Below are 57,671 nucleotides of genomic sequence, written 5' to 3'. Positions count from 1 at the left end.
AAGAACTGGACCAAAATAAGGAATAATATTAAAAAAACCATTAACTACTGATATCAAAAATGCATATCTTACTTTTAAGATTATCAGCACGATCATTGTAAAAATAGTAATAATAATTGATAATATAATCTGGCCTTTGATAAAATTCCCAACTATTTTCTCATAGCTTCTAAAAAGCTCAATAACCTTTTCCCTTCCTTTATAGGGAATCAATGATTTAAGACTTCTTTTAAAATATTCTGTATCAACAAGAAAATAATAAACGAAAACAGGTATTAATATATAAGTAGGAAGTGAGGATATAAATTTTAAAATATTATCAAATAAATTTCTCATTTCATTAAAAACTCTGTCCTGAATCTTTAAAATAGTGTCATCTAAAATCGATCTTAAATATATTGGGACTTTAATTTTATCTATTATGCCGAAAAGTCTTTTAATCTCATTTGAAATGTCATCTGCATTGTTAATTAACTCTATAAGTTCCTTTGTTATAATCGGAAAAAGATAATAAATTATGATAATGATTAGAAATATAAATAAAGTCAATGTTATAAAGACGGATACTTTATAATTTTTAATCCTTTTATCGATGTTTTTAACGACTGGATGTAGTATATAAGCAATAAAAATCGAAACAAGCAATGCTCTTAAATAATTTATAATTATATATAAAAATATAAAAATAAAGAGCAAATATAAACTAATCAAAAAGCATTTAATCACTCTATTCATAATACCCCTCATACAATTGAAATTTCGTTAATTATTTCAAGAGAAGTATTCTTTACAATTGTTTCCTCACTATCTAAAATATCTTCATTATCCAGCAACACTACTCTTCTTCCATTAACTAGGTCATCAAATATTCCAAGGGAAATAACAAGGGCCCTAATCCTTCCTGTTTTTTCATCAAAGATAACATCAGCAAGGGAACCATACTCCTTTGAATTATCAGTTCTTACGTTAGCCCCTAAAATTCTAGTTAACAAATATTTTTGAAGGCATTTATTTTTAATATTGTTTACCTTATAACACTTATTGTTTAAAACTATGTTATCCTCTTCAAAGATAACATCATTAATTCTAACATAATAAAAACCTTTTTCATTAGTAGGATTAATAACGTATAAAGCAATTTTTTTATTTTTGCAATCAACAATTATATCCTCTAAAAAACCAATTTTTCTATTACTGAAAAAAACTTCCCTTCCCTTAACATCCAGAAATCTCAACATACAACCACCCCAAACTACTACTACTTATTATTTACCATTTTCAAAAAAATAAGCCTTAAAGATGTAATCTTTAAGGCTTCTATAAAACTTCTTTAATTACTCCTCCACCAACTACTATATCACCATCATAAAATACAACCGACTGTCCCTTTGTAATTGCCCTTTGGGGCTCATCAAATTCTACCATAACTCCTTCCTTGTAAGGTGTTATAATAGCCTTTGCCTCCTTTGCAGTGTATCTTATCTTAGCACTAACCCTCATAGGGCCATCTAGCTTATCGAAGGGAATAAAGTTTAAATCCTCTGCATAAAGTTTATTCTTAAATACTTCCCCCTCATCGCCTATTACAACTAAATTCTTCTCAGGAATAATATCCACTACAAACACAGGTCTACCAAGAGCAAGTCCAAGTCCCTTCCTTTGTCCGATTGTATAATGAACTATACCTTTGTGTTCACCCAAAATATTCCCATTAACATCAACAAAATATCCCTTTTCAACCTTATCAGGGACTCTTCTTTCAATAAATCCTGCGTAGTCGTTATCAGGAACAAAGCAAATTTCTTCGCTATCAGGCTTATTAAATACCAAAAGCCCTATATCCTCCGCTATTTTCCTTACCTGTTCTTTAGTATATCCCCCTAAGGGCATTAGGGTATGGGCAAGCTGATGCTGAGTTAAATTATACAGCATATAGGTTTGATCCTTCTTTACATCCCTTGACCTTATTAAAAGATATCTTTTTCTTTCGTCATCATATTTAATTGAGGCATAATGCCCTGTTGCAACATATTTAGCCCCAAGAGCATTTGCCTTTCTTAAAAATTCGTCAAATTTTATATACTTGTTGCAGGCAATACACGGATTAGGTGTTCTTCCTGCAAGATACTCATCGATAAAATAATTTATTACCTTCTTTTCAAATACTTCCCTAAAATTCATGACATAATAGTATATTCCAAGCTGATCAGCTACCCTTCTTGCATCATTAACAGCAGAAATCGAGCAGCATCCTCCAACCTTTTCCTCATAAAATACATCCTTTGGAACTAAAGTCATAGTTATACCTATAACATTGTAACCCTGTTCCTTAAGTAGGTATGCAGCAACAGAACTATCTACTCCTCCGCTCATTCCTACTACAACCGTTTCCTTCATTAAATCACCCCACTAAAATACCCCGGAAAATCCGGGGCTTTTATTATTCATGGTGTTCGTGATGATCATGGTCTCCTTTGGAGAATTTATCCTCCCACGGTTCTAGACCGTTTTTAATCCTATAATCATTTATCGCCTTATGAATAGCTTCTTCGGCGAGAATTGAACAGTGCATCTTCACCGCTGGAAGCCCATCCAAAGCTTCAGCAACTGCTTTGTTAGTTAAATTCCAAGCCTCCTCTACTGTTTTCCCTTTTATTAGCTCTGTTGCCATGCTGCTTGAAGCAATTGCTGCACCACAACCAAAGGTTTTAAACTTAACATCTTTAATAATATTATCTTCTATCTTTAAATAAATTTTCATCATATCCCCGCATTTAGGATTTCCAACTTCTCCTATTCCATTTGCATCAGGTATTTCACCAACATTTCTTGGATTCATAAAATGTTCCATTACTTTATCGCTGTATTCCATAGTTATTTTTCCCCCTTTATAAATTTTTCATACAAAGGCGACATCTCCCTAAGCCTTTGAACTATATTAGGTAATACTGAAAGAACATAATCAACATCTTCTTCTGTATTCATATCCCCAAGGGATAATCTCAAGGAACCATGGGCTATTTCATGTGGAAGGCCAATAGCAAGCAGAACATGGGATGGATCTAGTGATCCTGAAGAACAGGCACTTCCAGTTGATGCACATATTCCAAATTGATCAAGAAGTAAAAGTAAAGATTCTCCCTCTATAAACCTAAAGCTTACATTTATATTTCCAGGAAGTCTCCTTTCAGGATGTCCGTTTAGTTTTGTATAAGGAATCTTTTCCATAATACCATTCAAAAGTCTATCCCTTAACTTTCTAATCTTTTCATTATGTCCATCTATGTCCTCTGTAGCAAGCTCAATAGCTTTTCCAAGCCCTACAATACCTGGAAGGTTTTCGGTTCCGGCCCTCCTTCTTCTTTCCTGCCCTCCACCATGGATTAGGTTATCGATCTTTACACCTTTTCTTATATATAAAGCTCCGACTCCCTTTGGCCCATAGAACTTGTGGGCAGCTAAAGATAGAAGATCTATATTCATTTCCTTAACATCTATTTTTACATTTCCAATTGCTTGAACTGCATCTGTGTGAAATATAATTCCCTTTTCCCTTGCTATTTTTCCTATTTCAGCAATAGGCTGTATTGTTCCAATCTCGTTATTTGCAAACATTATTGTGATTAGGATTGTTTTATCAGTAATAGCTCTTTTAAGTTCATCAAGATCTACCATTCCATATTCATCTACATCTAAATAAGTAACTTCAAAACCATGCTTTTCAAGATATTCGCAGGCATGCAAAACCGCATGATGTTCTATCTTAGTTGTTATTATATGGTTTCCTTTATCTTTATTAGCAAAGGCAACTCCTTTAATTGCCCAGTTGTCCGCCTCAGAACCACCGCCTGTAAAAAAGATCTCATCTGGAAGAGCATTTAAAGCCTTTGCTACCTTTTCCCTTGCATCTTCAATAGCCCTTTTTGATTTCCTTGCAAAGGTGTAAACCGACGATGGATTGCCAAAGTTTTCTGTAAAGTAGGGAAGCATTTCCTCTAAAACTTCTTTTTTAACATATGTTGTTGCGGCATGGTCCATGTAAACAAATCTTTTCCCTTCCATACCTATTCTTCCTTTCCTTTAGTTTTTTCTTGCAGGTTATTATAATCGTTAACCACATCTTGTAAAGTAGTTGAATTTAAAATATCATTGATGCTATTGCTAATCTTTAACCATAAAAGTCTTGTTGCACAATAATTTATCCTTGAACAATTCATTTCTTGCGTTATGCAATCAGAAACTTCAATTGGACCTTCTAAAACATTAAAAATATCTGCTATAGTTATTTCCTCGGGTGGACGTGATAAAACGTAACCTCCTTGTGCTCCCCTAATGCTCTTAACAAGCCCAGCCTTTCTAAGGTTTGAAAAAAGCTGTTCTAAATAATATTCAGATATATTTTGCCGTTCTGCAATTTCTTTTATTGAAACGGGGGCGCCACCATGGTGAAGGGCAAGTTCAAACATTGCCTTAACCCCATATCTCCCCCTAGTTGAAAGCTTCATCCTATCACCTCTAATTCTGACTAAAAAAGTAGGATTTCATTTTAAGATTAACATATCCGAGTAAAATTGTCAATTTTATAGTTAAAAAAATTTCAATTATTTTTTCCATAAGCGGTTAATTCTTTCTTTAATTTTTGCTTCATAACCATTTCCAGAAGGCCTGTAATACTTTCTATCCTTTATTTTTTCTGGTAAATATTCTTGATATACAAAATTTCCTTCAAAATCATGGGGATATTTATAGCCTATCCCTCTACTGAGACTTTTTGCACCTTTATAGTGGGCATCCCTTAGAAAACCTGGAATTTCTATATTAGGATTCTTCCTTGCGTCTTCTATTGCCTCATCGATTGCTAAATAGGAAGCATTGCTCTTTGGTGCACAAGCTACATACAGAGCAGCCTGGGATAAAATAATCCTTGCCTCTGGCATGCCTATAAATTCAACAGCCTTTGCAGCAGATACTGCAACATTTAGAGCCATAGGATCAGCATTTCCAACATCCTCGCTTGCACATATAACTATCCTTCTTGCTATAAACATCGGATCCTCCCCAGATTCTAACATTCTTGCAAGATAGTAAACAGCAGCATCAGGATCCGACCCCCTCATGCTTTTTATAAAGGCTGATATCACATCGTAATGGTTATCTCCATCTTTGTCATAATTTAAGGGCGGTTTTTGCATACATTCTGAGGCATCCTCTAAAGTTATAACTACCCTGCCATCTTCCTTTTTAGATGTCAAAACCGCCATTTCAAGAGCATTTAAGGCTCTTCTTACATCCCCTCCACTACATTTTGCAAAAAACCAAAGAACCTCATCAGAAACTTCGATATCCCTTCCTTTGTATCCCCTTTCACTAGTAAGTGCCCTTTTTAGCACCTTAAAAATATCCTTTTCTTCTATGGGTTTTAATTCAAATATTAAAGATCTTGAAAGGAGAGCTTTGTTAACTTCAAAATAGGGATTTTCAGTTGTCGCTCCAATCAAAACAACAGTTCCCTTTTCAACATATGGGAGGAGGGCATCCTGCTGAAGCTTATTAAATCTATGTATCTCGTCAATAAAAAGAAGGGTTCTTTTGCCATATAACTTTTGGACCTTGCTTGCTTCATCAGTAACCTGCTTTATCTCACTTAAATTGGATGTTACTGCATTTATCTGCCTAAACTCTGATTTTGTAGTATTGGCTATTATCCTTGCAAGGGTAGTTTTTCCTGTTCCAGGTGGGCCATAAAGTATTACAGATGTTAAATTATCTGTAGCGATAGCCCTATAAAGCATCTTTCCCCTTCCTACAAGATGCTCCTGCCCGACAAACTCTTCTAAGCTCTCAGGTCTCATCCTTTCTGCCAAGGGCTCTAATTTTTCTTTATTTTGTTTATTTATATAATCAAACAAATCCATATACATCACCAAAATTTATTATACCACAAAAATTAAAGGGGCGCTTAAATTGCCCCTTATATTATACAGCATTATCGATAGGATATTTTTTTACTATTAATCTTTTTTCCCTAATCCTTTTAATGAACATATAAATCGTAGTTCCTACAAATCCACCAATAAGTCCTCCTATTGCTGCTAATAATAATGCTATTATTACTTTTTTAGGACTATTAAAACCAAAGGGAGCTAAAAGGCCTGGAATTGGCGATGCTGTCCCCGGTGCATTGTTGATTATTTTAAAATAAGCTGCAACAATCCCTGCAATTCCACCAACTATAAAATCAGAAAAATAAATTACAACAGCATTTTTGGTTACCAAATCTGCCTGTGTCAATGGTTCAAGCATAACTGCAATCACATTACCTTTGTCTCCTATTTTTAACCTTTTAAAAACAACTCCATTCGTAAAGGCTCCTCCAAAGCTTGCAATCCCCGCAATCCCCATTGCTAAACCCTTTAAATTTAACATCGCAGTTAAAGCCATAGAACTTAGTGGTGATGTGCAAATTATCTTAATAATTCCGCCAAGCAAAAATCCCATAACAAAGGGTGATTGTTCAGCTGCTACTCTTATAACATCTCCGATATTTAAAAGGGTGCTATTAACTAATGGTGTAGATGCTTGAGCTATTAGTCTTGATAGCGGTGCAATAATTAGCGCACCTCCAATTATATCAATGCCCTTGGGTAATTTTTTCTCTAAAATTGGTCCAGCAAGACCAATTAAATATCCAACAAAAAAGCCAGGCAATATTCCCATTCCCTTTAAGGCTGCAGCTGCAACAACAGCATATATAGGGTTTGCACCCATGTTTATCGAAACAAGAGCAGCTGCAATAACTCCACCCATGCTTCCTGAAGATGACCCAACTTCACCTAAAAATTTAATTCCTAAAAAATCCCCAAAAATATACTTAAAAATTGCCTCAATTAAAAATGTAGCAACAGCAGCACCAGCAAGACCTGACATAGCCTTTTCTCCTTTTGGTGCCTTAAAACTAAAGGCTGAAAAAAAGCCAAGAACAATTAAAAGTAAAAAAATTCCCTTTAATACTTCTAGCATAAAAACCCCTCCTTTATGATATAAAAATAAAAGGACAAGGAAAAAGAAGCATAAAAAGATTATGCTTCCCTTTCCCTGTCCTTTTATCTGAAAGCTTCTCTGCACACAAATGCAGATTACTTCTTCGATGCCCAAACGGGTCTCTCCAGGGTTGTGTCCGGCCATTGTATCTAACCTGAAAGTTTCGGAATGGATCGGAAACTTCCATTCCTTGCTTCTCCGGTCATCGAAAATTCGATGTCTTCAATGGCCTTCATCCACCAATATTTAGTTTGTAATGTAATTATATTCCAAAACTATCCTGAAGTCAATTAAATATTTGTAATATCTATAAATATTATTAATATTATCAATAAATATATTTATTTTGTCATAATATTGAATTTTATCAATACAATGATATAATTTATAAAAGGTTAAAGCTAAATTTAGGAGGTTAAAAATGAAAATAGATAAAAAACTGAAATGGAATATGACGTATTATCTTCTATTCGAACTTTTTTTAGGCATATTCGTAGGTGCATATGGATTTTTGCTTGGGCCATACGTTATGCATAGAGGATATAAAGAAGATATAGTAGGAACGTTATCCTTGATTCAAACGATATCCTTTGCACTTTTTGCTTATGTTACAGGTATTTTAAGCACTAAATTCAGCGATAAAGCATTGTTTGCTGCAACATCCTTTTTATGCTTTATCAGCTCAGTTTTACTGGCAACTTCTAAAAACTTTATTTATATAATTCTAGCAGTAATTGTATATGCATTAGGTCTTTCCATCGTCGTGGTTATAAAAACTCCCTTTATAGTTAGAAATACTAAAGGTTTCAATGCCGTTAAGGTTATAAGTATTATATTAACCTACTGCGTTACTACGAACTTAGTAGGAAACTATCTTGCTGGAAATTTAACAAATAAATTTGATTATGAAAAAACATGGATAATCTTCGCTTTTTTTGCCCTAGTAAGTTTCTTACCTGCTATTTTTATTAATACCGACAAAAAAGAAGTTACTTTTTCAAAGGCAAATATAAAAATTAATTTTACTCCGAGGATGTTTTTTTTAATAATGTATACATCTTTAGGTTCCTTTGCCTTTGGACTTATTGGTCCTTTTTATACAACCTTTCTCATAAGCAAATTAAACTTAAATACATTAAGTGCTTCCTTTATCAACAACTTTAATATTATTGGAATGATTCTAGCTATGCTGCTTTCTCCATATTCATCTAAAATATTTGGAAAGACAAAAACCCTCTGGTATGCTAAGCTCTTGTCTTTTCCAATAATATTTATCCTTTCTTTTGTAAAATTTAATTCAATATTTTTAATCGGCATTTTATCTATTTTATATCTTTTAAGGGCTTTATTTTTAAATGTTCCTATCCCCATCGAAAGTGACCTTATTATGAAATCAGTTGCTGAAGAGGAACAAGCAAAGTTTAACAGCGTTGTAGTTTTAGCAAACAACCTAACCGTTGCTCTTTCTTCCCTCATGGCTGGATTTATAATCGCAGAGATGCCTAATGGATATGAAATTACATTTATAATGAGCTCTATATTTTTCTTAATGCAAGGATTTTTGTTTTATAAATTTTCATCAAATTTTATAAAGAAAAAAAGAAATGATGGCTTATCCTTTTAGCCATCATTTCTCTTTCCAAAACCTTTTTAGTGCATTTATCACATCTTCATTTCCTTTTACTATTTTCAATGGTTTCCAAAGGTCAGGAATTAAATTATTATATGGTCTTTTTAAAAACCTATCATCAAACAATAGGGCAACTCCCCTATCATTTTCTGTCCTTATAAGCCTTCCAACTGCCTGCATCACTCTATTAAAGCCAGGATAAATATAAGCATATTCAAATCCCTTTCCAATCCTTCCGTCAAAATATTCCTTTAGCACATTTCTTTCAAAATTAATCTGCGGAAGGCCTACACCAACTATACAAACACCTATAAGTTTTTCTCCTGGAAGGTCTATACCCTCACCGAATAGTCCCCCTAAAACTGCAAAGGCTATTAAGGTTTTTTCGCTATCTTCGCTAAACCTTTTTAAAAAATCTTCCTTTTCTTCCTCCGTCATATCGTTCCTTTGAACGATTAATTCTACATTATCCTGAGGAAACCTTTTTAAAACCTCGTTTAAGTATAAATAAGAAGGAAAAAACACTAAATAATTTCCCTTTTTATATGTTAGGCTTTTTATTCCATCAACAACCCTTTCATAAGTATTTTCCCTATCATTAAGTCGCGTTGAAATATATGGGTTAAGCATAACACAAATATTTTCCTTTGAAAAAGGAGAGGAAAGTTTAAGTTTATAAGAACTGTCCCCACCTAAAAGGTCCATATAATAACTTAAAGGAGTAAAGGTAGCTGAAAATAAAATAGCTGCTTGTGCTTTATCCATAATGTCCTTTAATATTTTAGAAGGATTAATACATAATAATTTAACTAAAATATCTTCCTCCTTTAAAAAAAGCGTTCTATAATTTTCATCATAAAGTTCCACTATTTTTTTAAATCTTTTTATGTCAAAATACAAGTTTAATAATTCTTCATCTTTCATTAAATTTTTTAGGACAAATTCCTCTATAACCTCTTCACATTTGTTTATTCCTTTTAAAAACTCATCTTCTATAGTCATAGCGACTTTATCCATTTCAATGCTTTCTCTTAGCCCATTAAAATAATTTATGACCCTTCCTAAAGCTAAATTCAGTTTTCTAAAGGATTTAAATTTTTGCTTAACTTTAAAAAACTCGTTATATGATAAAGTTATAGAAAACATATCCCTTGCTCTATCTACAAGGTTATGGGCTTCGTCTATAAGATAAACATAATCGTTCTTACTTTCAAAGGAATATCGCTTTAAACTTGAGGTTATGTCAAATATATAATTATAATCACAAATTATAACATCGCAAAACATTGATAAATCTAATGAAAATTCAAAGGGACAAACATTGTATCTTCTCGAGAGCTCTTCTATCCTTCCCTTATCAAAAAAATCCATAGAAAGAGAATTTAAAAGAGCATCGTTTATTCTATCATAATGTCCTTTAGCAAACTGGCATTCTATTGGATTACATTTTAACTCATTAGGACATATTTTTTCCTTTGAAGTTAATGTTATTGATTTAATAATCAATCCCTTTTCCTGCAAAAGCTTAATAGCATCCTCTGCAGAAGCTTTTCCAACTGTTTTTGCAGTTAAATAAAATATTTTTGAAGTAGGGCCTAATAACGTCTTAAGAGCAGGAAATAGAGTCCCCATCGTCTTTCCTGTTCCGGTAGGGGCTTCTAAAAAAAGTTTTTTACCCTCCATTATCGTTTTATATACCGCAACTGAGAGTTTTCTTTGACTTTCCCTAAAGGCTGGATAGGGAAATTTTATTTCCTTTATCGTTTCATTTCTTTTATTAATATGTTCTAACGACTTTTCTAGAAACTTTATGTAACCCTCAACCAGTTCGTCAAAAAACTCTTTTAAATCATTGATTGTATAATCGTATTCAAAGGCTCTACTTTCTAAGGAATCTGTATTAACATAGATTAATCTGACTTTTATTCTTTCTAAATTATTTTCCTTAAGGAACATATAAGCATAGCACCTTGCCTGAGCAAGGTGCATAAAATTTACATCTATATCCTCTATTTTCTTTGTTGTTGTTTTTATTTCTTCTAAAGTATAAATCTCTCCAAATCGCAATCCATCTATTCTTCCTGAAATTTCAATACTATATTTTTCGTTTTTGATTAAATGTTTAACATAAACCTCAGCCTGATCATTTTTTCCGTAATTTTTTTGAATCATCCTATGAATCCGTGCACCCTCCTGTGCCCTATCAACAGTAGCTAATAATCCTGTTTCTATATCGCCCCTTCTTAATATAAATTCCACAAGTTCCCTTACTGAAATTTTTATTAATTTTTCCATTACGTCCCCTCTCTTATTTTTTATTGCTAAAAAGATGAATAACATTACCCTCTTTATGGAGTTTTCTTTTCGGTTTTTCTTCAACCACCATCTCCTCAGTTTTTTCATCCAAAAGCTTAATTAGCTCTTCTAGCTCTTTAGGGTCTATATTCTGCCAAAAATCCTGCATTTCAGGATTGCTATATATTTCATTCTTAGTCATTAAGATTTCATCGATATTTACAGGGGTGTCAAAAACATCCTGCAATCTACTCCTGTCGCTTCTTTTCATTAGTTTATTACCAAAATGGCTAAGATCGTAAATTAGGAATGGATCATTTAAAAGGTCATATGAAGAATATCCTTCTTTTAGTATTATTTCGGCATCGTTAAAAATAAAATCAAAATTAACTTTTGATATATAACATGGCTGAATAATAGGAATAAAATAACTTAAAGGAATAACAAAATATTTTACTAAATAGGCTGAAACTATAAAATAATTTTCATAATAGGTCTTTGATTCATCATTATCTATTCCTAAGGCATAATTCACAAATTCGTCCTTATTTATATTTAGTGCTGCTAATGTTTTGTCTAAAAGTTTTTGGAGCATAGTTTTATTTTTAATATATCTTTTTAGACAGCTAACGGTATAAGGATTCATGTCCCCAAAGAAATTTTCAAATAGCTGAGCCGCTATTGGTAACCAAAAATCTATTATTTTTAAATATGATTTGCTATCGTTGAAAAAATTCACATCAAAATCGTTTCCTGTTAAAAATACCTTTTTGCCTATATCCTCATAAGAAAAGGCACTAAAATATGACGCAATGTTAAATAATTGAAACAGGTAGTATTCATCTTTTACAAATATATTATCCTGTACATTTTCAAAAATCGTTTTAAAATCCATTTTTTTTAACTCAAATTTTTTACCTAAAAAGAATCGTTGTAGAGATCTTATGTCATCAAATATAGAGTTATTATCAAGAGTAAAAACTCTATACTCTATCTTAAAGTCCCTTATTTCATTTTCAATAAATATCGGAACAACGTTAGGGACAACAGCGATTTCGTCTCCAAAGTTTTCATAAATTATCCTATTAAAAATATTTGCTGGTGAAAAATATGTGTTATCAATCAAGGTTGAATAAAACCACTTTAAAAAAATAATTTGGCTATTCTTCTTTATGGCTAATTTCTTTTTCTTCTCGCTTCTTTTTATCCTTTTAAAGGATTCTATAAATTCATTTTTGTATACGCTAAATAATTTATTTATTTCTTCATTTGATTTCAAAAAATCTAATACCTGCATATTCAACCCTCTCCCTATAAATTTATAAATTAATTATAAAACAAAAAAGAAAAAATAAAAAGGAGAGGATACCTCTCCTATGATAAAATTTCTTGTAAATCATGTTCTGCATTAGATATCGGCATAATATTGTAGTTGTCTATAAGAACCTGTAAAATATTTGGAGTTATAAAGGCAGGTAATGTTGGTCCTAGTCTTATATTTTTAATACCTAAATGCAAAAGCGTTAATAATATAGCCACTGCTTTTTGTTCATACCATGACAACACAAGGCTTAGCGGTAAGTCATTAACTCCACACTTAAAGGCATCAGCTAGAGCTAGGGCAATTCTAATAGCAGAATAAGAATCGTTGCACTGCCCAACGTCTAATAGCCTTGGAATTCCATCTATATCTCCAAAGTCAAGTTTATTAAATCTATACTTACCGCAAGCAAGAGTTAAAATTATTGTGTCCATCGGGGCTTTTTGTGCCATCTCTGTATAATAATTTCTACCAGGCTTAGCTCCATCACATCCACCAATTAGCATGAATCTCTTAATTTTGCCTTGCTTTATCAAATCAATAACCTTATCAGCTATACCAATGACCGCATCATGGCCAAAACCTACCATTATTTTTTTATCTGGTTTATCTTCTTTAAAGCCTCCAAGTTCCAAAGCTTTGTTTATTAATGGGGTAAAATCTTTTTTCCCATTTTTAACTTCTATATGTTGAATTCCTGAATATCCTACCATGCTTGTTGTAAATAACCTATCTTTATAACTATCTTTAGGTGGCATCAAGCAATTTGTTGTAAATAAAATTCCTCCTGGTAAATTATCAAACTCACTTTGTTGATTTTGCCAAGCCGATCCAAAGTTGCCTACTAAATGCTTGTATTTTTTAAGCCCAGGATAACCATGGGCAGGAAGCATTTCACCATGGGTGTATATATTAATCCCTTTTCCTTCTGTTTGTTTTAAAAGTTCCTCCAAATCATGCAGATCATGACCCGAAACTACAATAAAAGGCCCCTTATTCAAACTTAAATCAACTTCCGTCGGTTGAGGTGTTCCAAAGTGTTCCTTATGTCCTTCATTTAATATTTCCATACATCTGTAATTAGCCCTTCCGCATTCTAGGCATAATTTTACTAAGTCATTTACAGTTAAAGAATCATCTAATGTTGCTGCAAGTCCCGTGTGGAAAAAGGCATTAACCTCTTCATCCTTTTTACCGAGAATATAGGCATGATGAGCATAGGCTGCCATTCCCTTAAGACCATAGATCAACATTTCTCTTAGTGCTCTAATATCCATATCCAATGTTTCGTCTGCCATTATACCCTTTCCTTTTGATTGTTCCAAAAGTTCCTTTTCTCCTCCATTTGGTCTGTAAAGGGCAGCCTCAGGTTCTTTAACATCCCATTTCCCATTCTTTTTTTCATATTCTCTCTTAACTATTTCTTTTAACTTTTCCTTGTATTCATCCGCCTTAAATATAAGCCCAACAAATCTTTCATTGTCAAAATTAACATTGGTTAAAGTAGAAAACATCGAGTATGCAATGAAATGGTCTATTTCTTCATCTTTAATTCCAAGCTTTCTTCCTATGTTGCCATAGAAGGCAATTCCTTTTAAAAGATAAATAAGCAGATCCTGTAAATTTGCTGTATCAGGTTGCTTCCCACAAACGCCAACCTTAACACAACCTTTACCTCCAGCTGTCTGTTCGCATTGATAGCAAAACATTTCCATTTAAATCACTCCCTTTATTTAATTTTCAATAACTATTATTTCCTTTTATTTATTTATTTATCAAAAAAGGCGCCAAACAAAAGTTTGACGCCACTAAATTAATAATTCTCTACAAATACCTCAAAATATCCTTGTGGATGTTGGCATGTTGGGCAAATTGCTGGTGCCTCTTTGCCTTCATGAATATAACCGCAATTATTGCATTTCCAAAGAACCTTTTCATCCTTTTTAAACACCTTATCACTTAAAAGATTTTCATAAAGCTTTCTATATCTAGCCTCATGCCTCTGTTCAACTTCTGCTATCTTTCTAAAAGCTAAAGCAATCTTTGGGAAACCCTCTTCTTCTGCAACTTTAGCAAACTCTGGATAGAGTTTTGTCCATTCTTCATTTTCTCCGTTTGCTGCATATTTTAAATTTTCTAAAGTTGTAGAAAGCCCAACAGGATAATCCGCTGTGATTTCAACAGTTTCACCCTGCAAATCTTCGTTTAAAAATTTAAAAAATATTTTAGCATGTTCCTTTTCATTATCAGCAGTTTCCATAAATATGTTTGAAATTTGAATAAAGCCTTCCTTTTTTGCTTGACTTGCATAATATGTATATCTTGTCCTTGCTTGGGATTCGCCAGCAAAGGCCTTCATAAGATTTTCTGCTGTCCTTGTCCCCTTTAAGCTTGTCATAAAAATTCCCCCTTATATAAAATTCTCATAGGCTTCTGCTACATCGTTAAAGCCAAAATTTTTAAGCACTTCAATTGTAACTTGCCTTATCTCATGGGTTGTTACTTCTTTTTTATTAAGGTTTAATAAATTTTTTTCCACTTCACGGACTACATTTTCTACATCAGACATAGTTAAAGGTTCCTTAACATCGTCGGATGCATTTTCGATAGAAGTAATTATCTTATCTTTATAAAATTCTTCAACCCTTCCATCTTTTTTTATAACCTTCATAATATCACCTCAAATTTTATCTTGTAAAAAATTATACCAAATATAGTATGAATTTTCAAACAAATTTTATAATTTCTTGACAATTATTGTTCAATATAATAGTATATAGATAAATCCAATGACGGGAGCAAGTAGGCTTAAAAAGGAGCTTACAGAGAGCCGCTGCTGGTGGAAATGCGGTAGCATCCCTTAAGCCGAATGGGTCCCTAAGGAGCATGGTGAATCAAGTAGCCAGAGCCGTTTGCCTTACGTTATAAAGGCTTTTACAACGAGGGGAATATATTTCCTGAAAATAGGTGGCACCGCGCACCATGCGCCCTATACTTTTGTATAGGGTGTTTTTTATTAGTGCCTGCCACTTGACATTTTAACTTTTTGACATTTTCATTATTTACCAATTTATATAGATAAAGGGGTGTTTGACATGGAAGAAAAAAAGGTTATATTTAGCGGAATAAAGCCATCCGGGGACTTAACCCTTGGTAATTATCTTGGTGCTATTAAAAATTGGGTTAAACTTCAGGATGAGTATGATTCATATTTTTGTGTTGTTGATTTACATGCTATAACTGTAAGGCAGGAGCCTGCCCTTTTAAGAAAAAGAACCCTTGAAATTTTAGCAATATATATCGCCTCAGGCATTGACCCTGAAAAAAATACTTTGTTTATTCAATCCCATGTCCCCGCCCACAGTGAAGCTGCATGGCTTTTAAACTGCTTTACCTACATGGGAGAACTAAGCCGTATGACACAGTATAAGGATAAAGCTCAAAAACTTGGTGAAAGCATAAGTGCAGGACTTTTTAATTATCCTGTTCTTATGGCAGCAGATATTCTTCTTTACAATACAGACCTTGTCCCTGTTGGAAAGGATCAAAAGCAGCACCTTGAACTTGCAAGGGATATTGCAATTAGGTTTAATAACCTATACAGTCCAACCTTTAAGGTTCCTGAAGCATATATACCTGAAAGGGCAGCAAAGATAATGGATCTTCAAGATCCATCAAAGAAAATGTCAAAGTCAGAGGATAACCCAAACGGTTATATTTTAATAATGGACCCCCCAGAGGTGATAAGAAAAAAAATATCAAGGGCAGTAACCGATACAGTAGGTATTGTCAGATACAGCGATGAACAACCGGGTATAAAGAATTTAATAAATATATTATCTGCAATAACAAATATGACTCCTGAAGAAATAGAAAGAAGATATGAAGGATCCGGGTATGCTAAGTTTAAAGAAGATGTTGCAGAAGCTGTTATTAATGAACTTACTCCGATTCAAAATAAAGTAAAGGAACTTTTAGATGATAAAACTTATCTTGAAAATATTTACAACAAAGGTGCAGAAAAGGCAAATTATGTTGCAACAAAAACATTGAGAAAGATGCAAAGAAAGATTGGGTTTATAATAAAGCAATGAAATTGATATTGATATAAAGTGAAAAGCCAACTGATGAACGTTATCATCAGTTGGCTTTTTGTTAAACTATCACCTTTTTTACATACTCCGAAGTCATAGCCCTCAAAAGGGCACCATATTCCATTACAAATTCTACCGTATCCCCAACTTTATATTCCCTCTTGCTATGGGTAACATCTAAAATTGTATGATCGCTGCTTGCACCAACTATTGATATATCCTGATCCAAGGGGATAAGCCCACTCGGATCAATATCCTGCCTTCCCATGGCAACAATTGCCCTTTTCATAATTCCCTTGTCTTCAAAATGTGGTTTTTGCCCAAAGGCATCCATACCAATGTTGCCAATAGGAACAGAAGGCTTTTCCTTTAACTCTATTATCTCAGCCCTTAAAATAAACACATCCTTATGAAGGCCATCTACAAAATTCCCAAAGGCAGTTTCTCTGCCTAAAAGTAGAGCTTCACCGAACCTTAAATTGTTTATCCCCTTTGGTAATCTATTCTCTAAGAGCAAATATAAACTTGAGGAATTCCCTCCTGATATAATCTCAAGATCTAAATTATATTTTTCCTGCATCTTTTTTGCAATCTCAACAAGCCTTCCAAGATTGTTCTCATCGGGAATAACTCCACCATAGCAGGTTAAATTAACACCAAACCCAACAATTTTGATTCCTTCAATTTTTATAGCTTCAGCAACAAAGCCATCAACATCCTCCGGCCATATCCCCTCTCTTAAATCCCCTAGGTCTACCATCAAAATTACTTTATGAATTTTTCCAATCTCTAAAGCCTTTGCCCCCAATAGCTTTAAAGTTTCCAATTCCGAATTTTGACTGTAATCTGAATATTTTACAACAAGCTCAGCTTCACTTTGCATTGGAATTCTTAAAAGAACCTTTTTAACATTAAGATCCTTAAGCTTAATCAAATTTTCAATCCTTGAATCAGCAATATATTCAACTCCACCTTCTACCAAAGCTTTTGAAAGCTCTGGAATTGCACAAAAGCACTTGGTAACCCCCATGATCTTAATTCCATGCTTTTCTGACAACTTTGCTAAAAAGTTTGCATTTTCCTTTAATTTGTTTAAATTTACCTCAACTCTTGGATACATATCAAGCACCTTCCAAACCCAAACTTTCCATTAATAGTTTTAATGCAGCTTCCTTATGTTTTTTAGATAATACTCCAAGGGAAGCCATGATATAATAGTTGTCGATAAGCACCTTAACTCCCTTTTTGGGATAAAGGAACATATCTCCTGTGTTATCATAGGGAATGCTGGACAATATTTCAACCCGCTTAGGCAGCCTTGTCAAGGCTCCTCCAGTCCCTATAATATATTTTACATTTGTAAGGTCCTTTCCCTCTGCAACAGTTTTCTTTCCCGTAGGACCAAATATATGCCTTAATCCACCCGCATGCCTTCTTACAGCAGTTAAAACTGCCTCTTTTGTTAACCTTTCTATGAATTCCTTTTCCCTATCGGTTTCTGGTATCGGCTTTCTATTTTCTATAAGCTCTTCTGCATCAGGAAATTCCTTTTTTAACTCCTCAAGACCTATTTTTTCAACTATATGAGGAAGATTAACATAAACTCCAAGGTCCCCTTCTACTGTTCTTTTTGCAAAGGGCTCTGGGCTTATTAAAATTCTTTGTATTTCGTCGCTGCCTTCGGTAACAGAGTGAACGTCTGTAGTTGCCCCCCCAACGTCTAAAACCATCAAATCCCCTAATGCTTCGTGAAGCAAAATAGCACTTTCCATTACTGCCCCTGGGGTTGGAATTATGGATTCGTTAACCATGTTTCTCACCTTTGACATCCCTGGGGCTTTAGTTATATGTTCTTCAAAAACCTTTTGTATTACCTTTCTTGTAGGTTCAACGTTTAACATATCAATCCTTGGATAAACGTTTTCAACTATATAAAGAGGCTGACCAGCTTCTTCAAAAATTAGCTTAACCTCTTCATGATTTTCGATGTTTCCGGCATAGAGTACCGGAACGTTGAGCTTTAGGTTAGCAATCTGTTCTGCGTTATAAAGGGCTGTTTCCCTTTCACCATAATCAACGCCGCCTGCAACAAGTATAATATTAGGCCTTATTTCCTTTATCTTTTGAAGGTCAGTCCTTCTTAACTTTCCTGCAGTAACCATCTTTATAATGGCCCCGGCCCCAAGGGCGGCTTCCTTTGCCGCCCTTACAGTCATGTCATAAACAAGGCCGTGGACCGTCATTCTTAACCCTCCAGCTGCACTGGATGTGGCAAAAAATTCATCGTATTCTATATAATCTGCACCTATATTTTTTGCAAGGGAGTCTAGAGCCATGTTAAGGCCTATTGTGACATCCCCCTCAAGGACAGTCGTTGGCCCCTGTCCTTGACCTATGAATTTAATCTCATTTTTAATATTAAACGCATTTAATACCGTCGTAGTGCTACCTATTTCAGCTATTAAGCAATCAATTTTCATTCCTATCCTTCTCCATTTCCCATCTTCTCTTTACAAGGAAGGATGCCACGTGAACTCCCTTAGTTCCTCTACCAAATCCTGCGTCCATACCTGCTTCTTTTGCAATATCGTCGTTGATTTGAGTTCCACCTGCTGCAAGGATTATTCTGTCTCTTATACCCTTTTCAATACAAAGTTCATGAAGCTTTTTCATGTTCTTAATGTGAACATCGTTGTGGGTTATAATTGTGCTTGCAAGTATCGCATCAGCGTTGAGCTCGATTGCAGCGTCAACAAGCTTTTCAACTGGAACTGAAGTTCCTAAATAATGAACTTCTATTCCATATTTTTCTATTCCGCCATGTTTTATGTCTATAACTTCTCTAAGTCCTACTGAGTGTTCATCTTCACCAACAGTTGCCGCAACAACCTTCATTCCCTTTCTTTCAATGTCCTTTCTAATAACATCGTCATCAAGAACTTCTGGCTTCTTTGGAATAGTAAGCTTTGAAACATCTATTGTAAATGGAACTCTACCCTTAATTTCAACTACCGTTCCTTCAGATGGATGGGCAGGTAATTTATGAATTACTACAACATCTTCAAGTCCCATCTTCTTTCCTATTTCTAATGCTGCAGCCTCAGCAGTATCTTCATCGCAGGGTAAGAATATAGTTGTTGCAACTATTCCATCACCAGTCCATTCAACCTCTGGCTTGATTTCTGTGGATTTTCTTAAGTGTTCTGTTTCCTTTAGTCTGTTGTATACATTGTCGTTTTCATCAAGCTCATCGATAAATACTATCTTTTCTGGTTTATGGAATGTGCAGCCATCTATAAGATCACATGGCTTTTCTAACCCTTCTGGAAGATTGTTATATCCAAAGTGTTCGCAAACTGGTGCCATGTAATCCTTATCCCTTTCAACTACTGTTCCTGCACCAATTCCTCCATCTATATGTCTTACTATCCCATCTCCATTTCTTTCTGGATACATACCTGAATCAACAAAGAAGCCCATTTCAACAGCCTTAAAGTATCCACCAACTTCAAGGATTTCCTCCATAAATAGAACGGCTCTTTCCTTAAGTTCTCTAACCTTTTCAGCAAGGTAACCATCTTTTTTGAGCTCTACCATTTCTAAAAGTCCGTCCATACCAACAAGTGCCTGCTTTGCAGTGCTAATTGCTTGAATGTTATAGTAATGCCATGGAACGTTTCTTCCTTCATCTGGAGTTATTGTTGATTGTATATCTGCCCTTGTAAGCCTTGAAATTAAAAGGTTCAATACATGGGTTACTGTAGCTTCCCTCGTATCGCTTTCCATATATTTTGTATTCATCTGAGCTCTCATCTTGTAATCTTTGAATAAATGTCTTAGGGCAACAGCATATGGAAGGTCAAGTCTTAAGCATGGTGCTGGTGGAGCTGTTGGTGGAACTGTAGATAGCGCTATATTTTCTGGCTTCATTCCAACAGCCTTTGAGAAGGCACAGTTTATAGCGTGCTGAACCATAAGCTCTGGCATAACCTTCCATGCCTTCATTGCAGTTGCGTTGGCATTGTGAGCACCATCGATTTGAACCATATCCGCCCATGCCATTATCTTCTTTGCAACAGCTGCATCAACAAAGGATCTTACCATGTTTATGTTTCTGTATAAAACGTTGTATTGTGGGTCCTGATGAGCACCGTTAACTCCTTCTTCAGCAAACATAACAGCAATATCTGGTCCAGCTACACCTGATACGTATGAGTGGAAGTTTATTGGTCTTCCAACTTCTTCTTCTATAAGGTCAAGGGCCTTTCTTGTTGCTCTAACTTGTTTTCTTGATATTGGAACACCACCAATTCCTTCAGGAGTTCCTTCAATTAGCCCATCATAATGGCTTTGTCCTGCTGTTCTAATAACCATTATGTGGTCTGCACCATGCCATGCAGCCATTCTCATTCTTCTTATGTCGTCTTCAAATCTACCTGATGCAATTTCAGTTGTTACAATACAATCAGGCTGTGGGTCAATGTTTCCAAAGCTTCTTGCAGCTGGAAGTGGAATGCTTTGCTTTAATGGTTTTGAAGCTTGATGATATTCAAATTCACCATAGATTTGCCTACCTTGTTCTTCCCTCCAGTGCCAACCTCTTCTTTTTGGTCTATAATGTTCAAGGTCCTTTAAAATTTCTTCTATATCAAGCTTTTTGTTCTTTTCAAGCATTTGCAGCACCTCCCTCAAATAGTCCTGGAACTTCCTCCCAAGCCTTTCCTTCAACAAGTAGTAAACCTGCTTCTCTTATTGGTAAATTTTTCTTTTTTGCAAGTCTATAAACTACATTTCCTGCACCTTTACCTAAAAGGCCAAGCTTCATAACACCTTCAACAATTGCCTTTGCTTCTATGCTTGAAAACCCCATCCTTAAAAGAACTGATCTTTCAACTGCTGGAGATGTATGATTGTAAGCAAGCTCAACTAAAGGCTTAACAATTTCCTCAGCAAGCTGCCAAAATCTTCTTTCAAGTTCTTCATCAGTTAAATTTTTAAGATGTTGTCTTCTTACTTCAAAATCATCTGGTCTCTTTGACATCTTACTCCCTCCTTGTTATTGGGGACGGTTCTTAATTGTTTATAATTTAAGACAATAAACCGTCCCTATATTTTTTAAATTTTTTATTATTTAAAACAATTAAGAACTGTCCCTATTCAATTTTTACACCAAGTTCCTTTAAAGCTTCTATTACAAAATCATCATCAGTTTTTGTATCTTGTGCTAGGAATTCTATATCTTCCTTTGTTAGGGATTCTACTTTATTTATCTCTATACAGTTTTTGATGTAGGATCTTCTTAGTTTGTTAAGATCAACTTCCCTTGCCTTAATAAGGCCTGGATGTTCAGGAAGAATTATGTTCTTTCCTGCTACTTCTTCATCTGGGTTTCCAAATCTTATATCAATTCCATTTTTCCTTGCAAAGCTTAATTGTGATAGATGATGTTTACCAACCCCTGTGTATTCAGTTTCCTGAACAACTATAACCTGATCCTCATCCATTTCCATCGCAAGGGCAAAGGCAGCCGTTAATGATGTATTTCCTGCCGGTCCCCTTTCAATTCCCTCAAGCTGTGCAAGGGCTTCAGTTATATAGAAAACTTCTCCCTGCTTAACTGTAAAATATCTATCAAGATATCTTAATGGTCTTGCAGCACTTCTTGGAACGTCTGATCTATCTGGCCAAGTTGCAAATGGTATTCCAAATCCTGTATGTCCTGTTGTAAAGGACTTTCTATTAAAATCATGGTCTGACGCCATATGAAGTCCTGACAAGTCCACACTAGCTCCATAAACCTTTGTGTCAAGGGCTCCAGCCTTTCTAAGTCCCCTTGCGGTTCCTGTTACATTTCCTCCACCAGCATGGGTTGCTATAACAACATCAGGATCTTTACCTATCTTTTCTCTACACTGCATTGCAATTTCGTATCCTAATGTTTCAACCCCCGCAATTCCAAAGGGTGAGTATAGCGATGCATTAAAATATCCCGTCTCCTCTAAAACCCTAAGGAACATATAGAAAAGTTCTGGACCAACTGAAAGCTGAATTGTTTCTGCCCCCAAGCATTCGCATTTTCTTTGTTTTTCCAAAATTTCAGGTTGTCCAATCTTTCTTGAATCATAGCATTCTTGAACAATAATAGCCTTTAAGTTTCTCATTGCAGCCTGGGACGCAACTGCAGCACCATAGTTTCCACTTGTTGCTGCAACTACACCTTTAAATCCAAGTTTTTCAGCATGATACACTGAAACCGATGCCCTTCTATCCTTAAAGCTCCCTGAAGGATTGCAGGCCTCATCCTTTATAAATATCCTTGCTCCCTTTCCCTTTGGTGCAAGTTTTCTAACGAGCTTAGTTAAATTTTTTAGTTCAATTAAAGGAGTATTTCCAACTCCAACACTGGATTGAATATTTTGTATTTCCTGAAGGGAATAACCTGTTTCCCTCATCATCCTTTCATAGTCAAAGGCAATCCTACCTGTTTCAAAGACAGAATAATCAATTCCTACTGCCCTTTTCATTATCTCATTTTTTCTTGCCATGACGGCCTGATAACTCATATCCTTACTCACGGCCATCACCTTCTTTCAATATGTTTCTCAATGTTATTCCAATCTGCAATACTTCAGGCACAAAATCTCCAAAACCATAGGTATAGGTTGGGTTTATTTCAACCAATTCACCCTTTACAATTCTTCCTGTTAAAGTAGTAATCTCTACTGTATCGCCAATTTTTGCATCGTGATTTAAAAACCCCTTAACCCACATTTCAAGTGGAACTTTTTTTGTATCTTCGGGGATATTTGCAGTTCTTTCGTGGGGCTTTAGCACTACCTCATGAATTTGAACCCAATCCCCCTTCTTTGCCATCATTTTTTATCACCCCAAATTATCTTCTGATATACTTTCTAATATCTGCCATCAAAGCATGTGGAAGTGGCATATCTATCATTGACTTTAATCCTGGCTCTGAATTAATAACATGAGGAATCATATTTACTGCAACTGCAATTGTTCCTATTCCTCCTGGAGTTTCTGGCTTTATTGAAAGGCTAAGGTTTGGATCTCCTTCAATCCAAATGTAATCTCCTGTTTCAACGCCTTCTAAATGTGGATGGATCTGTTGTGGATGTTCAAGCGTTATTACAACTTCTCCATTCTTCTTTCCATACGCAATATGTTTACATCCTGCTACCATTCCTGGTTCTACCTTAACATGTGGAGTTTCTCTATAAACACTTGATATAATTGGCTCTCTTGTTTCAACAACTTCGTCGATTTCAATTCCAAGAGCATCTGCAATCATTGGGATTGACTGTTGGAAACCAATGTGACCTACTATTGTTCCTTCCTTGATTCCCTTTTCGAATTCTTCAGGAGTAGTTCCTACACCCTGTGTTCTCATAACTGTTGGTCCGAAGGGTGAAAGGTCATTGATTCTTGCTGCTCTAATCTTGTTTACTCTTCTGCATGCTGCTGATAAAACAATTATTAAAGTATCAAGAACAAATCCTGGGTTAACTCCTGTTCCAAGAATAGTTACACCATTTTCCTTAGCAAGTCTATCCATTTCCTTTGAAAGCTCTGGTTCAATTGTATGTGGATATGACATTTCTTCTGCAATTGTAATAACATTCATCTTATGCTCTACTGCCATCTTAATTTGTGGGAAGACATTCTTTACAAATGAATCTGTTGCAATTATGCAAACATCAGCCTTTACAGAATCTAATACTGCCTTAGCATCTGTTGAAGTTAACACACCAACCTTTCTGTCAAGTCCTAAATATTCTCCAAGGTCCATGTTTGCCTTTTCAGGTTGTCCAATTATAGCACCTACTATTTCAATTCCTTCCTTATCTAGGATCATCTTTGCCATGCCACCGCCCATGGCACCGATTCCCCACATAACAACTTTTACTTTATCCATAAGATTACCCCCTTAATTTTAAAAATATTTTCACTTAAATTAATAAGCAAATATCGTGCCAAAGTTTTTATTATATTTAAAAAAATTTTTAATTTTTAATAAATAAAAATTTACTTTTTATCAAACTATTTCGAATATTTATGCATGATTTTAGAATAGTCTAAAAATTCTGCTTTGATGCAAAAATTTTTGCAATTGTTAAAGTAACTACAAATCCCATTTTATAAAATTTCATAAAATAAAAAATCGGTCATGCAAAATATTTTGCACGACCATGCCTAATTTTCGTCATTTTCATTAATTTTATATTTTTTCATTTTATGTTGAAGGGTTTGTCTTTTTATTTTTAATTTTTCTGCTGCTTTTGTAATGTTGTAACCTGTTTCTTCTAATGCCTTTAAAATTAATTTTTTTTCAATACCTTCTAGATATTCATCAAGACCAACTTCATCCATAATATCCATGTTTGCTGTCCCCGATAAAGACTTTTTCTTAAATATTTTATCATGATTTATTCCTGAAAAATGTTCTTCCTTTAAAATACTGCCGCTTGCTAAATTCATCGCACTTTCTAAATAATTTTTAAGTTCTCTAACATTGCCAGGCCAATCGTAGGACATAAAGGCATCATAAACTTCCTTTGAAACATCATAAACATTTTTATTAAGTTCTTTATTGTATTTTTTTATAAAATACTTAACAAATAAGGCTATATCCTCCTTTCTCTCTCTCAAAGGAGGAATTGTAATATTAATCACGCTCAGCCTATAATATAAATCCTTTCTAAATTTTCCGTTTAGAATTGCTGTATACGGATCCTCATTGGTAGTTGCTATAACTCTAACATCGATAGGGATATCCTTAAGTCCCCCAATTCTCCTTACATAACTTTCCTGCAAAACCCTCAAAAGCTTTGCCTGAAGTGAAAGAGGCATAGAATTTATCTCATCAAGAAGAAGTGTTCCGCCATTAGCCTGTTCAAAAAGCCCTGGTCTGTCTATTGCACCTGTAAACCCCCCCTTTACCGTTCCAAATAAGATCCCCTCCAAAAGGCTTTCAGGTAGGGCAGCACAGTTTACTGCAATAAAGGGTTTGTTTTTTCTTGCACTTTCATTGTGAATGCACCGTGCAAAAACTTCTTTTCCTGTTCCTGTTTCACCATAAATTAAAACTGTTGATGATGACCTTGACGCCTTTTTGGCTATCTCGATAGCCTTTAAAAATTTGGGACTTAATCCAATAATATTTGAAAAAGTGGTATAATCACTAGAAATTCCTTCATCAGTTCCTTCGGTTAGTTTTATTATATTATCATAAAGCTCCTTAACCTTAGTAAAATCTTTGGAAATCTCAACTGCCCCTAAAATTTCTCCATCCTTAATAATCGGAACTGTTGTATTTACAGATGTGATGTTATATCCCTTTTTATTTAAATATGTCTGATATCTATCTATTATAGCCTCTCCAGTTTTTAACGCATGTAAAAGGGTGCTGGAATTTTCATTTAGGCTTGGGAAAATCTCAAGAAGATTTTTCCCTAAAACCTCCTCTTCATCCATCCCCTCTAAATTAGCCATTGCTTTATTATATATTATTGTATTGCCTTCTTTATCAATAACATGAATACCCTCTTGTGTGTATTTTAAAATTATTTCAAGCAGTTCCTTATAAAAACTCATTCTCCCCTCTCCCATGAACCTATTTCATTAATAAGCCAAAGAAGTGCTAAATTTGTTGTCAAAAGTCTAATCCTTTGTCTATCTCCAGAAAGCCTTAATTCCTTATATTTTTCCTTACCATTAAAATAAAGTCCAAGATAAACAAGGCCTACAGGCTTTTGTTCTGTTCCACCTAAAGGACCTGCAATCCCTGTTGAAGAAATCCCAATATCAGAGTTTGAAGTTAAAGCAGCTCCCCTTGCCATTTCAATTGCACATTCTTTGCTTACCGCACCAAAACTTTTTAAAGTTTCTTCACTAACATTAAGCCTTTTCATTTTTGATTCGTTACTATAAGTTACTAACCCCTCCACCAAAGATGCTGAAATTCCTGGAAAATTAACAAGCCTTGATGTTATCATCCCTCCTGTGCAGGATTCTGCTACGGCGATTTTTAAATTATGCTTTAACAAAAGATTTCCTAAAACCTCCTCAAGGCTAGTATCTCCTTCACCATAAACATATCCTTCTAATCTTTCATTGATTTCCTTAACTAAAGGTTCAATTAGCTCTATGGCCTCCCTTTCATCCTTTGCTTTTGCAGTAATTCTTAAGGTAACCTCTCCATCCTTAACGTATGGAGCTATAGTCGGATTTGTCTGGTCTTCTATTAAATCCTTAATCCTATCCTCAACAAAACTCTCTCCAATTCCTGCAATTCTTAAAACCTTTGACATAAGAATATTATCAGTATATCTTAAAAGAATTGGAACAACCCTATTCTCAAATAAAGGAATCATCTCCTTAGGAGGTCCAGGCATCATAATTAAGACCTTACCGTTTTTCTCAAAATATATTCCAGGTGCTGTCCCATAATCATTTTTTAGAGCCTTAGCTCCTTCAATTATCAAAGCTTGTTTTTTTATCCCCTCAGTTAATGGGAGCTTCCTTCTCGAAAAATATTCTTCTACTGATCTTAATGTTTCTTCATCTAAAATCAAATTTTTATTAAAATATTTTGCAGCAACTTCCTTAGAAAGGTCATCCTGAGTCGGTCCAAGTCCCCCAGTTGTTATCACTATATCGCTTCTTTTAAATGCAATTTCAAATGCATCCATAAGTCTTTTTTCATTATCCCCAACAACAGTTTGATAGTAAACAAATATTCCAAGATCCTTTAGCCTTCTTGCTATATACTGTGCATTTGTATTAACGATATCACCAAGCAATAGCTCAGTTCCAATTGAAATTACCTCCGCTATCATATTACCCTCCTAATTTTTACTATTTTTATATTCCTCCAAAAGTTCTATTATCTTTACTGTGCATCTTTGACCTCTGCAACTACCTGAACCTGCTCCAGTTTTTCTTTGAATCTTTTCTAATGTGTCAGCTCCTTCTTCTATAGCTTTTTTTATACTTGCTCGTGAAATGCCTTTACACAAACAAACTTTAGTAAGTTTATCAAGAATCTCATTATTTAACTTATTATTCACATAACCACCTCCCTACTATTATACCACAACAAAAGAATAAGTAGCCTATACAGGCTACTTATTCTATATCCTTTCATTCTTTATAATCTTCATCTCATCTAAATTCAAAACAGTAACTCCAACATTGGAAATTACGAACATTAACTTGTCAACAAATACTGCCCTATATCCATAATCATAGGCCTCAACTTCGCTAACGCCCTTTAACAAATCCATATGGGTAATCTTTTGTAGTAATTTAATTTCATTATCGTTAATCCTTAAAAGACAAAGTCCTCTAAATATTTGAGTATATGAATCATCATCCCTCGTTTCATACAAATCAAAGGCATAAAGATCATATGGTTTATATACAGTTAACGCCTTATGGTTGTATAGAGATTCTGAATAGCTTCCCCTTCCTCCTATTTCAAGCTTAGAAATTTGTTTTGGTTTTTCTAAATTTGAAATATCAAACAGAGCAATCTTTATTCCCTTATTTATTACCCTGCCTTCTAAATCCGCTGTTTCTAAACCTATTCCTATAAGTCTATTTTCTCCTAATGGATGAAGGTAAGTGCTGTATCCTGGTATCTTTAGATATCCTAATATCTTAGGACTATAAGGATTTTCAAGATCTATGACGAATAATGGATCCACCTGCTTGAAGGTTACCATATACATTTTTTCTCCATCAAATCTTACCGAGTAAATCCTCTCACCCTCAGCAATATTTCTTATGCTGCCTGCTATTTTAAGATTTCTGTCCAAAACAAACACGTTATTGCTAGTATTAAATTGATTTCCATTGTAACTTTCTTCAGTGGTTGCAATTCTAAAATATCCATCATATTCATCCATTGAAAATTGATTTATTATATATCCATTAACTTCACCATATCCCTTGTAAACTACATCTTTTTGTAAGTTAAACTTATAAATAAGGGTTTTTTGCTTATAATTATCTAACGATTGAACTGTATCTTGACCATTATTTTTTTCCATTGGTTTTATTGTTTCAGTTTGGGTTGTTATAAGATAAAGATTTTCTTTAGACATATACATCTGATAAAAATTTCCTAAAACCGAATGCATTTTAAAGGTAAGATCACCTAAATTTATATTAGATATTACTGTAAAACTGGAACTTATATTATTTTCATTGTATAAAACATTTTTAGGTTCTATATAATTCTTATTATCAGGTTTATCATAATCTACATAAAATGGTAGAACCTTTTCACTTTTATCTTGAATAAAATAACGCAGCCATTTATTAGTTACAAGATAGAAATTATCCCCATTTATTCTGCTGGATAGCACATTTCCCGAAACTTCAAATTGCTTAACTAAATTAATTTTTTCAATATCATTAATATCATATATTGAAATTAAAGTCGTCTCATCACCCCACCTTATAGGCATAATATCAACTTTTTCACTTGGCGTTGACTTTTTATATGGCTCTTCCGTTTCTTGTTCGTATCTAATCAATCCGGATAATAAAACTAAATATTTTTTATCTTCCTTTTCATAAATAAACATTTCTCTTAAATAGAGGTTATTTAAGTCAGCATTTATTATATTTGCATATAGATCTTTTCCCTTTAGCCTTTTTATTATTTCAGCCCTATCGTTCGCCTTAAAAATTATCAGTTCATTTTTATAATTGTTAATTGAATATATATATTTCCCATCGGTTTTAATTATATCCGCCTCATCTATACCTTCTACTTGAACATTTGTAGTAGAATGGGCAGGACTTGCTGATTTTGCACTTTCTTGAGCAAGATTAAATACACCATCCCTTGCTGGCATTCCAACGCTCTTTAAGGCATTTAACAAATCCTTTTCACTTTTAGCTGCTTTAAGTTCATAGCTTTTCACAACCTTTATTCCTTTAGAATTATTCACAGCAATAGCAACATAGCTTAAAACAATAGCAAAAATTACTGCAAAAACTAGAGAAACCTTTGAAAGTAAAAAACTTTTAAATTTATTTCCATCATCTAAGCATCTATTTAAAGTCTTAGTCTTCAAATCCTTTGAAGCCTTAATCTTGTCAAGTTCGGATAAATCAAGCCTTTTTCTGTCATCCTTCATAATCAACAACCTCCCCTTCATTGAAAATATTTTTTAGCTGATCCCTTGCCCGTTTTAATCTACTTCTCACTGCAGTCTCTGATATCCCAATTGTTTTTGCTATTTCTATCGTATTGAAGTCAAAATAATAATATAAAAGAATAACTTCTCTGTATTTAGGAGGTAAATTTAAAACCGCCTTGATTACTTCATGCTTTTTAATTTCATCTATTACCAAACCCTCTACATCGGTAGAACTGTTTTCCTTTATTTCATCTAAAAATATAAACCTTTTAATCCAAGCACTTTTTAAATAGTCCTTGCAGACATTTATCGCTATACGGATAATCCATGTTTTTTCGCTTGAATCCCCTCTAAAATTCTTTAGGTTTTTATAAACCTTTATAAACGTCTCTTGAAACAAATCCTGCGCTGCAGCATAGTCCTTTGTATATACAAAACAAATTCTCAAAACATCATCGCCATATTTTTCTACTAAATCTTCAATTTTCCTTGAATCCTCCGCTCTATCCACGATTAACCCTCCCTTCAACCTTTAGACGACTTTCATATGCTTTTCGTTGCATAAATTTAGGGGACATATGTCCCCTAAACTTCTACTTTACTTGCCATCTCATATCCTTTTTGAAACAAGTCAAAGCAAAAATCCTTTTCAAACCTTATTGTATCCTCAGGATTTATTTTAAAATTTGGTTTAAACACAAATAGATCCTCTTCTTTATAATACTTATAAATATATTCAGGAACTTCAAAGGTATCCCTAAGGGCAATAATAATTATTTTATCCATCCTGTGATTAATAAAAGGCTGTAAAAGACAATTATTCATAATCCCTCCATCAAGTTTAAAGCCATCGTATAAGCCTAACAAAACATCCTGAGTAAACCTTTCAAATAAAAGTTTTGTATCGAACATTTTGCCTTTAAAATCCACTAAAGCTTTATTATAAGGCAAAAGCGAGCTTACTTTAACAGCCTCTAAGGCGTCTTGCTTCCCCTTTCCCTTTATATCAACGATGACTTCATACAAGCTGCTTTTTTTGATTAAAACATAATTTATATAAACATGTTCTATCTTTTCATCTTCACCTTCTAGCGAATATAGTTCGTTTATTATCTTAGAATTATCGATTACCTTATCCAGCGAAGATTTATATCTTTCACCGTCCATATTTATCCAAAAGTCATATAATCCTTCATAGGCATTTTTCATCATAAAATATGCATTTATAGCTCCAATGGATGTTCCTGAAACAATATTTATGTTAAGGCCCTTTTCCTTCAAAGCCTTTATTATCCCAGCCTGAAAGGCTCCCTTAGCACCACCACCAGTTAAACATAATCCATACCTCAATTTGCATCGCCTCCATAAAAATTATATATCTATTCCTATTGTTTTAGCGCTCTGATTAGGCACCTTTACAAGCAAAATCCCACCAATGATAAACAAAATTATTATACTAAAAACACCATTATTAGTCCTTCCTGTAATTTGAGCAACAAGACCAACTAAAAATGGTCCCATTATTGCCGCAAATTTACCAAATATATTATAAAATCCAAAAAATTCGTTTGAGTTCTCCTTTGGAACAAGCTTTCCGAAATACGAACGGCTGAGGGCTTGAATTCCTCCCTGGGATGTTCCAACCAGCATCGCAAGGACCCAAAAATCTAAAGCCGTCTTTATAAAGTATGCATAAATACATATAAATGTATATATGCCTATTGCAATAAGGAGCATAAATTTTCCGGAATACTTTTCAGCAAGTCTGCCATACAAAAGTGCAAAAGGAAATGCCACGAATTGAGTCACAAGTAAAATTATAAGAAGAGTTGTGGAACTTATCCCAAGATCCGACCCATAGGCTGTTGCCATCTTAATTATAGTATCTACTCCATCTATATAGAAGAAATAAGCAAGAAGGAATATAAATATGCTCTTGTGTTTTTTTATTTCCCTTAAGGTTTTAAAAAGTCTTTTAAAACTAGACAAAACAGGATTTTTTTCTATTTCTACATAATGGACTTGTTTTACATTTTTAAGCATTGGAATTGTAAATACTCCCCACCATATGGCAGTTATAACAAATGAAATTCTCGATGCAGTTTCTATGCTCATAGGAATCTTTTTAAATTGTGCAAGTATTATTATTGCTATACAGATAATAAATGGGATTGTGCTTCCTATGTATCCTAGACCATAGCCCATTGTGGATACCCTATCCATCCTATCCTCCGTCGTTACGTCAACTAAAAAGGCATCATAAAATATATTTGCCCCGGCAAAGCCAACTTCTGTAATAAAATATATAATAAGAAGAACCAGCCATTGATCCTTTGGAAGGGCAAGCATTGCCGTTGAAATTACTCCAAGCATGAAAAAGAATCTAAAAAACTTTTTCTTATAACCTTTATAGTCAGCAATAGTTCCTAATATCGGTGCTAGAATTGCAATCAACAACGTTCCAAAGGAATTTGCATAACCCCAATAGGCCGTTGAAATGTTTTTTTCAATTCCTGCAGAATCAGTTATCATTTTAAAATACAAAGGTAAAATAGTTGAGGTCACCGTCATCGAGTAGGCTGAATTAGCCCAATCATAAAGGGCCCAGCTCCTTTCAAGCTTATTAAGCTTCATAAAAATCCCCCTAACATTATAATTTCAAACCTAAAATTTTATCAAAAACCTTCTTAAAATCTGTGACCTTTTTTAAACCGCTAATATCTACCTCTTTATCGCTCAATGCAAAAAATGTTTTATGTTTTACAGGAAGCTGTCCATGAACCGCCTTATAATTTGACGGAGAAATTACATCTCCAAAATGTTTGCTTGAAAAACTATAGCCCTTGCCGCCCTCCAACATTAAAAAAGCAGCTTCATCAAATCCTAAGTTTACTGAATCCTCCCTTGTAAATATCCTTTCAATTGCATTAGGATAGTATTTATTAAATTCATCTAAAACTTCCATAACCTTATTTTTAACTTCTATATTACTATCATCCTTCAAATAAACATAAGCCGAACCGTCGCAGGATTTTAAATAGACATCATAATCTATAATCCTTCCCTTTTTATCCTCCCTTATCAATCCCCTTTCTAAAAATAATTTGTTTAATCTGATCTCTTTTTCAACATCTAAACTTCCATGATCTCCAAGAAGGCAAAGAATTGTATCCTTTGAAATCCCTGCATCCTCAATTGCCAGTCTTATCTTTGAAAGCCTAATATCGTGCCTTTTTAAAGCCTCCATAACCTTATTAGATTTTGCGCCATATTTATGTTTATGTGTATCGACATCGGTAAAATGAATGAGCATGAGATTAGGCTTATATTTTTTTATGGTATATAATGAACATTCAAGGACAAAATTATCTAGGTCTGGCTGATTAAAGGATTTGAAAAGATGTCCAAAGCGCCTTACAAGGTCGAGCTGGTAAAAAAAACTTCCAGAGGATAAGGATACTGTAATCTGATTTTGCCATGGTCTATTTGCAAATATTTCAGGCATATTGTATTTTATGTTAGCCTTTGCTGTAACCGGCCATAAAAGTGCAGCAGTAATTAACCCTTTTCTTGCTGCAACATCAAATAAAGTATCCGACTTTATATATTTTCTTTCCCAATACCAATCCGGTCTTCTCATCCTTGGTTGAATTAATGTATTATTAATAACTCCATGCTCCCTTGGAAGTTTGCCTGTCATCATGCTGACATGAATTGGATATGTTAAGGTTGGGTAAACAGGTTCTACGTCAAAGGTATAATTTGCATTAACTAGAAACTCACTAAAATTAGGCAAAGCCTTTATTACATCAAAATCATCTTTAGATACAGCATCAAAGGAAACGATAATCAAATGTTTAAACACTTTATTTTCCATTATAACACCCCAAAAATAAAAATCTGCCCTTTTTACAATTATACGTCAATTGTAAAAAAATAACAACCACCCTTATCTTTAATTGTATGATAAAAGGCAGTTCCAACTTTTATTGAACTGCCTTAAAATTTTATATAAATCTTGCAACCTCATTGGCGCTTGTTATAGCTTCCCAGGCTCTTCCTACCTGTCTTGCATCACCAATAACGTAAATTTCCTTTGCTGCTCTTTCTCTTAAAAGCTTATAATAAAATTCATCGTTTGCAATGCCACCTGTAGCAAATACAACATAATCCGTATCTATTACTATTTCTTCTGTATCCTTAGGATCAAGCTTCCTTTCAAAAGGATTATGGATATTTTCTGGAATTAAAGTCCTCCAAGGTGTATAAGGATCTTTTCTTTTTCTATTTGCCTTTATATAAACCCTTTCTTCATCAAACTTTACTACCTCTGAGGAGGTATAAGCTTTAATTGGGGTTTTTATCGCATCCTCCTTTTTACCTGATGGTGATCCCATGCCCATCATCATCCAAAGTAGCATTGCTCTATTTGCATGAACCACACCTGTCATAAGATCGGGAAGCTTTTCGATAATGGTTACCTCCAAATTCCTTTCAAATGCAAGGGAATATGCAACCTCACAGCCTACTAATCCTCCGCCAACTACTGTAACCTTTTTTACATCATGAGGGATCGCCATTCCCTTCATCAAAAGCTCCCTTGCCTCCATATATCTTATCCTTTCAAGTCCTTCTATTTTAGGAATAAAAGGTTTAATGCCATTTGCACATATTATAACATCATATTTGTCCCTAAGATCCTCGATTTTAACTTCCGTATTAAGTCTTATATCTAACCCCTTCTCCTTTAATAAATTCATTTGATAGTTTAAGTTTTCTATATATCTTGCTACGTCATGTTTAATTTTCATTGTGCTGCCTGCTAGTAGTTGTCCTCCAAGCTTATCGCCCTTTTCAAACAAAGTAACTTCGTGCCCCCTTAAAAAGGCAGTTTTTGCAGCTTCGCATCCTCCAGGTCCTCCACCAATGACGGCAACTTTTTTTACCGTATGTGCCCTTTCAATTTTTTTGCAATCTTCAAATCCAGTATAGGGATTTATTGCACAGCAGGGATGTCCCCCTAATATAAAGGATTGAATACATCCTTCTTGATCCCCTATGCAGTGGTTTATTTCCCTTATTCTTCCTTCATAAACCTTCTTAGGCCAATAGGGGTCCGCAAGGAGGGGTCTTCCAAGCATAATAAAATCTGCAAATCCATCCTGCAAAACCTTTTCAGCAACCTCAGGTTTTCCAAGTTTTCCCACTGCTATAACCTGCGCCTTTATTCCTTCCTTGTTGAAATAATCCTTCAATCTTTTTGCAATTTCCTCTACATAAGGCATATCATCAAAGTATGCTGGCGGATGAGGGAAAAACCAGTTATCATAGCAACCCTTATCTACATCAAAGGCATCAACTCCTGCCTCTGCAAGAACTTTACAAAACTCAAGTCCCTCCTCTATCGTCCTTTCCATACCTTTAAATCTTTTTTTGAATACATCATCACCATAGGATTCCCTAAGTCCTTGAGTTAAGTCTACTCTATATATTATAGGGAAATCCTCCCCACATCTTTTCTTGATTTCTCTTACCACATCAACAGCAAATTGAAATTTGTTTTTATATCTTCCAAACTTCCTTCTATTCCAAGGAGCAGAAGTTAATTGATCCATAAGATATCCTTCATGGCCATGTAGCTGAACTCCGTCAAACCCACTTACCTTTGCGTTAACAGCCGCCTGGCCAAAATTTTTGACTATTTTCCTTATCTCCATATCGGTAAAGGGAATATGTGGAACTTGTGGAACATAAAAGTTTCTATTGAAGGATGCAGATTTTAATAATTTCCCTTTAAGGGCTGGTTCAGGTGAACCTACCCTTCCAAGGCCTGCTGTTAGCTGAATAAATATCTTTGCATCATAGGAGTGAACTGCACTCGTTAAGTCCCTCCACCCTGAAAGCCTTGTTCTTGATGAGCCATCGATCCTTGGAAAATACGTAGTATCGTTGTCCTCAGAAACAGTTGGATCTATCCCATAGGAAACAGGAATTAAACCTGTAATTAGAAGTCCTGTGCCTCCCTTTGCCCTTTCAGCAAAATAATCTATCATCTTTTGAAGGGGCCTTCCAATAGGATCAGCCATGTTTATGTTTCCCATTGGTGCCATTATGATTCTATTTTTAATTTTGCATTTTCCAATATAGCCAGCCTCAAATAACTTTGAGTATTCCATACCCATCCCCCCTATTCTATGATAATTGTGCCATCTTCCTTAATCTCAAGGATATCCCCCGTTTTAACTGTATTTAAAAATTCTTCTCCTAACTGGTCAATTGTAATTATTCTTTTATTTACCCAAACATCGCTTAAAATTACACCCGCCGCTGCTAAAGAATCTATATGCCCTGAAAAAAGCATAGCCGCCGGTGCAGTCCCAAGCCTTGCAACTGCTTCTAATACCATTCCTCCTGTTGTTGAACCAATTGTAGTCGGTAGACATATTATTTTATCCGTCAAATCCTTTCCAAATAACTCTTCATTATTCTGGTCAGCACAAATAACCCTTTTGGATTTTTTTAGGGCGCTTTTCTGAAAGGAAGCAAGTATATTAAGACCCTTGTGGGTTACAACCGCTTCGCCCTTAAAAATTCCTCCTAACACTACTCTTCCCTTGAAGATTTTCGGCATAATATCCCCCCCTAATATCCCCTAACTATTCTATCTAAAATCTCGTCATCTAAATAAAATCTTGCTGTCGAATAGGTTCTTAATTTATTTGAATTGGTTATAACTGCCTCTTTTGCACATAAGGGATTATTCATATACATCAAAGGACAGATATAAGTTATTTTTGCTCCCGTTTGAATCAACCTATTATATGACTTCTCATCCCGTTTAAAGGCATCAATAACATCCGGTGGCGCACATAAAATAGTTGTTATCTTTAATTTCTTTTGTCCTACATTTTCAAGAGCCTTTACTATTCTTTCCGTCCAATAATAAAGTTGATTTAAAGAAAGGTGTGGACATCCGATAAAGCATACCTTAGGTTTTGCATTTATATTCTTCCACATTATAGGATAGGAATTAATTACCCTTTTAATTTCTTCATCATCTATAACATAGGTCTTATATCCTTCCTTAAGAAGCTGCCTTCCCATTTCAGCTGCTTCAGGAGTTATATTTTCAACATGATAAAGTCCAACGGCACCATTTGATGCACTTGCAGCCCCCATGTCCTTTAAATAATCCTTGGTATCTTCAGAAAGTCCTGTGCCTAAAAATCTATCTAGCCCTATTATGTAGGGAACATCCTCAACTACCTTCATTCCTATTGCGCTTCCTAAAACTTGAGGGTTAGGCAATTTGCTTGTTTTTACTTCTACTAACCATGTTGCTCTTCTTCCTTCATCTGTTAGAAAACCAAACTCCGGTGTTTTTCCTAAAATCCCCGACATTAGTTCTATTATTCCTGAGTTTCTATTAGTTCTTGCACCAATAACTGAATTAGCATAAACTACTGCAGATGATTCCGCCCAGGCAAGAATATCTCCCTTTTTAGGAATATTCCCAACTTCAGGTAGATAACAAGCACAGGTAAATGCATTATCATCCTTAAGGCCTACAGCCCTTAATTGGTCTTCATAATCCTTTTGCTTTCCATACATCACTTTAAAAACTAGTTTTTTTAAAATATTAACAGGAACATTGCAATAATCCAAAGGTCTTGGATCAACCGTAAAGGGCTTTTGGGCCTTAATGTTTGATTTTATAAGTTCCTCCATCATTTCAAAGACAGGCGTTAGCATAGGAATGCCGAAGGAAGTAACAAGATGGACTGGTCCATCTAATTTCACAAGTCTTTTAGCCCCAAAGGTTTGTCCATACAATACCACCGTTTTCATAACCTTTTGAAGGGTTTCCCCAAACTCCCCTTCTAAAATCTTTTTTTCCTCATCAGTTAAAAACATGCCGTTCCCCACAGGAATCCCCCCTTAAGTTTAAATTTATTATTAAACCCACCCTTTTAGGTGGGATTATTTAATTATTTAATAGGCTATTTAGTTCCTTTGTCATCCTTTCTAATTCACTAAAGCTCTTTACTATATCCTGCACTCTTTCCTCCTGTGACTCTATGCTTGCCATAACCTCCTCCATAGCGGCGGTGTTTTCCTCTGTAAAGGCTGCTATAGTTTGAACCTCATGGCTTACCTTAGAGGAAGAAGTTTTTATACCTTCTAATCCATTGTCCACATCGTTAGAATAAGCAAGAACATTCTGGCTTATTGTTAATATATTTTTAAATATCTCATCCACTTTTTCTTTTGTCCTAATGCTTGTTTCTGCCGCTTCCTGGCCTAAGTTAACCTTTTCAGCAACATTTTTTGTTTTGATTTCTATATCCTTTAAAATATTTGCAATCTCCTCTGTTGCCCTTCTTGAGCTTTCTGCAAGCTTTAAAACCTCACTTGCTACAACTGCAAAACCTTTACCATGCTCTCCTGCCCTCGCAGCTTCTATAGAAGCATTCAAAGCTAAAAGATTAGTTTGAGCTGCAATTGAAGTTATCGCATTTAATATTGATGATATTTCGCTGTTTTTATTGTTAAGTTCCTTCATTAGCTCAACAGTATTTATAATTATTTCATGCACCCTATTCATATCCTGTGAAAGTCCCTCTATGCTATCTTGACCATGTTGTGAAATCTCAGCAATCTCCTTTGATGCCCTTTTCATTTCGCCAGATTTCAGTAAAAGTTCTTCTACATTTTTATCTATATCTATAATCGATTCACTAATACCGTTTACGCTTATTGTTTGAGAATCCACTCCCTTTAAAACCTCAGAATATGCAGATGAAATATCAGATGTAATGTGCCCAACTGCCTCAACATTGTTTTGCAAATTTGAACTAAAGCTTAATAAAAATTCCACCGTCCTTTTAACCTCTTTCAATACCCCCTCAATTTTTTCCTTTGCTGTTGTTGCCTCATTTTGTTTTTCATCAAGCTCATTTCTCATATTTTCTCCTATTTTACTTTGTGCAATTAAGATTGCAGTATATAAAACTAAATAAAGGTTTAGAGAAATTAACGTTTTTTGCGGAACGTTCTGAAACATAGTATCTCTATATGCAAAGAAGGAGTAATTCGTTAGTATAAGGCCTAATATGCCTGAAACTATAATAACTCTATAATCATGATAAAGGGAAATAACTGCTATACTAAAATATATTATTAATACGTTTACAAAAGAAGTGGATCCCGTTGAGGCGTTTAATATCATATACGAAAAGATTATTAATGAGACGGCTATTAAATACTTAATTGATTGAATAAATTTTCTTTTAACAATCAAATAAGTTATAATGGTTGATATTATTCCTCCGGTTATTGCAACTGATAAAATTGTTTTCATAGGAAGCTTGTTTGCAATATCTACAATAACTCCGAGCACAAGAGACAACCACAAAAGCTTAATAAGAAGTTTGTTCCTTTGATGAAGCATTTCCAAGTCCTTCATTTAAACCCCTCCATTTACTTGACATTTTTCACAATATTTCCACAAAATAGTTATCGTCTTAATCGTTATAAACTTAACATGCTTTATTAATTTTTAAAAAGATTCTAAAATTTAAGCAAAATTTAACTAAAAATTAATTCACAACCGTTATATATATCACATATATTAGCAATGACATTGCTATTATTTAGTTGGGTTAAATATGTTAAATAAAGGCGATTTTCATATTCATAGCAATGCTTCTGATGGTAAATATAGCCCCACTGAAATAATTATAATATCAAAAATAAATAAAATCGATGTCATTTCAATTGCTGATCATAATACAACAGCTGGAATATCAGAGGCAGTTGAAGCAGGTAGAAATTATGGTGTATCAGTAGTCCCTGCTGTTGAACTTTCGACTAAATTTAATTGCGAAAGCGTTCATTTGTTAGGATATTTTGAAATAATCTTTATCAACATGATACATTCCAGGAAATACTAAAGCTTATTAAATCCCATAGGTTTAAAAAAGTTAGAAAAATACTAGAAAATCATATAAATTTAGAACTTAAGGAAGGCAAATTATCCTGTCTTGAGGGAATAAATTTATTAAGATGCTTTGGAGCATCAGTTGTTTTAGCTCATCCCATGCGAATATCCAATAAAAACATAGAACAAGTTTTAAGTCTTCCCTTTGATGGTATTGAAGCCAAATACTCAAATACTGACTTCAATACATCTCTTTATTTTATAAACCTTGCATTATCAAAATTTTCATTTTATACGGCAGGTTCTGATTTTCATTCAATCAAAAATAAAAATTCAAAACATAGTTTTATTGGAACAGTTTATCTTAACAATAGTGAAATAAAATATTTCTTTAAAAAGTCTGGAGCTATGCTACTGAACTGAAAGAATTTATCCTCACCTTGCAAGTCCTTTTTTCTCCAAGAATAATTATTATGACAAAATTAAAGGGACAGTTGCTCTTTTGATTAGAACTGTCCCTATCTTTCATTAACATTCTTTGCTAAATTTAATTTTTACTTTACTTTCCACGCAATATTCAAAATTTCCCTTTTTTCTTCATCCGATTTTGCCAAAGCTACTCTTTGTAAAAGCTCCTTCTCAAGATGGTCTCTATTTTTAACAAAAATTTCCCTATCGATTTTACCTTCCTCAACTTGCTTTATAAATTCCCTTTCCCTTCTCCAATATTCAACTGCCTCTTCTAAATCATCCTCATAGAAAAATACATCGCTATCTATAAACCAAAGGGGCTTATATGTTGACAAACAGGGCAGCGATGATCCTGTAGCCCATATATTAATTTGTCCATCAATAAGTTCTACAACCATACTTCCTGTTGTTTCACTTGAAATCATGCTTTTTTCATGCATGCAAATATTTTTCATTGAACCATTAAAAATATTTTTTGAGTTTAAATCTGTATGATATCTTAAAATCTCAAAAAGATCTTCTACTTTAAGTTTCCCCTTCTTTTCCTTTAAAAAATTATAAGTAATATTTCTTCTAAAATCTCCAGATGCAATTTTAGCAATCAATTTGTTTTCATATCTTTCTTTAAAATTGAAGTTTTTTCTATTAGTAACTTTATTATAGATAAATCCTTCCTCTGCATCGCTACTTAGCATATCATAGTCATCAGTTATACTTAATGAATTAGATATGCTGTCAAAATCCTCTATCTTCTTAAGGGCCCATTTTTTGTCTGCTGTTTCTAATTTATAAGCTGAATTAAAATCGGCTATTATAAAACTATTGTGATACCTTAAATTTTTTGTATATCCACATTTACCCCCCTGACCATAGGTTTTGATAAAATAAACAATATGTTCAACTGCCTCAAGGGCAGTTTTACTCCTCTCAAGAGCAAGCCTTAGCATATCCATACCTAAAAGTGCAGGAGGGCCCTGCCCTTCCTTTGTAAAAACCGCTTCGTTACCTATTACAACACCAAATTCGTTAACTCCCATCTCTGCACCATAAATCCATGAGGGCTTAAATAAAATGCAGTCGTAGGTTTCCTCAACCTGCGGAATTTCAATATAGGTGCATTTAACCTTTTCATCCTTACTATGTTTTTTTCTTGGAACCCTTATTATAACATGAGGTTCATCCTTTTCTCTATCGCTATTTTTGCCAAAAATAACAGCCCCATTTTTAGTCCAACTTTTAAGGGCAACTAAAGTATCACACATACAACACCCCACCCCAAAAATATTTATTTTAGAATTTCATTTAGAAACTTTTTATATTCTTCCTTTTCAAGCTCCTTCTTCAAATTGAAAATATTATAGCTACCTGTAGAAATAGAAGACCAACTTCCATTACCAGAAATTGTTATATCAAACACCCCAAACTCAACATCATATCCCATTTTTATAAGATAATCTTTAATCTCTTGTGCTCTTTTTAATTTCATCTCTTCTACCAAGGATTTATAATTTGTATATACATATTTAAACACAAGTCTAAAGTTTTCATCATTGATGATAATATTGTAAACATCAGGTCTATTTTCTTGTGCATATTTTAAATAACTTAAAATATAATAAGTAAATTCATAAAATGCCGTTCCACCTATTCTTTCATAATAAGTTGAGAAATTTTCAACTGTAAAAGGAATTTTTTTGACATATTCAAAGGTATCATAAACTGCTTTATCTCCGTGGTAATAAGCTTCATATTCCTGTAACAAGCCATATATACCATAAACATTGCTAGCATTTTGGCTACCACTAGAAACATACGTTTTCCATCTTAAAGTTTTCAAATTTTCTGGTATATTATTTAAAGCAAGTTCAGTTTTAAATAATTTGTCCGGAACAAATTTTACAACAATCGGTTGCCCATTCAAAATATGTGTTTGATTAATAATCCAAAATCGATTATTCCAGTCATATTGGCTTTTATTCATTATATTTTGGTAGTCATGACATTCCTCATGGACAGCAACTTTTATAGTATTAAATAATTCATCCATTTTCCACTTCTTAATAAGATTTAATATAGTATCATTCTTTTTATTTGCTACTGATTCTAAAATATAATAACCATCCTTGCAATAATTTTTTATTACATACTCGGCCTGCTCTTCAAGAGGCATATTAGGAAAATTTTTAATCTCTTCATCTATAATACTAATTAAACATTTATCATATGCTTTTTTATCATGAGAATAAACTGTTACAACTGAATGCCCTAATTTTTTGGCAAAAACTTTTCCATTATAAACTTCAACTATTTCTGGATTGCTGTTTATCCAAATTAAATCTTTATTTGTTGCATTGTTAGGATATACTTTTGCACTTAACTCATATGTTTCCCCTACCTTTAAATTTAATTTTCTTACATTTAAACTGATTTTTTCAACCTCATTGGGTTTTACTTGTATTATACAAGCTAGTCTTATATTTTTATCTTTAATTTCTGCCCTAATCTCTGCATAGCCAACTCCAATTGCTCTAACCCTTCCATTTTTATCTACACTAGCAACCCTATTATTGCTTGATGAAAAAGCAACTTTTAAATTATTTACACTTTGAGATTTTGAGATAACCTTTAAATTAAAACTCTCACCTATTTTTAAAATCTTTGATTTGAAGTTTAATTGGTAGCTTGTTTTATTATTTATACTGCTTTTCGCAAATACAGAAAAATTAAATAAAAATAAAAATAAAAGCAAAAAAATTAAACCCAATCTAACTCTTTTCATCTTGTCCTCCTAATATCCAATTAATCTCTAAAAAGGAGCCAGCTAGCTGGCTCCTTTTATGCATATAATTTAAACTTGTTTACAAGAGCTTTAACCCTTTCCCTTGCAGGTGTTAGATCCTTATCCCTATTTTCGATAACCCAATTTATTATATCTGCAATTTCTACCATTTCTTCTTTACCAAAGCCTCTTGTTGTAACTGCAGGAGTTCCTATTCTTATACCGCTTGTTACAAATGGACTTTCAGGATCAAATGGTATTGTATTCTTGTTAACTGTAATTCCAACTTCATCAAGAAGATGTTCTGCATCTTTACCTGTAATATACTTATTTCTTAAATCAACAAGCATAAGGTGGTTATCTGTTCCTCCGGAAACAAGCTTAAATCCTCTTTCCATAAGGGCATTTGCTAAAGTCTTTGCATTTTCTAAAACTTTTCTTTGATATTCTTTAAACTCTTCACTCATCGCTTCCTTAAAACATACCGCCTTTGCTGCAATAACATGTTCAAGGGGTCCCCCTTGTATTCCTGGAAAAATGGTCTTATCTATAAGTTTTGCATATTGTTCCTTACAAAGTATTGCACCGCCCCTTGGTCCCCTTAAGGTCTTATGGGTTGTTGTTGTAACAAAATCTGCATATTCAACTGGATTTGGATGTAGACCTGCTGCAACTAATCCTGCAATATGTGCCATATCAACCATCATGTAAGCTCCAACTTCATCGCAAATTTCTCTTATTTTCTTAAAGTCTATTATTCTTGGATAAGCGCTGGCACCTGATACAATCATCTTTGGTTTTTCCTGAAGGGCAAGTTTTCTAAGTTCTTCATAGTCTATAAATCCTTCTTCATTTACTCCATATGCTATAAAATTAAATAGCTTTCCTGAAAAGTTTACAGGACTTCCATGGGTTAAATGACCACCATGGGACAAATTCATACCAAGAACCTTATCCCCTGGCTCTAAAACTGCCATGTAAACCGCCATGTTAGCTTGAGAACCTGAATGGGGCTGAACATTAGCATGTTCTGCACCAAATAATTTTTTCATCCTTTCCCTTGCAAGGTCCTCTATAACATCAACATATTCACATCCCCCATAATATCTTTTTCCTGGGTATCCTTCCGCATACTTGTTTGTAAGTTGTGATCCCTGTGCCTCCATAACAGCTCTGCTTGTAAAATTTTCCGAAGCGATAAGCTCTATTTTGTTCTGCTGCCTTTCCATTTCCTTTAATATGTATTCATATACCTCAGGATCCACTTTTTTAACATTTTCAAGGCTCATCACAACACTTCCTTTCGCGAATTTTTGCAATATTTATAATTTTATTATAAATTTAATTATTATAAATATCAATAAAAAATTGCACACTTATACCTATACTGAATAATTTCATTCACACCTTGTAAAAAAAAGAAAAATCTCCCACGTCTAGTAGGAGATTTACTTCATAAACTTTAGTATAACATCGATAAGCTCTTGAATTTCCTTCTCGCCATCGAATTCTTGAGTTGCTGCCTTCATAATACATGATTTTGAATAATTTTCCAAAATCAAACCACCAACTTTGTTAATTGCAGCCCTCACTGCAGCTATTTGAATTAGTATATCAGAGCATTCCTCATTATTTTCAACCATCTTTTGAATTCCCTTTACTTGACCTTCAATTCTTCTTAGCCTTTTGATAATATCTTCCTTAGAGCAGCATTGAACCATTTTTATCCCACCTTATCTATAATTTGTAAATTGAAGCTCTATTCCAAAGTCCCTTCCCCTTAGCATTTGAATAACTGACTGCAAATCATCTTTGCTTTTTCCTGATACTCTTATAATATCATCCATTATTTGAGCTTGAACCTTAAGTTTTGTATTTTTGATTTCCTGAACTATTTCCTTTGCCTTTTCCTTTTCTATGCCGTTTTTAATTTTAACAGTTTCCCTTACTGTTCCACCTGTTGCCGCCTCAATCTTTCCTTCATCTAAAAACTTTGGCGACACCCCCCTTTTAACCATCTTAGCCTTCAAAATTTCTAATATGCTCTTTAGCTTAAATTCATCCTGAGCATGAATTTTTATTTCATCCTTGCCGTTAAATTCAACCTCTGCAACTACGCCTTTAAAGTCATATCTTTGTGATATTTCCTTTATAGTTTGGTTAACAGCATTATCTATTTCTTGAAGGTCTGGTTTTGAAACTATATCAAATGAATATGTTCCTGCCATAGTAACCTCCTTATAAAAATTATTCATGACCGATACTCACATATAATAATATACTAAATTTAACATTTTCTCAATTGATTATTACTTATTTTCTCCAAAAACTATATCTTTAATTACCTCACCGGCCATTATAAGACCTACTACCGAAGGCACAAAGGATATGCTTCCTGGGATTTGTCTTCTGTCAGTGCATTTTCTTGTTGCACCAGGTGGGCATACGCATCCTACCTTGCAGGACACAACTTCATCAAGCTTTGGCTTCATCGGTGGCTCCTTTGAATAAACAACCTTCAGTTTTTTAATTCCTCTTTTTCTAAGTTCGGTCCTCATGACCTTAGCTAATGGACACACACTTGTTTTATATATATCCTCAACCTCAAACTTAGTCGGATCAAGCTTATTGCCAGCCCCCATACTGCTTATTATTGGAATATTCATTTCATTGCATTTTACTACAAGCTCTATCTTTGAAGTTACTGTATCTATAGCATCAATTACATAATCTATGTCATTAGTTAATAACTTTTCAATGTTATCCTTTGAAACAAATTCTTTTATAGGTAGAACAACAGCCTTAGGGTTTATTTCTTTAACCCTTTCAGCCATTACCTCCACCTTTGGTTTTCCAACAGTTTTTGTTGTTGCATGTAGTTGTCTATTTATATTTGTTATACAAACATCATCATCATCTATTAAAATTAATCTTCCAACTCCTGAGCGTGCAAGAGCCTCAACAGCAAAGGATCCAACTCCTCCAACTCCAAATACTGCCACAGTGCTTTTTTTAAGCTTTTCAACACCTTCTTTTCCTAAAAGAAGTTCTGTTCTTGAAAAAGGTCCTAACATAGTTACCTCCTTACATACAAAAACCCACCATATCGCTGGATGGAATGATTGAACCTGCTCTCAGCAGGTGGGTGCCCTCCCCCATGCTTCTTGTTCCCTACCTTTAGTAGGCCTACATTCCACATGGGGAGCCCGGGCTCCCTTTTCGTAGGTGTTGGCTCAATACATAATCCATCCTGGCGAATACGGCAGGCTCTTTTATTTAATTATTAATATAACACCTTTTGTCGAAAATATCAATAGTAAACCCTTATGTAAATTAAGGGATTATTCTTTTTCAATAACAGTTATACCAAGTTCATCTAACTGCTTTTCATCAACCTCTGATGGAGCATTTGTAAGTGGGCAGGCTGCATTTTGATTCTTTGGGAAGGCTATAACATCTTTAATATTGTCAGTTCCCGTAAGGAACATAACAATCCTATCAAATCCAAAAGCTAATCCTCCATGGGGTGGAGGTCCAAATTTGAAGGCCTCAAGAAGGAAACCAAATTTTTCATAGGCCTTTTCCATCGAAAGTCCTAATGCCTTAAACATCCTCTCTTGAAGTTTTGTATCATGTATTCTAATGCTTCCTCCACCTATTTCTTCTCCATTTAGAACCATGTCGTAGGCCTTTGCCCTAACCTTTTCCGGATTTGTTTCTAATAATTCTATATCCTCATCCATCGGACTTGTAAATGGATGGTGCATTGCAACATATCTTCCTTCCTCTTCATCGTATTCAAGAAGTGGGAATTCAGTAACCCAAAGGAACTTAAATTCTTTATTATTAGGACCTATTAACTCAAGTTTTCTTCCAAGTTCAAGTCTAAGGGCCCCTAAAGCTGCAAAAACAGTTTTTGGTTTGTCTGCAACAATTAAAAGTAAATCTCCTGTTTCCGCCTGCATCTTGTTTTTAATTGCATTTAATTCTTCTTCTGATAAAAATTTTGCAATAGGAGATTTTATTTCTCCTTCCTTTAAGGCTATCCATGCAAGTCCTTTAGCTCCATAGGTCTTAACAAGTTCTTCAAGTTTATCTATTTCCTTTCTTGAAAATTCTGCGCATCCCTTTGCATTTATTCCCCTTACTGTTCCACCATTTGCTACAGTATCTTTAAATACTTTAAAATTGCTATTTTTTACCTCATCACTAATGTCAACAAGTTCTAACCCAAATCTTATATCCGGCTTATCCGAACCGTATCTTTCCATTGCCTCTTTATATGTTATCCTTGGGAAAGGAGTTGGAATATCTATATTGAGGATTTCTTTAAACAATCTTTTCATTAGCCTTTCGTTTAAGTCTATTACATCATCAATGTCCACAAAGGACATTTCAATATCTATCTGTGTAAACTCCGGTTGTCTGTTTGCCCTAAGGTCTTCATCCCTAAAGCAGCGAACAATTTGGAAATATCTATCAAACCCTGAAACCATAAGAAGCTGTTTAAAAATCTGTGGTGATTGAGGTAGAGCATAAAATTTTCCCGGGAAATTTCTGCTTGGAACTAAATAGTCCCTCGCACCTTCAGGAGTGCTTTTTGTAAGCATCGGAGTTTCAATCTCTAAAAATCCATTTTCATCCATAAAATCTCTTACTACCTTAGCTGCTTTATGCCTTATTATTATATTTCTTTGAAGGTCTGGTCTTCTAAGGTCTAAATATCTATATTTTAATCTTATTGCCTCTGAGGCATCTAAATTTTCCTTAATGTATATTGGTGGCGTCTCTGATTCTGATAATATTCTAAGTTCCTTTCCTTTAACTTCAATCATTCCCGTTGGTATATTTGGATTTGGAGCTTCCCTTAAAACCACTTCACCAATAACTGCAATAACATATTCACTTCTTAACTCCTGTGCTTTTGTAAAAGCCTCTTTATTTATTTCCTCACCAAATACAACCTGAACAATTCCCGTTCTATCCCTAAGATCGGTAAAAATAAGTCCACCAAGATCCCTTCTTTTTTGCACCCATCCCATTAAAACAACATTTTGTCCAACATGAATTTCCCTTAGTTCGCCACACATATGGGTCCTTTTTAAGCCCTTTAAAGCCTCAGCCATAATATCCCTCCTAAATCCTTTCTTTAATTACTTCATAAATATCGCTTAAAACTATTTCTTCTTCCTGTCCTGTTTCCATTTCCTTTAATTTAGCCCTATTGTTTTCTATTTCCTCATCTCCAAGAACAATTACATATTTTGCACCGATTTTGTTAGCATACTTCATCTGCGCCTTCAAAGATTTATTCATAAGATCCCTTTCGCAGGAAATACCTTTATTTCTTAATTCATAAACTATCTTTGCAGCCTCATCCTTTGCCTTATCTCCTATCGATGCAACATAAAGACTTATTCCCTTTGGCTTTGGTATTTCAATCCCCTTGGATTCTAATGTTAATATGAGTCTTTCAAGACCAAGTCCAAAGCCAACAGCTGGCATGTCTGGTCCACCTATTTCTTTAATCAAATTATTATATCTTCCCCCACCGCATATCGTAAGATTTTCCTTTATGCTACTTGATATTATTTCAAAAACAGTTTGTGTATAGTAGTCAAGTCCCCTTACTATATGAGGATCTACTTCATAAGGAATCCCAAGAAGTTCAAGCTCATGCTTTAATCCCTCAAAATGATTTTTGCAATTATCGCATACATAGTCAGTAATTATCGGTGCTTCCTTTACAATTCTTTGGCATGTTTTTTCCTTGCAATCAAGTATTCTCAATGGATTTCTTTCATATCTATCTTTGCACACATCACAAAGTTCATCAAAATTATCCTTAAGATAATTTTTTAACGCTTCGTTGTAATTTTTTCTACACTCAGGGCATCCTATATTGTTTATGTTTACCTTTAAATTATCGAGCCCAAGTCTTTTTAAGAAGGTCATAGCAAGGGAAATAACCTCAGCATCTGCCGATGGTGATGGTGAGCCGAACATTTCTATTCCAAATTGGTGGTGTTCCCTTAGCCTTCCTGCCTGAACGTTTTCATATCTAAATACGGGTGTTATGTAATAAAGTTTAGTAGGTTGAGTATCGAATTGAAGGCCATGTTCTATAAAAGCTCTAACGGCTGGTGCTGTTCCTTCTGGCTTTAGGGTTATACTTCTTCCAGCCTTATCGTTGAAGGTATACATTTCCTTTTGAACTATATCGGTAGTTTCCCCAACACCTCTTAATATTAGTTCTGTATGTTCAAAGGTTGGTGTTCTTATTTCCGAATATCCAAACTCAGCACAAATTTTTCTAACTTCACCTTCGATATAATGCCATTTATATGACTCCTTTGGCAATACATCCTTAGTCCCCTTTGGAGCTTGTGTTAGCATCTTTTAACCTCCTTTAAATTAAAATTTAAATAAATAAAAACCGCCCCTTAAAAAGGGACGGATAATTCCGCGGTGCCACCCTAATTGGCATAAAACCCACTTGACTTGATAACGCATCAGCGTCCCACCCTACTCATTTCAGGCGGAAGCTCCAGGGTGTCCTTCACCCTCCTTAACCGTGAAGATGCTCTCAATCGCGGCATCCCCTCCCTGTTCGGTGTTTGAAGGCTACTCCTCCCCTTCACAGCCTTTTGATATAAATTTTTTATTAATTATATTATCAATAAGTTTAACAAATGTCAATCAACATTTTTATTTTTTCATCTATTTGTTCATCTATTCTTAAGATATATTCTTTTACATCTTTAAGATTTGCAACCCTTTCTATCCTTCCTGATTCCCCATAAACAATTTTAGTTACAGCATCAGCACCTAAGGCTATAACAGTTGTAGATTCTGCTATCATTTGAATATTGTATATGCATTCCTTACCCCTAAAGCTATACCCTACATTCTCAAGGGGGCTAACCATATTCTTTTGCCTATACATATAATAGGGATGCATTCCTATACTTTTAACATAATCTGTTGCAATATCATACATTCTGCTTGCTAAATCCTTATCCCCTTTAAACATCCTTTCATTTAAAAGGCTTGCCCTTTTTACTGCCATAGTATGAATTGTAATGCTATCAGGCATTAAGAGTAAAATCTTTTCCATCGTCCTTTTAATGTGTTCTTCCTTTTCTCCTGGTAGCCCTATTATGATATCCATATTTATATTATTAAAGCCCACTTCCCTTGATAAATAAAATTTCTCAATTACATCCTCAACCGTATGCCTTCGGCCAATTAAATCTAGCGTTTCTTGATTCATGGTCTGAGGATTTATGCTGATCCTTGTAATTCCATTTTCCTTTAATATCATTAATTTTTCCCTATTTAAAGAATCAGGCCTTCCGGCCTCTACAGTAAATTCCCTTAATTTTTTAACGTCGATAAGATCCTTTACCCATGAAAAAAGCTCGTCTAACTCTTTTTCATTTAAAGAAGTTGGTGTCCCCCCACCAACATAAAGGGTATCAATTGTAATACCCCTATCCTTTAAAAAATTTATAACCGAATAGATTTCCTTTTTTAATACAATTAAATAATCCTCAACAAGGTTATTTCCTTTATATGGATTTGAAGTAAAAGAGCAGTAGGCACACCTTGTTGGGCAAAAGGGAATGCCTATATAAAGGGCAACTGAATTTTTAGGCTGATCTAAAAACGGCGCCTCATTTTTAGCAACTTCCAGTAATAAATCTATCTTTTCCTTAGAAACTAAATATTTTTCTTTTAAAATTTCTCTTATACTTTCTTCATTAAGGCCCCTTTTAAAGGCATCATGAACTATTTTGGTAGGCCTTATACCAACAAGTATTCCCCATGGCATTTTAACTCCAGTTTCATTTTGCAAAAGCTTTAAAAGGGTATACTTTACTCCATTTTTTACTTCTTTTTCATCATTAGAATTCAAATTCAACGATTCTAAAATTCCATTCAAACTAGCTGTAACCTTGTTGTTGTCCCTGTCATAAATAATTTCAAGCTCATATCCATCATCCATAAACTTTATTTCATCCTTAGGATAAAACAAAGATGCTATTTGAAAAACTTCATATCTATAATCATGTCCTTTTAATCCAATCTTCACAATACTCTCCCCTATATATCCTTTTGCGTTCTATCCTTTAAGAGCTTAACCTCCTCCAAACTAATATTAAGCTCCCTTGCAATTTCGCTGTCCTTAAGTCCACTACTTATAATATCCATATAAGTATCATAGTCCAAATCATTCAATGGATTTTCATAGTCAAAGGATCTAGACTTATATTTTCTTTTTTTCATAAAAAATCCCCCTTTTGGCATACTTCATATTTTAGTATGCCCTAAGAATGGTTATTCATTCAAAAAGGGGTTAAACTTCTTTTCTTTTTCAATTGTAGTAGATGGACCATGTCCAGGAAAAACCTTTGTTTCATCATCTAAGATTAATAGCTTGTTTTTTATTGAATTTATCAAAGTTTCAAAGGATCCCTTAGGGAAATCCGTCCTGCCTATTGAACCCTGAAAAAGTGTATCTCCCGATAATAGTATATTCCCTATCTTAAAGCACAAGCCTCCCGGAGTATGTCCAGGCGTCTCAATAACTTCAATATTTAAACTACCAACGTCAATTATATCTCCTTCCCTTAAATATCCGTCAGGCAGAAAGGGTTTTATATTTCTAAAAATAGGAATTAACTCCTGAGTCCCACCATTTACTAAATACTCATCCTCTTTGCCCATTAAAACTTTAGCACCGCTTTTTGTTTTAATCCTTTCAACTCCAGCAATATGGTCACCATGACCATGGGTTAATAATATATACTCAATTTTTAAACCTAATTCCTCACATCTTTTTAAAACTTTATCAGGAGTTCCACCCGGATCAACTAATGCACATTCTTTAGTCTTTTCATCGCCAATTAAGTAACAATTAGTTTGAAAATAGCCTAATTGGAATACCTCAAAAATCATATCCTCACCTCAAAAGTTTTTCTTACTGTCCAAAAGCAATGTAACAGGCCCATCGTTTACAAGCTCAACATCCATATAAGCTTGGAACTTTCCTGTTTGAACATTTTCGACATATTTTTTGCATTCTTCAACAAATTCATTATAAATCTTTTCCGCATGTTCAGGTTTTGCCGCCATCATATAATTAGGCCTTCTTCCCTTTCTGCAGTCTCCGTATAAAGTAAATTGTGAAACCACCAAAAGGGAACCCTTAACATCTATAAGGGATAAATTCATTTTTCCATCATTATCATCGAAAATTCTTAAGTTGCATATCTTATCTGCTAGATATTTTATATCATCAGAATTATCGCTATCCTCAACTCCAAGCAAAACTAAAATGCCATTATCTATTTTTCCTGTAAGCTCACCATCAGCTACAACCTGTGCCCTTTTTACCCTTTGAACAACAGCTCTCATAGTCTCACTCCTAACTAAGATTTCTATAAACATCTATAATACCATTTAATTTTCTAAGATCCTTTATTAATTTTTCTATTTGTTCAACGCTTGTGACTTCAATCGTTAAGTTTATTAGAGCTAAATGATTTCTTGTTGTTCTTGCATTTATTGCCTTAACTGAAAGTTTTGAATTAGTTAAAGTTGTTGAAATATCAGCAATAAGTCCATGTCTATCGTTAGCTTCAATTGAAATCTCTGCAAGGAATTTTGCATTATGCTCACCTGTCCAACTTGCATCAATAACTCTATCCGGTTCTGCTTCTGCAAGATGCTTAAAGTTGCTACAATCTTTTCTATGGATGGATACTCCTCTCCCTCTTGTTATAAAACCAATTATCTCATCGCCCGGAACTGGATTACAGCATTTTGCAAACCTAACAAATAAATCCTTTTCCCCTTCTATTATAACTCCAGGTTTTTTGATTTCTCCCTTTCTTGGCTTTTTTTCCGCCTTATCCTCAGTGATGATTTCCTTTTGTGGCAATACTTCTTCCTTTTTAATCTCTTCCTTTAGCTTGCTTATAACCTGATGGGCAGTTAAAGCACCGCTTCCTATTGCTGAATAAAGATCCTCAATATTAGAAAAATTGAATTTTCTTATAACTGGTTCTATATACTCTGTCTTCAATACCTCATTTAAATTTAAGCCCTGCCTTTTTATTTCCTTTTCAAAGATTTCCCTTCCCTTTTCTATATTTTCCTCTTTAAAGGTCCTTTTAAACCATTGCCTTATTTTATTTTTAGCCTGTGAGCTTTTTGCAATATTAAGCCAATCTCTGCTTGGCCCCTTAGAATTGGCCGATGTTATTATTTCAACTATATCCCCTGTCTTTAGTTTATAATCAAGGGGAACCATCCTTCCATTTACCTTTGCTCCAACGCATTTGTTTCCAACATCGGTATGAATCCTATAGGCAAAGTCTATAGGCGTAGAATCAACAGGAAGATCAATAACAGCACCCTTTGGAGTAAATACAAACACTTCATCGGAGAAAAGATCTATTTTAACAGTTTCCATGAACTCCGTTGCATCCTTTGCTTCCTTTTGAAGCTCAAGGATTTGTCTTAACCAATGAAGTTTTTCATCTATATCCAGCTCTTTATTGTTAATCCCTTCTTTATATTTCCAATGGGCGGCAATACCGTATTCAGCAGTCCTATGCATCTCCCATGTTCTTATCTGAATTTCAAAGGGCTGTCCATTAGGCCCAATTACCGTAGAGTGAAGGGATTGATACATATTAGGCTTGGGCATCGCTATATAATCCTTAAACCTTCCAGGAATAGGCTTCCACAGAGTATGGACAATACCAAGGGCTGCATAACAATCCTTAACTGTATCAACAATTACCCTTACAGCCAATAGGTCAAATATTTGATCAAAGGTTTTATTCTTATAATGCATTTTTCTATAAATGCTGTAAAAATGCTTAGGCCTTCCATCTATGTCTGCCTTAATACCTGCCTGCTCTAATTTTTCCTGAAGCATATTTTTGATCTCATTTATCTCCTTTTCCCTTTCAGCCCTTTTCTTTTGAACTTTAGAAACTAACTCATAATATTCATCTGGATGCAAGTATCTTAATGATAAATCCTCAAGTTCCCACTTGATTTTAGAAATACCAAGCCTATGGGCTAAAGGTGCATAGATATCCAAAGTCTCCTCAGCCTTAGCCTTTTGCTTTTCAGGAGGAAGATATTTTAAAGTCCTCATATTATGGAGCCTATCTGCAAGCTTTATTAAAATTACTCTAATATCCTTTGCCATTGCAATCAAAACTTTTCTAATATTCTCAGCCTGCTGTTCTTCCTTTGATTTATATTCTATTTTCCCAAGTTTTGTTACACCATCCACAAGGTCCGCAATGCTTTCATTAAATTCCCTTTTTACGTCCTCATAGCTCAAATGGGTGTCTTCAACAACATCGTGTAAGAGGGCAGCACAAATAGCGTCAGTATCAAGACCCATTTCAACAAGAATAATCGCAACTTCAACAGGATGAAGTATATATGGATCCCCTGACTCCCTTAATTGGCCTTCATGAGCCTTTTCCGCCACATTATATGCCTTTTTAATCATTTCAATATCAACGTCTAAATTATTCTCCTTAATCTTTTCTAATAACCTTTGTAGCATAATTAGCCCTCTTCCCCATTGTAAAATTTATGGCTGGTCAAAAACCAGCCATGTTTTTAATATATTATATATTAATTATCATCATTTTGCAAATTTTTTCGACATTTTAAAATTCATATTGAACTAATGAAAATACATCATATCCTTCAAGCTTTTCCCTTCCATTAAGGCCAGTAAGTTCAACAACAAATCCCATAGAAGCAACGACCCCACCAAGCTCCTCTACAAGCTTTGCAACAGCTGAAATTGTTCCTCCAGTTGCAAGAAGGTCATCCACTATTAGAACCCTTTGTCCTGGCTCTATAGCATCCTTATGAATTTCTAATGCATCATTGCCATATTCTAATGAATATTCGTATTTTAAAGTATCAGCTGGGAGCTTTCCAGGCTTTCTTACTGGAACAAAACCAACGCCTAAAGCATAGGCAACAGGTGCCCCAAGAACAAATCCCCTTGCTTCAGGACCAACAACCAAATCGATTTCCTTATCCTTAACTATTTCAACTATTTTATCTATAACATCCTTAAATGCCTCTCCATCCTTAAGAACAGTAGTAATATCCTTAAAGCTTATCCCCTTCTTTGGAAAATCCTCTATTATTCTTATTTTTTCCTTTAAATCCATTTTTATACCTCCCTGATTTTATTTTCTAACAAATTGATTATTTTATTAAAATTATCCTTCAAATCATCAGCAATTGTCAAAAATTCGGTGCTGTTAGGAAGAATTTTTATCTTATCATCCTTTGTAAATATTCTAATTGCCCCTATTTTTTTTAAATAAACTATCATCCTATAAAGCAAAAATATATTTATATCAAATTTACATGCTATATCATCTAAACTACCAACAACTTCATTATACATCAAATCTCCAAGAAACTTAATAGCCTTTTTATCGTCAAATGTTATCATGTTTTTAAGATTTTTTAATCTATTAATAAACTCTTCATTTAAAAAATGATAAACCTTAACGCCTAAGCTATCTAAATACAAATAATCATCTATATTTAACAGATAATCATAGATAAGAACCTCATTATTTTTAAAATCAATTTCCTTAATTTTAGAAAGAAAAATAAATTGGGGTTCAAATCCAAAATTTTTGTAAAGGTTAAAATCCATAACCTGTCTAAATTCATCAACCTCTTCTATCGAATTATAATCGTTTAATAATATAATTCCTCTTTTAAAATAAACAAACTCCTTTAAAAAATTCAGATCATAGTTTAAATAATTTATATTTTTTGTTTCAATAAAAGGAAAGTTGCTAAAATTTAGGACTTCTTTAATATTTCTAAAATAATTTTCCTTAAGCTTACTTCCACTATAATTTATAGAAGGCTTAATATCTTTTATATTAAGCTGAACATTTCTTGTATTATTCCATTCGTTTATATTCAGATTAAAGGCTATATCAATATATTCCCATTCTCTATCCATAAATTCCACATTATTTATAAAATCAACACAATCTAATGTTTTTGAGTCTTTTTCAATGAGCATTTTAATATACTGTCCTTGATTGCCTATCCTTCTTTTAGATAAAACCCTTGCATTCATAAGACAAAATATCGGCTGATTATTGCCCATCCCAAAAGGCTCTAGCATATTTAAAAGTTCGCATGTTTCAATGCTCAAATCATCAGAATCAAGTTCTAAGTCTATGTCTATCCTTTCTGCAAAGTATTCACAATCTATTTTTTGGGCAAGTTCATTGAGCCTTTTTCTAAAATCATCAAGCTTTGACCTTTCAATTGTAAGTCCTGCTGCAAGTTCATGCCCGCCATATTTAACAAGAAGGTCCTTACATTCTACTAAATTATCATAAAGATTAAATCCCCTTATACTTCTTCCTGAACCCCTTAGTGTTTCTCCTTCTTCATAAAACAATATGGTTGGCCTATTGAATCTTTCCACTATCCTTGACGCAACAATTCCAATTACACCAACATGCCAGTTTGGTGATGATAAAACTATTACTCTGTCCTTTTTAAGATCTATCTCCCTTTGAATCTTTTCTATGCATTCATCTAAAATCTCCTGTTCTATTTGTTGCCTTTTTTTATTTTCCTGATCAAGGTATTTTGCAATCTGCATTGCCTTTTCATTATCGTTTGTAATAAAAAGCTCCACAGCAATTTTAGCATCACTTAATCTTCCTGCAGCATTTAGTCTTGGTGCAATTTGAAAGGCAACATTATAAGTTGAAATCTTGTCCTTAATTCCTGCAACCTGTTTTATTGCATTTATTCCAGCCTTATCGCTAGTTAGTATTTTTTCAAGACCGTATTTTACAATAATTCTATTTTCATCTGTGATATCAACAATATCAGCTATCGTTCCAATAGCAACTAGATCCAAAAATTCCTCGTATCCATGAAGATCATAAAACTTAAATAAAGCCTGAACAAGTTTAAAGGCTACGCCACATCCAGCAAGCCCCTTAAAGGGGTATTGGCAATCATACCTTTTAGGATTTATTGCTATTGTGTTTGGAATCTTTTCTTTACATTCATGATGGTCGGTAATTATTATATCCAATCCTTTTTCCTTTGCATATTCAACTTCTTCAATAGCACTTATCCCACAGTCAACTGTTATAACAAGATCTACATCAAGGGAACTTATATGATCAATCGCTTCTCTATTAATACCGTATCCTTCATTAACTCTGTCGGGAATATAAAAACTAACATCTACCCCTAATTTTTTAAAGGCCCTATAAAGAACTGCCGTGCTTGTGATGCCATCAACATCATAGTCTCCATAAATATATATCTTTTCCCTTTTCTTAATAGCTTCATCGATTCTTTCTATTGCCCTGTCCATGTCCTTTAAAAGAAAAGGATCATAAAGCAACCTAAGATCAGGATTCAAAAAAATGTCTGCCTGCTCCTTTGAACTTATACCTCTTGAAATAAGCAAACTATTTATAACTTTGTTTTCATGAACAATTAAATCAAAGTTTTTCTCTTTAACATCCCATCGTTTCATACTTTTCTCCTCGACAGACACAAAAAATTAGGAAACAAAGATATTATATATAAAGTAAAGGCATTTTGCAATAAAAAGGTTTTTATAGATAGTGTCAAGATATTGTAGGTTAATTTTTATAGACAACCCCTTAAATTAGCTAGTTTCAAGGCGTTTGTTAAATTTAAAAAACTTAAATTATATTTTCATATTTTATTGATTTTAATATCCTGTAAATTGGCGTTACTTTCCCTATGTTCAATATCGTTATATTATTCATAACTTCACGTGAAGATTTATTTATCTTTCTTATCGCTTCTTTTATTTTCTTCTTACTTACCTTGAAGGCTTTT

General features: G+C 34.1%; 51 protein-coding genes, 1 other RNA gene, 1 riboswitch and 2 other annotated features (1 of these 55 running past the window's edge). Of the genes, 4 read left to right on the top strand and 48 right to left on the bottom strand.

Annotation, left to right across the window (positions count from 1 at the left end):
- The 8 genes from Q3V94_RS04510 to Q3V94_RS04475 all read right to left on the bottom strand — a co-directional run.
- Positions 1-735 carry the 5' portion of an AI-2E family transporter gene (locus tag Q3V94_RS04510; protein WP_274767995.1) on the bottom strand. Its footprint begins 270 nt before the window's first position, so the window shows 735 of its 1,005 coding nt (coding positions 1-735); it begins with the start codon at positions 733-735; the stop codon falls past the left edge of the window.
- Positions 736-743: 8 nt separating this feature from the next.
- On the bottom strand, positions 744-1,238 hold the full coding sequence (locus Q3V94_RS04505) for a PRC-barrel domain-containing protein (protein WP_303525537.1): 495 nt from the start codon (positions 1,236-1,238) through the stop codon (positions 744-746).
- A gap of 79 nt (positions 1,239-1,317) precedes the next feature.
- Entirely contained in the window at positions 1,318-2,397 is a 1,080-nt protein-coding gene (gene mnmA / locus Q3V94_RS04500) for a tRNA 2-thiouridine(34) synthase MnmA (RefSeq protein WP_303525535.1), read from the bottom strand.
- Between the two features lie 43 nt (positions 2,398-2,440).
- On the bottom strand, positions 2,441-2,872 hold the full coding sequence (gene nifU, locus Q3V94_RS04495; RefSeq protein WP_274767997.1) for a Fe-S cluster assembly scaffold protein NifU: 432 nt from the start codon (positions 2,870-2,872) through the stop codon (positions 2,441-2,443).
- 2 nt (positions 2,873-2,874) lie between these two features.
- Positions 2,875-4,062 (bottom strand): cysteine desulfurase NifS, encoded by a 1,188-nt coding sequence (nifS, locus tag Q3V94_RS04490; RefSeq protein WP_303525532.1) that lies wholly within the window; start codon positions 4,060-4,062, stop codon positions 2,875-2,877.
- Positions 4,063-4,064: 2 nt separating this feature from the next.
- Positions 4,065-4,505 carry an Rrf2 family transcriptional regulator gene (locus Q3V94_RS04485; RefSeq protein ID WP_303525530.1) on the bottom strand — a complete coding sequence of 147 codons (441 nt, stop codon included), beginning with the start codon at positions 4,503-4,505 and terminating at the stop codon, positions 4,065-4,067.
- A gap of 96 nt (positions 4,506-4,601) precedes the next feature.
- Positions 4,602-5,915 (bottom strand): replication-associated recombination protein A, encoded by a 1,314-nt coding sequence (locus tag Q3V94_RS04480; protein WP_303525528.1) that lies wholly within the window; start codon positions 5,913-5,915, stop codon positions 4,602-4,604.
- 61 nt (positions 5,916-5,976) lie between these two features.
- Positions 5,977-7,020, bottom strand: a complete 1,044-nt coding sequence (locus tag Q3V94_RS04475; protein ID WP_303525527.1) for a PTS sugar transporter subunit IIC — start codon at positions 7,018-7,020, stop codon at positions 5,977-5,979.
- 65 nt (positions 7,021-7,085) lie between these two features.
- Positions 7,086-7,179, bottom strand: a riboswitch (glycine riboswitch).
- Between the two features lie 283 nt (positions 7,180-7,462).
- Here Q3V94_RS04475 and Q3V94_RS04470 point away from each other — a divergent pair.
- Positions 7,463-8,665, top strand: coding sequence for an MFS transporter (locus Q3V94_RS04470; protein WP_303525525.1), 1,203 nt, complete (start codon positions 7,463-7,465; stop codon positions 8,663-8,665).
- Between the two features lie 3 nt (positions 8,666-8,668).
- Here Q3V94_RS04470 and Q3V94_RS04465 read toward each other — a convergent pair whose 3' ends face one another.
- The 5 genes from Q3V94_RS04465 to Q3V94_RS04445 all read right to left on the bottom strand — a co-directional run bounded on the left by Q3V94_RS04465 (position 8,669) and on the right by Q3V94_RS04445 (position 14,958).
- Positions 8,669-10,966, bottom strand: coding sequence for a helicase C-terminal domain-containing protein (locus Q3V94_RS04465; protein WP_303525523.1), 2,298 nt, complete (start codon positions 10,964-10,966; stop codon positions 8,669-8,671).
- Between the two features lie 13 nt (positions 10,967-10,979).
- Positions 10,980-12,263: a hypothetical protein gene (locus tag Q3V94_RS04460; protein ID WP_303525521.1), complete on the bottom strand. Its 1,284-nt coding sequence runs from the start codon at positions 12,261-12,263 to the stop codon at positions 10,980-10,982.
- A gap of 77 nt (positions 12,264-12,340) precedes the next feature.
- Positions 12,341-14,002 (bottom strand): hydroxylamine reductase, encoded by a 1,662-nt coding sequence (gene hcp / locus Q3V94_RS04455; RefSeq protein ID WP_303525519.1) that lies wholly within the window; start codon positions 14,000-14,002, stop codon positions 12,341-12,343.
- A 98-nt stretch (positions 14,003-14,100) separates the two neighbouring features.
- A complete protein-coding gene (rbr, locus tag Q3V94_RS04450) occupies positions 14,101-14,685 on the bottom strand; it encodes a rubrerythrin (RefSeq protein WP_303525516.1) in 585 nt (194 codons plus the stop codon).
- 12 nt (positions 14,686-14,697) lie between these two features.
- Positions 14,698-14,958 carry an ATP cone domain-containing protein gene (locus Q3V94_RS04445; protein WP_303525513.1) on the bottom strand — a complete coding sequence of 87 codons (261 nt, stop codon included), beginning with the start codon at positions 14,956-14,958 and terminating at the stop codon, positions 14,698-14,700.
- A gap of 109 nt (positions 14,959-15,067) precedes the next feature.
- Positions 15,068-15,282 (top strand) — a binding site (T-box leader).
- A gap of 100 nt (positions 15,283-15,382) precedes the next feature.
- Here Q3V94_RS04445 and trpS point away from each other — a divergent pair.
- Positions 15,383-16,381 (top strand): tryptophan--tRNA ligase, encoded by a 999-nt coding sequence (trpS, locus tag Q3V94_RS04440; RefSeq protein ID WP_303525510.1) that lies wholly within the window; start codon positions 15,383-15,385, stop codon positions 16,379-16,381.
- 61 nt (positions 16,382-16,442) lie between these two features.
- On the opposite strand, the gene orr is transcribed toward trpS, so the two are convergent.
- The 19 genes from orr to Q3V94_RS04345 all read right to left on the bottom strand — a co-directional run bounded on the left by orr (position 16,443) and on the right by Q3V94_RS04345 (position 39,019).
- Positions 16,443-17,501 carry an ornithine racemase Orr gene (orr, locus tag Q3V94_RS04435; RefSeq protein ID WP_303525507.1) on the bottom strand — a complete coding sequence of 353 codons (1,059 nt, stop codon included), beginning with the start codon at positions 17,499-17,501 and terminating at the stop codon, positions 16,443-16,445.
- A gap of 1 nt (position 17,502) precedes the next feature.
- Positions 17,503-18,861, bottom strand: a complete 1,359-nt coding sequence (locus Q3V94_RS04430; protein WP_303525504.1) for a GlmL-related ornithine degradation protein — start codon at positions 18,859-18,861, stop codon at positions 17,503-17,505.
- Entirely contained in the window at positions 18,851-21,055 is a 2,205-nt protein-coding gene (gene oraE, locus Q3V94_RS04425) for a D-ornithine 4,5-aminomutase subunit OraE (protein ID WP_274768008.1), read from the bottom strand. The genes Q3V94_RS04430 and oraE overlap by 11 nt, the downstream gene beginning before the upstream one ends.
- Positions 21,048-21,422, bottom strand: a complete 375-nt coding sequence (locus Q3V94_RS04420) for an ornithine aminomutase subunit alpha (protein WP_008909899.1) — start codon at positions 21,420-21,422, stop codon at positions 21,048-21,050. Before Q3V94_RS04420 ends, oraE begins: the two co-directional genes overlap by 8 nt.
- Positions 21,423-21,534: 112 nt before the next feature.
- Positions 21,535-22,962, bottom strand: coding sequence for a 2-amino-4-oxopentanoate thiolase subunit OrtB (gene ortB, locus Q3V94_RS04415; RefSeq protein WP_303525498.1), 1,428 nt, complete (start codon positions 22,960-22,962; stop codon positions 21,535-21,537).
- Positions 22,949-23,257, bottom strand: coding sequence for a 2-amino-4-oxopentanoate thiolase subunit OrtA (gene ortA, locus Q3V94_RS04410; RefSeq protein ID WP_303525496.1), 309 nt, complete (start codon positions 23,255-23,257; stop codon positions 22,949-22,951). Before ortA ends, ortB begins: the two co-directional genes overlap by 14 nt.
- A 16-nt stretch (positions 23,258-23,273) precedes the next feature.
- Positions 23,274-24,314, bottom strand: a complete 1,041-nt coding sequence (gene ord / locus Q3V94_RS04405; RefSeq protein WP_303525494.1) for a 2,4-diaminopentanoate dehydrogenase — start codon at positions 24,312-24,314, stop codon at positions 23,274-23,276.
- A gap of 278 nt (positions 24,315-24,592) precedes the next feature.
- Positions 24,593-25,993, bottom strand: coding sequence for a sigma-54-dependent Fis family transcriptional regulator (locus Q3V94_RS04400; RefSeq protein WP_303525492.1), 1,401 nt, complete (start codon positions 25,991-25,993; stop codon positions 24,593-24,595).
- A complete protein-coding gene (locus tag Q3V94_RS04395) occupies positions 25,990-27,237 on the bottom strand; it encodes a competence/damage-inducible protein A (RefSeq protein WP_303525490.1) in 1,248 nt (415 codons plus the stop codon). The genes Q3V94_RS04400 and Q3V94_RS04395 overlap by 4 nt, the downstream gene beginning before the upstream one ends.
- A 9-nt stretch (positions 27,238-27,246) precedes the next feature.
- Positions 27,247-27,468 (bottom strand): (2Fe-2S)-binding protein, encoded by a 222-nt coding sequence (locus Q3V94_RS04390; protein WP_303525487.1) that lies wholly within the window; start codon positions 27,466-27,468, stop codon positions 27,247-27,249.
- A gap of 63 nt (positions 27,469-27,531) precedes the next feature.
- On the bottom strand, positions 27,532-29,550 hold the full coding sequence (locus tag Q3V94_RS04385; RefSeq protein ID WP_303525484.1) for a beta-propeller domain-containing protein: 2,019 nt from the start codon (positions 29,548-29,550) through the stop codon (positions 27,532-27,534).
- Positions 29,540-30,064 carry a sigma-70 family RNA polymerase sigma factor gene (locus Q3V94_RS04380; RefSeq protein ID WP_303525481.1) on the bottom strand — a complete coding sequence of 175 codons (525 nt, stop codon included), beginning with the start codon at positions 30,062-30,064 and terminating at the stop codon, positions 29,540-29,542. Before Q3V94_RS04380 ends, Q3V94_RS04385 begins: the two co-directional genes overlap by 11 nt.
- Positions 30,065-30,138: 74 nt before the next feature.
- Positions 30,139-30,903, bottom strand: a complete 765-nt coding sequence (locus tag Q3V94_RS04375) for a patatin-like phospholipase family protein (RefSeq protein ID WP_303525478.1) — start codon at positions 30,901-30,903, stop codon at positions 30,139-30,141.
- Positions 30,904-30,924: 21 nt separating this feature from the next.
- Positions 30,925-32,187, bottom strand: a complete 1,263-nt coding sequence (locus tag Q3V94_RS04370; protein ID WP_303525476.1) for an MFS transporter — start codon at positions 32,185-32,187, stop codon at positions 30,925-30,927.
- 16 nt (positions 32,188-32,203) lie between these two features.
- Complete coding sequence (locus Q3V94_RS04365) at positions 32,204-33,430, bottom strand: ectonucleotide pyrophosphatase/phosphodiesterase (RefSeq protein WP_303525473.1); 1,227 nt, start codon at positions 33,428-33,430, stop codon at positions 32,204-32,206.
- 130 nt (positions 33,431-33,560) lie between these two features.
- Positions 33,561-35,729, bottom strand: coding sequence for an FAD-dependent oxidoreductase (locus Q3V94_RS04360; protein WP_303525471.1), 2,169 nt, complete (start codon positions 35,727-35,729; stop codon positions 33,561-33,563).
- An 11-nt stretch (positions 35,730-35,740) separates the two neighbouring features.
- Positions 35,741-36,184 (bottom strand): DUF126 domain-containing protein, encoded by a 444-nt coding sequence (locus tag Q3V94_RS04355; protein WP_303525469.1) that lies wholly within the window; start codon positions 36,182-36,184, stop codon positions 35,741-35,743.
- Between the two features lie 11 nt (positions 36,185-36,195).
- A complete protein-coding gene (locus Q3V94_RS04350) occupies positions 36,196-37,479 on the bottom strand; it encodes an aconitase X (RefSeq protein WP_368506507.1) in 1,284 nt (427 codons plus the stop codon).
- 58 nt (positions 37,480-37,537) lie between these two features.
- Positions 37,538-39,019, bottom strand: coding sequence for a methyl-accepting chemotaxis protein (locus Q3V94_RS04345; RefSeq protein ID WP_303525466.1), 1,482 nt, complete (start codon positions 39,017-39,019; stop codon positions 37,538-37,540).
- A 202-nt stretch (positions 39,020-39,221) separates the two neighbouring features.
- On the opposite strand from Q3V94_RS04345, the gene Q3V94_RS04340 reads away from it, so the two are divergent.
- Positions 39,222-39,506: a PHP domain-containing protein gene (locus Q3V94_RS04340; RefSeq protein WP_303525464.1), complete on the top strand. Its 285-nt coding sequence runs from the start codon at positions 39,222-39,224 to the stop codon at positions 39,504-39,506.
- 146 nt (positions 39,507-39,652) lie between these two features.
- Complete coding sequence (locus tag Q3V94_RS04335; protein WP_303525462.1) at positions 39,653-39,916, top strand: hypothetical protein; 264 nt, start codon at positions 39,653-39,655, stop codon at positions 39,914-39,916.
- Positions 39,917-40,047: 131 nt separating this feature from the next.
- On the opposite strand, the gene Q3V94_RS04330 is transcribed toward Q3V94_RS04335, so the two are convergent.
- From Q3V94_RS04330 to recJ, 16 genes are all read right to left on the bottom strand, one after another.
- Positions 40,048-41,226 (bottom strand): hypothetical protein, encoded by a 1,179-nt coding sequence (locus tag Q3V94_RS04330; protein ID WP_303525460.1) that lies wholly within the window; start codon positions 41,224-41,226, stop codon positions 40,048-40,050.
- Positions 41,227-41,249: 23 nt separating this feature from the next.
- On the bottom strand, positions 41,250-42,743 hold the full coding sequence (locus Q3V94_RS04325) for an Ig-like domain-containing protein (protein ID WP_303525456.1): 1,494 nt from the start codon (positions 42,741-42,743) through the stop codon (positions 41,250-41,252).
- A gap of 56 nt (positions 42,744-42,799) precedes the next feature.
- Positions 42,800-44,032 (bottom strand): serine hydroxymethyltransferase, encoded by a 1,233-nt coding sequence (glyA, locus tag Q3V94_RS04320; protein ID WP_303525454.1) that lies wholly within the window; start codon positions 44,030-44,032, stop codon positions 42,800-42,802.
- Positions 44,033-44,191: 159 nt separating this feature from the next.
- Positions 44,192-44,464, bottom strand: a complete 273-nt coding sequence (locus Q3V94_RS04315) for a metal-sensitive transcriptional regulator (protein ID WP_274768039.1) — start codon at positions 44,462-44,464, stop codon at positions 44,192-44,194.
- A 12-nt stretch (positions 44,465-44,476) separates the two neighbouring features.
- The gene (locus tag Q3V94_RS04310) at positions 44,477-44,971 is read right to left on the bottom strand and encodes a YajQ family cyclic di-GMP-binding protein (protein ID WP_008909917.1); all 495 of its coding nucleotides are present in this window, start codon (positions 44,969-44,971) and stop codon (positions 44,477-44,479) included.
- An 81-nt stretch (positions 44,972-45,052) separates the two neighbouring features.
- On the bottom strand, positions 45,053-45,817 hold the full coding sequence (locus Q3V94_RS04305; RefSeq protein ID WP_303525452.1) for a tRNA threonylcarbamoyladenosine dehydratase: 765 nt from the start codon (positions 45,815-45,817) through the stop codon (positions 45,053-45,055).
- 17 nt (positions 45,818-45,834) lie between these two features.
- Positions 45,835-46,015: non-coding RNA, 6S RNA (gene ssrS / locus Q3V94_RS04300), on the bottom strand.
- A 69-nt stretch (positions 46,016-46,084) separates the two neighbouring features.
- Complete coding sequence (gene aspS / locus Q3V94_RS04295) at positions 46,085-47,869, bottom strand: aspartate--tRNA ligase (protein ID WP_303525450.1); 1,785 nt, start codon at positions 47,867-47,869, stop codon at positions 46,085-46,087.
- A gap of 10 nt (positions 47,870-47,879) precedes the next feature.
- Positions 47,880-49,139 carry a histidine--tRNA ligase gene (hisS, locus tag Q3V94_RS04290; RefSeq protein ID WP_303525447.1) on the bottom strand — a complete coding sequence of 420 codons (1,260 nt, stop codon included), beginning with the start codon at positions 49,137-49,139 and terminating at the stop codon, positions 47,880-47,882.
- A gap of 50 nt (positions 49,140-49,189) precedes the next feature.
- Positions 49,190-49,393: a binding site (T-box leader), on the bottom strand.
- Positions 49,394-49,428: 35 nt separating this feature from the next.
- Entirely contained in the window at positions 49,429-50,838 is a 1,410-nt protein-coding gene (hemZ, locus tag Q3V94_RS04285; protein WP_303525445.1) for a coproporphyrinogen dehydrogenase HemZ, read from the bottom strand.
- 11 nt (positions 50,839-50,849) lie between these two features.
- A complete protein-coding gene (locus Q3V94_RS04280) occupies positions 50,850-51,032 on the bottom strand; it encodes a hypothetical protein (protein ID WP_008909922.1) in 183 nt (60 codons plus the stop codon).
- A gap of 51 nt (positions 51,033-51,083) precedes the next feature.
- Positions 51,084-51,704 carry an MBL fold metallo-hydrolase gene (locus Q3V94_RS04275; protein ID WP_303525442.1) on the bottom strand — a complete coding sequence of 207 codons (621 nt, stop codon included), beginning with the start codon at positions 51,702-51,704 and terminating at the stop codon, positions 51,084-51,086.
- 9 nt (positions 51,705-51,713) lie between these two features.
- Positions 51,714-52,163: a D-aminoacyl-tRNA deacylase gene (gene dtd, locus Q3V94_RS04270; RefSeq protein WP_274768044.1), complete on the bottom strand. Its 450-nt coding sequence runs from the start codon at positions 52,161-52,163 to the stop codon at positions 51,714-51,716.
- 10 nt (positions 52,164-52,173) lie between these two features.
- Entirely contained in the window at positions 52,174-54,342 is a 2,169-nt protein-coding gene (locus Q3V94_RS04265) for a bifunctional (p)ppGpp synthetase/guanosine-3',5'-bis(diphosphate) 3'-pyrophosphohydrolase (RefSeq protein ID WP_303525440.1), read from the bottom strand.
- 106 nt (positions 54,343-54,448) lie between these two features.
- Positions 54,449-54,967 carry an adenine phosphoribosyltransferase gene (locus Q3V94_RS04260; protein ID WP_008909926.1) on the bottom strand — a complete coding sequence of 173 codons (519 nt, stop codon included), beginning with the start codon at positions 54,965-54,967 and terminating at the stop codon, positions 54,449-54,451.
- Between the two features lie 2 nt (positions 54,968-54,969).
- On the bottom strand, positions 54,970-57,339 hold the full coding sequence (recJ, locus tag Q3V94_RS04255; protein ID WP_303525437.1) for a single-stranded-DNA-specific exonuclease RecJ: 2,370 nt from the start codon (positions 57,337-57,339) through the stop codon (positions 54,970-54,972).
- Positions 57,340-57,671 lie beyond the last annotated feature (332 nt).

The sequence above is a fragment of the Caloramator sp. CAR-1 genome (genome assembly GCF_030546345.1).
Lineage (GTDB): Bacteria > Bacillota > Clostridia > Clostridiales > Caloramatoraceae > Caloramator > Caloramator australicus.
The sequence above is the reverse complement of the archived record's forward strand: the minus strand, read 5'-3'. Positions and strand labels throughout refer to the sequence as shown.

Coding starts and splice junctions, on each gene's coding strand:
- Q3V94_RS04485 (WP_303525530.1), bottom strand. CDS start 4,505: ATGAAGCTTTCAACTAGGGGGAGATATGGGGTTAAGGCAATGTTTGAA.
- Q3V94_RS04370 (WP_303525476.1), bottom strand. CDS start 32,187: ATGAAGCTTAATAAGCTTGAAAGGAGCTGGGCCCTTTATGATTGGGCT.
- Q3V94_RS04280 (WP_008909922.1), bottom strand. CDS start 51,032: ATGAAAAAAAGAAAATATAAGTCTAGATCCTTTGACTATGAAAATCCA.
- Q3V94_RS04335 (WP_303525462.1), top strand. CDS start 39,653: ATGCGAATATCCAATAAAAACATAGAACAAGTTTTAAGTCTTCCCTTT.
- Q3V94_RS04505 (WP_303525537.1), bottom strand. CDS start 1,238: ATGTTGAGATTTCTGGATGTTAAGGGAAGGGAAGTTTTTTTCAGTAAT.
- Q3V94_RS04340 (WP_303525464.1), top strand. CDS start 39,222: ATGTTAAATAAAGGCGATTTTCATATTCATAGCAATGCTTCTGATGGT.
- Q3V94_RS04385 (WP_303525484.1), bottom strand. CDS start 29,550: ATGAAGGATGACAGAAAAAGGCTTGATTTATCCGAACTTGACAAGATT.
- Q3V94_RS04460 (WP_303525521.1), bottom strand. CDS start 12,263: ATGCAGGTATTAGATTTTTTGAAATCAAATGAAGAAATAAATAAATTA.
- Q3V94_RS04355 (WP_303525469.1), bottom strand. CDS start 36,184: ATGCCGAAAATCTTCAAGGGAAGAGTAGTGTTAGGAGGAATTTTTAAG.
- Q3V94_RS04445 (WP_303525513.1), bottom strand. CDS start 14,958: ATGAAGGTTATAAAAAAAGATGGAAGGGTTGAAGAATTTTATAAAGAT.
- trpS (WP_303525510.1), top strand. CDS start 15,383: ATGGAAGAAAAAAAGGTTATATTTAGCGGAATAAAGCCATCCGGGGAC.
- Q3V94_RS04365 (WP_303525473.1), bottom strand. CDS start 33,430: ATGGAAAATAAAGTGTTTAAACATTTGATTATCGTTTCCTTTGATGCT.
- Q3V94_RS04345 (WP_303525466.1), bottom strand. CDS start 39,019: ATGAAGGACTTGGAAATGCTTCATCAAAGGAACAAACTTCTTATTAAG.
- dtd (WP_274768044.1), bottom strand. CDS start 52,163: ATGAGAGCTGTTGTTCAAAGGGTAAAAAGGGCACAGGTTGTAGCTGAT.
- glyA (WP_303525454.1), bottom strand. CDS start 44,032: ATGAGCCTTGAAAATGTTAAAAAAGTGGATCCTGAGGTATATGAATAC.
- Q3V94_RS04470 (WP_303525525.1), top strand. CDS start 7,463: ATGAAAATAGATAAAAAACTGAAATGGAATATGACGTATTATCTTCTA.
- mnmA (WP_303525535.1), bottom strand. CDS start 2,397: ATGAAGGAAACGGTTGTAGTAGGAATGAGCGGAGGAGTAGATAGTTCT.
- aspS (WP_303525450.1), bottom strand. CDS start 47,869: ATGGCTGAGGCTTTAAAGGGCTTAAAAAGGACCCATATGTGTGGCGAA.
- Q3V94_RS04325 (WP_303525456.1), bottom strand. CDS start 42,743: ATGAAAAGAGTTAGATTGGGTTTAATTTTTTTGCTTTTATTTTTATTT.
- hcp (WP_303525519.1), bottom strand. CDS start 14,002: ATGGAAATGTTTTGCTATCAATGCGAACAGACAGCTGGAGGTAAAGGT.
- Q3V94_RS04480 (WP_303525528.1), bottom strand. CDS start 5,915: ATGGATTTGTTTGATTATATAAATAAACAAAATAAAGAAAAATTAGAG.
- Q3V94_RS04260 (WP_008909926.1), bottom strand. CDS start 54,967: ATGGATTTAAAGGAAAAAATAAGAATAATAGAGGATTTTCCAAAGAAG.
- Q3V94_RS04305 (WP_303525452.1), bottom strand. CDS start 45,817: ATGTTAGGACCTTTTTCAAGAACAGAACTTCTTTTAGGAAAAGAAGGT.
- hisS (WP_303525447.1), bottom strand. CDS start 49,139: ATGCTAACACAAGCTCCAAAGGGGACTAAGGATGTATTGCCAAAGGAG.
- Q3V94_RS04265 (WP_303525440.1), bottom strand. CDS start 54,342: ATGCTACAAAGGTTATTAGAAAAGATTAAGGAGAATAATTTAGACGTT.
- Q3V94_RS04360 (WP_303525471.1), bottom strand. CDS start 35,729: ATGGAATACTCAAAGTTATTTGAGGCTGGCTATATTGGAAAATGCAAA.
- nifS (WP_303525532.1), bottom strand. CDS start 4,062: ATGGAAGGGAAAAGATTTGTTTACATGGACCATGCCGCAACAACATAT.
- Q3V94_RS04400 (WP_303525492.1), bottom strand. CDS start 25,993: ATGAGTTTTTATAAGGAACTGCTTGAAATAATTTTAAAATACACACAA.
- oraE (WP_274768008.1), bottom strand. CDS start 21,055: ATGCTTGAAAAGAACAAAAAGCTTGATATAGAAGAAATTTTAAAGGAC.
- Q3V94_RS04275 (WP_303525442.1), bottom strand. CDS start 51,704: ATGATTTTTGAGGTATTCCAATTAGGCTATTTTCAAACTAATTGTTAC.
- ortA (WP_303525496.1), bottom strand. CDS start 23,257: ATGATGGCAAAGAAGGGGGATTGGGTTCAAATTCATGAGGTAGTGCTA.
- ortB (WP_303525498.1), bottom strand. CDS start 22,962: ATGGCCGTGAGTAAGGATATGAGTTATCAGGCCGTCATGGCAAGAAAA.
- orr (WP_303525507.1), bottom strand. CDS start 17,501: ATGTATCCAAGAGTTGAGGTAAATTTAAACAAATTAAAGGAAAATGCA.
- Q3V94_RS04330 (WP_303525460.1), bottom strand. CDS start 41,226: ATGTGTGATACTTTAGTTGCCCTTAAAAGTTGGACTAAAAATGGGGCT.
- rbr (WP_303525516.1), bottom strand. CDS start 14,685: ATGACAAGCTTAAAGGGGACAAGGACAGCAGAAAATCTTATGAAGGCC.
- Q3V94_RS04315 (WP_274768039.1), bottom strand. CDS start 44,464: ATGGTTCAATGCTGCTCTAAGGAAGATATTATCAAAAGGCTAAGAAGA.
- Q3V94_RS04475 (WP_303525527.1), bottom strand. CDS start 7,020: ATGCTAGAAGTATTAAAGGGAATTTTTTTACTTTTAATTGTTCTTGGC.
- Q3V94_RS04430 (WP_303525504.1), bottom strand. CDS start 18,861: ATGAAAATTGATTGCTTAATAGCTGAAATAGGTAGCACTACGACGGTA.
- ord (WP_303525494.1), bottom strand. CDS start 24,314: ATGGATAAAGTAAAAGTTGTTATGTGGGGAATCGGTGCCATGGGCGGT.
- Q3V94_RS04310 (WP_008909917.1), bottom strand. CDS start 44,971: ATGGCAGGAACATATTCATTTGATATAGTTTCAAAACCAGACCTTCAA.
- nifU (WP_274767997.1), bottom strand. CDS start 2,872: ATGGAATACAGCGATAAAGTAATGGAACATTTTATGAATCCAAGAAAT.
- Q3V94_RS04420 (WP_008909899.1), bottom strand. CDS start 21,422: ATGTCAAAGAGACCAGATGATTTTGAAGTAAGAAGACAACATCTTAAA.
- recJ (WP_303525437.1), bottom strand. CDS start 57,339: ATGAAACGATGGGATGTTAAAGAGAAAAACTTTGATTTAATTGTTCAT.
- Q3V94_RS04395 (WP_303525490.1), bottom strand. CDS start 27,237: ATGATAGCGGAGGTAATTTCAATTGGAACTGAGCTATTGCTTGGTGAT.
- Q3V94_RS04465 (WP_303525523.1), bottom strand. CDS start 10,966: ATGGAAAAATTAATAAAAATTTCAGTAAGGGAACTTGTGGAATTTATA.